At 67.9% G+C, this 56,615-nt stretch carries 56 protein-coding genes (2 of these 56 cut by a window edge); 29 read left to right on the forward strand and 27 right to left on the reverse strand.

Annotation, left to right across the window (positions count from 1 at the left end):
* Both ACLARN_RS24115 and ACLARN_RS24120 read left to right on the forward strand, forming a co-directional pair.
* Positions 1–1,576 carry the 3' portion of a long-chain fatty acid--CoA ligase gene (locus ACLARN_RS24115; RefSeq protein WP_409493721.1) on the forward strand. It extends 62 nt beyond the left edge of the window, so only the last 1,576 of its 1,638 coding nucleotides appear in the window; its start codon lies beyond the left edge, outside the window; its stop codon occupies positions 1,574–1,576.
* A 90-nt stretch (positions 1,577–1,666) separates the two neighbouring features.
* Positions 1,667–2,929, forward strand: coding sequence for an ABC transporter substrate-binding protein (locus tag ACLARN_RS24120; protein ID WP_409493722.1), 1,263 nt, complete (start codon positions 1,667–1,669; stop codon positions 2,927–2,929).
* Here ACLARN_RS24120 and ACLARN_RS24125 read toward each other — a convergent pair.
* Positions 2,926–3,360: a hypothetical protein gene (locus ACLARN_RS24125; RefSeq protein ID WP_409493723.1), complete on the reverse strand. Its 435-nt coding sequence runs from the start codon at positions 3,358–3,360 to the stop codon at positions 2,926–2,928. The genes ACLARN_RS24120 and ACLARN_RS24125 overlap by 4 nt on opposite strands.
* A 172-nt stretch (positions 3,361–3,532) precedes the next feature.
* Between ACLARN_RS24125 and ACLARN_RS24130 the strand changes: the two genes are divergently transcribed.
* From ACLARN_RS24130 to ACLARN_RS24145, 4 genes are all read left to right on the forward strand, one after another.
* Entirely contained in the window at positions 3,533–5,254 is a 1,722-nt protein-coding gene (locus tag ACLARN_RS24130; RefSeq protein WP_409493724.1) for a TIGR03767 family metallophosphoesterase, read from the forward strand.
* Between the two features lie 189 nt (positions 5,255–5,443).
* Positions 5,444–6,709: a C39 family peptidase gene (locus tag ACLARN_RS24135; protein WP_409493725.1), complete on the forward strand. Its 1,266-nt coding sequence runs from the start codon at positions 5,444–5,446 to the stop codon at positions 6,707–6,709.
* 79 nt (positions 6,710–6,788) lie between these two features.
* Positions 6,789–7,883 carry an S-(hydroxymethyl)mycothiol dehydrogenase gene (locus tag ACLARN_RS24140; RefSeq protein ID WP_409493726.1) on the forward strand — a complete coding sequence of 365 codons (1,095 nt, stop codon included), beginning with the start codon at positions 6,789–6,791 and terminating at the stop codon, positions 7,881–7,883.
* The gene (locus ACLARN_RS24145) at positions 7,877–8,524 is read left to right on the forward strand and encodes a gamma-glutamylcyclotransferase family protein (protein ID WP_409493727.1); all 648 of its coding nucleotides are present in this window, start codon (positions 7,877–7,879) and stop codon (positions 8,522–8,524) included. The genes ACLARN_RS24140 and ACLARN_RS24145 overlap by 7 nt, the downstream gene beginning before the upstream one ends.
* On the opposite strand, the gene ACLARN_RS24150 is transcribed toward ACLARN_RS24145, so the two are convergent.
* On the reverse strand, positions 8,502–10,121 hold the full coding sequence (locus tag ACLARN_RS24150; protein ID WP_409493728.1) for an FAD-binding oxidoreductase: 1,620 nt from the start codon (positions 10,119–10,121) through the stop codon (positions 8,502–8,504). The genes ACLARN_RS24145 and ACLARN_RS24150 overlap by 23 nt on opposite strands.
* A 97-nt stretch (positions 10,122–10,218) precedes the next feature.
* On the opposite strand from ACLARN_RS24150, the gene ACLARN_RS24155 reads away from it, so the two are divergent.
* From ACLARN_RS24155 to ACLARN_RS24185, 7 genes are all read left to right on the forward strand, one after another.
* A complete protein-coding gene (locus ACLARN_RS24155) occupies positions 10,219–10,782 on the forward strand; it encodes a TetR/AcrR family transcriptional regulator (RefSeq protein ID WP_409493788.1) in 564 nt (187 codons plus the stop codon).
* Complete coding sequence (locus ACLARN_RS24160) at positions 10,779–12,320, forward strand: glycerol-3-phosphate dehydrogenase/oxidase (protein ID WP_409493729.1); 1,542 nt, start codon at positions 10,779–10,781, stop codon at positions 12,318–12,320. The genes ACLARN_RS24155 and ACLARN_RS24160 overlap by 4 nt, the downstream gene beginning before the upstream one ends.
* Before the next feature lie 81 nt (positions 12,321–12,401).
* Entirely contained in the window at positions 12,402–12,671 is a 270-nt protein-coding gene (locus ACLARN_RS24165) for a helix-turn-helix transcriptional regulator (protein ID WP_409493730.1), read from the forward strand.
* Complete coding sequence (locus tag ACLARN_RS24170) at positions 12,668–13,222, forward strand: hypothetical protein (RefSeq protein WP_409493731.1); 555 nt, start codon at positions 12,668–12,670, stop codon at positions 13,220–13,222. The genes ACLARN_RS24165 and ACLARN_RS24170 overlap by 4 nt, the downstream gene beginning before the upstream one ends.
* Complete coding sequence (locus ACLARN_RS24175; protein WP_409493732.1) at positions 13,219–13,449, forward strand: hypothetical protein; 231 nt, start codon at positions 13,219–13,221, stop codon at positions 13,447–13,449. The genes ACLARN_RS24170 and ACLARN_RS24175 overlap by 4 nt, the downstream gene beginning before the upstream one ends.
* Positions 13,446–14,372 (forward strand): ABC transporter ATP-binding protein, encoded by a 927-nt coding sequence (locus ACLARN_RS24180; RefSeq protein ID WP_409493733.1) that lies wholly within the window; start codon positions 13,446–13,448, stop codon positions 14,370–14,372. Before ACLARN_RS24175 ends, ACLARN_RS24180 begins: the two co-directional genes overlap by 4 nt.
* Entirely contained in the window at positions 14,369–15,559 is a 1,191-nt protein-coding gene (locus tag ACLARN_RS24185; RefSeq protein ID WP_409493734.1) for an ABC transporter permease, read from the forward strand. Before ACLARN_RS24180 ends, ACLARN_RS24185 begins: the two co-directional genes overlap by 4 nt.
* Positions 15,560–15,623: 64 nt before the next feature.
* Here the strand turns inward: ACLARN_RS24185 and ACLARN_RS24190 are convergent, their stop codons facing one another.
* The 4 genes from ACLARN_RS24190 to ACLARN_RS24205 all read right to left on the reverse strand — a co-directional run bounded on the left by ACLARN_RS24190 (position 15,624) and on the right by ACLARN_RS24205 (position 20,169).
* Positions 15,624–16,973, reverse strand: coding sequence for a cryptochrome/photolyase family protein (locus tag ACLARN_RS24190; protein ID WP_409493735.1), 1,350 nt, complete (start codon positions 16,971–16,973; stop codon positions 15,624–15,626).
* Positions 16,974–17,086: 113 nt separating this feature from the next.
* Positions 17,087–18,403 (reverse strand): citrate synthase, encoded by a 1,317-nt coding sequence (locus ACLARN_RS24195; protein WP_409493736.1) that lies wholly within the window; start codon positions 18,401–18,403, stop codon positions 17,087–17,089.
* A 192-nt stretch (positions 18,404–18,595) separates the two neighbouring features.
* Positions 18,596–19,537: a carbohydrate kinase family protein gene (locus ACLARN_RS24200; RefSeq protein ID WP_409493737.1), complete on the reverse strand. Its 942-nt coding sequence runs from the start codon at positions 19,535–19,537 to the stop codon at positions 18,596–18,598.
* 47 nt (positions 19,538–19,584) lie between these two features.
* A complete protein-coding gene (locus tag ACLARN_RS24205) occupies positions 19,585–20,169 on the reverse strand; it encodes a TetR/AcrR family transcriptional regulator (RefSeq protein WP_409493738.1) in 585 nt (194 codons plus the stop codon).
* 103 nt (positions 20,170–20,272) lie between these two features.
* On the opposite strand from ACLARN_RS24205, the gene ACLARN_RS24210 reads away from it, so the two are divergent.
* Together ACLARN_RS24210 and ACLARN_RS24215 are read left to right on the forward strand one after the other, a co-directional pair.
* On the forward strand, positions 20,273–21,418 hold the full coding sequence (locus tag ACLARN_RS24210) for an acyl-CoA dehydrogenase family protein (RefSeq protein ID WP_409493739.1): 1,146 nt from the start codon (positions 20,273–20,275) through the stop codon (positions 21,416–21,418).
* Positions 21,419–21,491: 73 nt separating this feature from the next.
* On the forward strand, positions 21,492–22,109 hold the full coding sequence (locus ACLARN_RS24215; protein ID WP_409493740.1) for a Uma2 family endonuclease: 618 nt from the start codon (positions 21,492–21,494) through the stop codon (positions 22,107–22,109).
* 4 nt (positions 22,110–22,113) lie between these two features.
* Here the strand turns inward: ACLARN_RS24215 and ACLARN_RS24220 are convergent, their stop codons facing one another.
* From ACLARN_RS24220 to ACLARN_RS24235, 4 genes are all read right to left on the reverse strand, one after another.
* On the reverse strand, positions 22,114–22,662 hold the full coding sequence (locus ACLARN_RS24220; protein WP_409493741.1) for a hypothetical protein: 549 nt from the start codon (positions 22,660–22,662) through the stop codon (positions 22,114–22,116).
* A 68-nt stretch (positions 22,663–22,730) separates the two neighbouring features.
* Positions 22,731–23,960, reverse strand: a complete 1,230-nt coding sequence (locus tag ACLARN_RS24225; RefSeq protein WP_409493742.1) for an amidohydrolase — start codon at positions 23,958–23,960, stop codon at positions 22,731–22,733.
* A gap of 11 nt (positions 23,961–23,971) precedes the next feature.
* A complete protein-coding gene (locus ACLARN_RS24230; protein ID WP_409493743.1) occupies positions 23,972–24,463 on the reverse strand; it encodes a GNAT family N-acetyltransferase in 492 nt (163 codons plus the stop codon).
* Positions 24,463–25,368, reverse strand: a complete 906-nt coding sequence (locus tag ACLARN_RS24235) for an aldose 1-epimerase family protein (protein WP_409493744.1) — start codon at positions 25,366–25,368, stop codon at positions 24,463–24,465. Before ACLARN_RS24235 ends, ACLARN_RS24230 begins: the two co-directional genes overlap by 1 nt.
* Before the next feature lie 73 nt (positions 25,369–25,441).
* Between ACLARN_RS24235 and ACLARN_RS24240 the strand changes: the two genes are divergently transcribed.
* Entirely contained in the window at positions 25,442–26,971 is a 1,530-nt protein-coding gene (locus ACLARN_RS24240) for a fatty acyl-CoA synthetase (RefSeq protein ID WP_409493789.1), read from the forward strand.
* A 244-nt stretch (positions 26,972–27,215) separates the two neighbouring features.
* On the opposite strand, the gene ACLARN_RS24245 is transcribed toward ACLARN_RS24240, so the two are convergent.
* Positions 27,216–27,935, reverse strand: coding sequence for a helix-turn-helix domain-containing protein (locus ACLARN_RS24245; protein ID WP_409493745.1), 720 nt, complete (start codon positions 27,933–27,935; stop codon positions 27,216–27,218).
* 99 nt (positions 27,936–28,034) lie between these two features.
* On the opposite strand from ACLARN_RS24245, the gene ACLARN_RS24250 reads away from it, so the two are divergent.
* The 3 genes from ACLARN_RS24250 to ACLARN_RS24260 are packed head-to-tail and all read left to right on the forward strand — an operon-like array spanning position 28,035 to position 30,252.
* Positions 28,035–28,598: a TetR/AcrR family transcriptional regulator gene (locus tag ACLARN_RS24250; RefSeq protein WP_409493746.1), complete on the forward strand. Its 564-nt coding sequence runs from the start codon at positions 28,035–28,037 to the stop codon at positions 28,596–28,598.
* On the forward strand, positions 28,598–29,428 hold the full coding sequence (locus tag ACLARN_RS24255) for an MBL fold metallo-hydrolase (protein WP_409493747.1): 831 nt from the start codon (positions 28,598–28,600) through the stop codon (positions 29,426–29,428). Before ACLARN_RS24250 ends, ACLARN_RS24255 begins: the two co-directional genes overlap by 1 nt.
* Positions 29,425–30,252: an MBL fold metallo-hydrolase gene (locus tag ACLARN_RS24260; protein WP_409493748.1), complete on the forward strand. Its 828-nt coding sequence runs from the start codon at positions 29,425–29,427 to the stop codon at positions 30,250–30,252. Before ACLARN_RS24255 ends, ACLARN_RS24260 begins: the two co-directional genes overlap by 4 nt.
* A 6-nt stretch (positions 30,253–30,258) precedes the next feature.
* On the opposite strand, the gene ACLARN_RS24265 is transcribed toward ACLARN_RS24260, so the two are convergent.
* The 5 genes from ACLARN_RS24265 to ACLARN_RS24285 form a co-directional block, all read right to left on the reverse strand.
* The gene (locus ACLARN_RS24265; protein WP_409493749.1) at positions 30,259–31,644 is read right to left on the reverse strand and encodes an APC family permease; all 1,386 of its coding nucleotides are present in this window, start codon (positions 31,642–31,644) and stop codon (positions 30,259–30,261) included.
* A 95-nt stretch (positions 31,645–31,739) separates the two neighbouring features.
* Positions 31,740–32,324, reverse strand: a complete 585-nt coding sequence (locus ACLARN_RS24270; RefSeq protein WP_409493750.1) for a DUF3558 domain-containing protein — start codon at positions 32,322–32,324, stop codon at positions 31,740–31,742.
* Between the two features lie 24 nt (positions 32,325–32,348).
* On the reverse strand, positions 32,349–33,632 hold the full coding sequence (locus ACLARN_RS24275; protein ID WP_409493751.1) for an MFS transporter: 1,284 nt from the start codon (positions 33,630–33,632) through the stop codon (positions 32,349–32,351).
* A gap of 268 nt (positions 33,633–33,900) precedes the next feature.
* The gene (gene pdxH, locus ACLARN_RS24280) at positions 33,901–34,587 is read right to left on the reverse strand and encodes a pyridoxamine 5'-phosphate oxidase (RefSeq protein ID WP_409493752.1); all 687 of its coding nucleotides are present in this window, start codon (positions 34,585–34,587) and stop codon (positions 33,901–33,903) included.
* Positions 34,588–35,375: 788 nt separating this feature from the next.
* Complete coding sequence (locus tag ACLARN_RS24285; protein WP_409493753.1) at positions 35,376–35,747, reverse strand: hypothetical protein; 372 nt, start codon at positions 35,745–35,747, stop codon at positions 35,376–35,378.
* 393 nt (positions 35,748–36,140) lie between these two features.
* Between ACLARN_RS24285 and ACLARN_RS24290 the strand changes: the two genes are divergently transcribed.
* The 8 genes from ACLARN_RS24290 to ACLARN_RS24325 all read left to right on the forward strand — a co-directional run bounded on the left by ACLARN_RS24290 (position 36,141) and on the right by ACLARN_RS24325 (position 44,634).
* Positions 36,141–37,145, forward strand: coding sequence for an ABC transporter substrate-binding protein (locus ACLARN_RS24290; protein ID WP_409493754.1), 1,005 nt, complete (start codon positions 36,141–36,143; stop codon positions 37,143–37,145).
* Positions 37,142–38,101 (forward strand): ABC transporter permease, encoded by a 960-nt coding sequence (locus ACLARN_RS24295; protein WP_409493755.1) that lies wholly within the window; start codon positions 37,142–37,144, stop codon positions 38,099–38,101. Before ACLARN_RS24290 ends, ACLARN_RS24295 begins: the two co-directional genes overlap by 4 nt.
* Positions 38,098–38,874 (forward strand): ABC transporter ATP-binding protein, encoded by a 777-nt coding sequence (locus ACLARN_RS24300; protein ID WP_409493756.1) that lies wholly within the window; start codon positions 38,098–38,100, stop codon positions 38,872–38,874. The genes ACLARN_RS24295 and ACLARN_RS24300 overlap by 4 nt, the downstream gene beginning before the upstream one ends.
* Positions 38,875–38,888: 14 nt before the next feature.
* Positions 38,889–41,585, forward strand: a complete 2,697-nt coding sequence (locus ACLARN_RS24305; RefSeq protein ID WP_409493757.1) for a nitrate- and nitrite sensing domain-containing protein — start codon at positions 38,889–38,891, stop codon at positions 41,583–41,585.
* On the forward strand, positions 41,582–42,007 hold the full coding sequence (locus tag ACLARN_RS24310) for a roadblock/LC7 domain-containing protein (protein WP_005156032.1): 426 nt from the start codon (positions 41,582–41,584) through the stop codon (positions 42,005–42,007). The genes ACLARN_RS24305 and ACLARN_RS24310 overlap by 4 nt, the downstream gene beginning before the upstream one ends.
* Before the next feature lie 20 nt (positions 42,008–42,027).
* Positions 42,028–42,408, forward strand: coding sequence for a DUF742 domain-containing protein (locus ACLARN_RS24315; RefSeq protein ID WP_409493758.1), 381 nt, complete (start codon positions 42,028–42,030; stop codon positions 42,406–42,408).
* On the forward strand, positions 42,386–42,979 hold the full coding sequence (locus ACLARN_RS24320; protein ID WP_409493759.1) for a GTP-binding protein: 594 nt from the start codon (positions 42,386–42,388) through the stop codon (positions 42,977–42,979). The genes ACLARN_RS24315 and ACLARN_RS24320 overlap by 23 nt, the downstream gene beginning before the upstream one ends.
* 110 nt (positions 42,980–43,089) lie before the next feature.
* Positions 43,090–44,634, forward strand: a complete 1,545-nt coding sequence (locus tag ACLARN_RS24325) for a hypothetical protein (RefSeq protein ID WP_409493760.1) — start codon at positions 43,090–43,092, stop codon at positions 44,632–44,634.
* A 10-nt stretch (positions 44,635–44,644) separates the two neighbouring features.
* Here the strand turns inward: ACLARN_RS24325 and ACLARN_RS24330 are convergent, their stop codons facing one another.
* Positions 44,645–45,265 carry a TetR/AcrR family transcriptional regulator gene (locus ACLARN_RS24330; protein WP_409493761.1) on the reverse strand — a complete coding sequence of 207 codons (621 nt, stop codon included), beginning with the start codon at positions 45,263–45,265 and terminating at the stop codon, positions 44,645–44,647.
* A 91-nt stretch (positions 45,266–45,356) separates the two neighbouring features.
* On the opposite strand from ACLARN_RS24330, the gene ACLARN_RS24335 reads away from it, so the two are divergent.
* A complete protein-coding gene (locus ACLARN_RS24335) occupies positions 45,357–46,448 on the forward strand; it encodes a lipase family protein (RefSeq protein WP_409493762.1) in 1,092 nt (363 codons plus the stop codon).
* 57 nt (positions 46,449–46,505) lie between these two features.
* Here the strand turns inward: ACLARN_RS24335 and ACLARN_RS24340 are convergent, their stop codons facing one another.
* The 7 genes from ACLARN_RS24340 to ACLARN_RS24370 form a co-directional block, all read right to left on the reverse strand.
* Positions 46,506–47,705: a hypothetical protein gene (locus tag ACLARN_RS24340; RefSeq protein ID WP_409493763.1), complete on the reverse strand. Its 1,200-nt coding sequence runs from the start codon at positions 47,703–47,705 to the stop codon at positions 46,506–46,508.
* A complete protein-coding gene (locus ACLARN_RS24345; protein WP_409493790.1) occupies positions 47,693–48,400 on the reverse strand; it encodes an urease accessory protein UreD in 708 nt (235 codons plus the stop codon). Before ACLARN_RS24345 ends, ACLARN_RS24340 begins: the two co-directional genes overlap by 13 nt.
* On the reverse strand, positions 48,397–49,110 hold the full coding sequence (ureG, locus tag ACLARN_RS24350) for an urease accessory protein UreG (RefSeq protein ID WP_409493764.1): 714 nt from the start codon (positions 49,108–49,110) through the stop codon (positions 48,397–48,399). Before ureG ends, ACLARN_RS24345 begins: the two co-directional genes overlap by 4 nt.
* Positions 49,100–49,774, reverse strand: a complete 675-nt coding sequence (locus ACLARN_RS24355; RefSeq protein WP_409493765.1) for an urease accessory protein UreF — start codon at positions 49,772–49,774, stop codon at positions 49,100–49,102. Before ACLARN_RS24355 ends, ureG begins: the two co-directional genes overlap by 11 nt.
* Before the next feature lie 14 nt (positions 49,775–49,788).
* Positions 49,789–51,510, reverse strand: a complete 1,722-nt coding sequence (locus ACLARN_RS24360) for an urease subunit alpha (RefSeq protein ID WP_409493766.1) — start codon at positions 51,508–51,510, stop codon at positions 49,789–49,791.
* Entirely contained in the window at positions 51,510–51,803 is a 294-nt protein-coding gene (locus tag ACLARN_RS24365; protein WP_409493767.1) for an urease subunit beta, read from the reverse strand. The genes ACLARN_RS24360 and ACLARN_RS24365 overlap by 1 nt, the downstream gene beginning before the upstream one ends.
* Positions 51,804–51,925: 122 nt before the next feature.
* On the reverse strand, positions 51,926–52,228 hold the full coding sequence (locus tag ACLARN_RS24370; RefSeq protein ID WP_409493768.1) for an urease subunit gamma: 303 nt from the start codon (positions 52,226–52,228) through the stop codon (positions 51,926–51,928).
* Positions 52,229–52,520: 292 nt separating this feature from the next.
* Between ACLARN_RS24370 and ACLARN_RS24375 the strand changes: the two genes are divergently transcribed.
* Positions 52,521–53,672 carry a citrate synthase 2 gene (locus ACLARN_RS24375; RefSeq protein ID WP_409493769.1) on the forward strand — a complete coding sequence of 384 codons (1,152 nt, stop codon included), beginning with the start codon at positions 52,521–52,523 and terminating at the stop codon, positions 53,670–53,672.
* Between the two features lie 52 nt (positions 53,673–53,724).
* On the opposite strand, the gene ACLARN_RS24380 is transcribed toward ACLARN_RS24375, so the two are convergent.
* The 3 genes in view from ACLARN_RS24380 to ACLARN_RS24390 are tightly spaced (at most 36 nt apart) and all read right to left on the reverse strand, a layout consistent with a single transcriptional unit that may run on beyond the window.
* Positions 53,725–54,315, reverse strand: coding sequence for a TetR/AcrR family transcriptional regulator (locus ACLARN_RS24380; protein WP_409493791.1), 591 nt, complete (start codon positions 54,313–54,315; stop codon positions 53,725–53,727).
* A gap of 23 nt (positions 54,316–54,338) precedes the next feature.
* Positions 54,339–56,030, reverse strand: a complete 1,692-nt coding sequence (locus ACLARN_RS24385) for an SDR family oxidoreductase (RefSeq protein ID WP_409493792.1) — start codon at positions 56,028–56,030, stop codon at positions 54,339–54,341.
* Positions 56,031–56,066: 36 nt separating this feature from the next.
* Positions 56,067–56,615, reverse strand: partial view of an MFS transporter gene (locus ACLARN_RS24390; protein WP_409493770.1) — the 3' end only. 951 nt of this gene lie beyond the right edge of the window; only the last 549 of its 1,500 coding nucleotides appear in the window; its start codon lies beyond the right edge, outside the window — the gene reads right to left on this strand; it ends in the stop codon at positions 56,067–56,069.

Here is a 56,615-nt window from a genome sequence, read left to right on the forward strand (position 1 = left end):
GGTGCACTCCGAGAGCGAAGTCATCACCTGGACCGGTTCAGAAGCCCGTCGTGAGACCTACGGTGAGCTCGGCAAGCACGCCGCGCGGCTCGCCAACGCCCTCCGGAGCCTGGGCATCACCGGCGACCAGCGCGTCGGCACCTTCATGTGGAACAACGCCGAGCACATGGCCGCGTACCTGGCCATCCCCGCCATGGGCGCGGTGCTGCACACGCTGAACATCCGGCTCTTCCCCGAGCAGCTGGTCTTCGTCGCCAACCACGCCGAGGACCAGGTCGTCATCGTCGACGGCACGCTGGTCCCGCTGCTCGCGAAGCAGCTCCCCGAACTGAAGACCGTGCGTCACGTCATCGTGGCCAACGGCGACGCCTCCACCCTTCCCGCGCCCGACGGCGTCCAGGTGCACTCCTACGCCGAACTGCTGGCCGGCCAGCCGGACACCTTCGACTGGCCCGAGGTGGACGAGCGCTCGGCCGCCGCGATGTGTTACACCTCGGGTACCACGGGTGATCCGAAGGGCGTCGCGTACTCCCACCGGTCGATCTGGCTGCACTCGATGCAGGTCACCATGAGCGACAGCATGCGGCTGGCCCAGCACGACAAGGCCCTCGCGATCGTCCCGATGTTCCACGCGATGGCCTGGGGCATGCCGTACTCGGCGCTGATGGTCGGCGCGTCGCTGCTGATGCCGGACCGGTTCCTCCAGCCCGCCCCGATCGCGCAGATGCTCGACGTCGAGAAGCCGACCTTCGCCGGGGCCGTCCCGACGATCTGGCAGGGCCTGCTCTCGCACCTCGACGCGAACCCGCAGGACATCTCGCACCTGCGCGAGGTCGTCGTCGGCGGCTCGGCCGCGCCGCCGTCGCTGATGCACGCGTTCGAGGACCGCTACGACGTGCCGATCCTGCACGCCTGGGGCATGACCGAGACCTCGCCGCTGGGCAGCGTCGCGCGGCCGCCCGCCGCCGCCACCGGTGAGAAGGCGTGGGAGTACCGCTACACCCAGGGCCGGTTCCCGGCGTCCGTCAGCGCCAGGCTGATCGGCGACAACGGCGAGGAACTGCCGTGGGACAACGAAAGCGTCGGCGAACTCGAGGTGCAGGGCCCGTGGATCGCGGCGTCGTACTACAGCGGCACCACCGGTGACGAGCCCGACCCGGAGAAGTTCCACGACGGCTGGCTGCGCACCGGCGACGTCGGCAAGATCAGCCCCGACGGCTATCTCACGCTCACCGACCGCGCGAAGGACGTCATCAAGTCCGGCGGCGAGTGGATCTCCTCGGTGGACCTCGAAAACCAGGTGATGGCGCATCCCGCGGTGGCCGAGGCGGCCGTGGTCGGCATCCCCGACGAGAAGTGGGACGAGCGCCCGCTGGTCGCCGTCGTGCTCAAGGAGGGCCAGACCGTGACAGCCGAAGAACTGCGCGAGTTCTTGTCCGACAAGGTCGCGAAGTGGCAGCTTCCGGAGAATTGGACCTTTGTGGACGAAGTCCCCAAGACCAGTGTCGGCAAGTTCGACAAGAAGCGGCTGCGGGCGTTCCACTCCGAGGGAAAACTCGACATCAGTCAGCTCTAACGGGTTAATCTCCCGCGCGCCTGCCCTTCCGTGAAGGTCATCTTGAGGGACGCTGTCCCTCAAGATGACCTTCACGGAAGGGTTTTGTTGGTGCGTAAGACAAGCAGGCGCGCGTTCCTCGCGATGGCGGGGACGGCCGCGCTCTCCGCCTGCGGGTCGAACACCGTCCATTCAGGAAAGCCGGCCCCGTCGACGGCTTACTCCGCCGGGGTGACCCGGCCGAAACCGAAGCCGGTGGACCTCGCGCAGTGGTACCACCCGTACCCCGAAGCGGGTGTCCAGGAAGCCGTCACGCGCTACGCGGCCGCGTACCAGAAGTCCAAGGTCGCGGTGCAGTGGAATCCCGACGACTACGAGACGAAACTCGCCGCCGCGCTCCAGGCGGGCCCGGTCCCGGACGTCTTCGAAGGCCAGGTCACCCTGGACCGCGTCCGGCAGAATCTGCTCGTCCCGCTCGACGACGTCATCGGGCCCGTGCGCGGGGACTTCAACCAATCGGTCCTCGCGGCACAGACCGTCGACGGCAAGACGTACGGGATCCCGCAGGCACTCGACACCCAGGTCCTCTTCTATCGCAAGAGTTTCCTGCAAGAGGCCGGCGTGCAGCCGCCGCAGACGCTCGACGAACTCGTCGACGCGGCAAGGAAACTCTCCAAGGACGGTGTCAAAGGACTGTTCGCGGGCAACGACGCCGGGGCGGCCGCGCTCGCCGGTCCGCTGCTGTGGGCCGCGGGCCTCGACTACGTCAAGGACGGCAAGTCCGTCGGCTTCGACGATCCCCGCGCCGCGACGGTGTTCGCGAAACTGCGTGACCTCAACGGTTCGCTGCTGCTGGGTGCTTCGACGGACTGGGCGGACCCGATCCCGTTCATCGACGGGCTCACCGCCATGCAGTGGACCTGGCTGTGGAACCTGCCGAAGATCCAGGACACCATGAAGGACGACTTCGGTGTCCTGGCCTTCCCCCGGCTCGACGCGGCGGGCGCGCCGTCCGTCCCGGTCAGCGGGATGAGCGCGATGGTGCATTCCAAGAGCCTGAACCCCAACGCCGCCAAGGACTTCGTCAAGTGGCTGTGGCTGGAGCGCACCGACTTCCAGCAGGAGTTCGCCACCAAGTTCGGCTTCCATCTGCCCGCGCGCCTGAGCGTGCTCGACAAGCTCGCCCCCAGCACCGACGCCGCCCGGCTGGTCAAGGAGAACGGCCGCGCCGCCGGTCCACTGTGGACAGCGACGGCGAACACCGCGCTCGTCGACGCGCTCGGCCGGATCGTCCGCGACGGCGCCGACCCGGCCGCAGAGACGAAGGCCGCGGTCGAGGCCGTCAAAGCGGAACTGGGTCGCCTGGCGGCTTAGTCGCCGGAAACGCCCCAGATCGCCAGTTCGACGGCGACGTCGTCCTCGTAGAGCAGCGCGCAGTTCGCGCTCCAGCGCGGACGGCGTTCGTACGGCAGCCGCCCGGCCTTGTCGAGTTCATCGAAGCCGGCGACGGACGGCTCCTCGGTACCGAAGGCGATGAGGAGTTCGGCGTCGGTCAAGGGCCGGATCGTGCCGAAGTCGTCCTCTCCCGTGGCACTGATGAACTCGTGGACGTCGAGCACCGAATGGGTCCCGGACTCCTGGACGCTCTCCACCTCGTAGAGCTCCTCGACCGAATCCGGGCGGCCGAGTTCGTCCTCTTCCCAGAGGTAGTCGCCCTCCTCGAAGACGCGTGCCTTCATCGCGTCCAGCGCCGCTTCCGGGTCACCGTCGAACCGGCCGCGGACAGACCAAGCCGAAGCACCCACCGGGGCCACCTCCTCACTCGCCGAGCAGCAAGCTTAACGACCGCGGCCGCTAGAGCGTTCGGCCGAACGTGACAAATTTTCGCATTACCCTTTTCTGGCGTTCACCCCACGGCTAACGTCGTCCGGCATCGTCCTTCCGCGACACCCACCCGCGACGAGTAGGGGCACCGCCATGTCCGACATCTCCAGGCGCACCTTCACCGCGGCAGGCGCCGTCGGCGTCGGCCTGCTGCTGTGCACCCCGACCGCCAACGCGCTCGACCGGGCACTGGCGCGCACCGCGAGCCGGGCGGTGCGCACCGCGGGCACCACGCTGGAATCCGCGGCGGCGCCGATGAAGAGCGGCCCGGGCTACACCCGGCTGACCGCGGGCCCCGGCTGGCCGCTCGTGGTCCGAGGCGATCTCGCCGCGCCGAAGTCCGGCCGCGACGACCGGCGCCGCGCGATGGCCTCGTTCGCACAGTTCACCGACCTGCACTTCACCGACGCCGAAAGCCCGGCGCGGTTCGAGTACCTGCACCCGTTCGTCGGCTCGGCGCACCGGCCGCAGGAGACCCTCGGCCCGGTCGCGACGACGGCGCTGGTGGAGCGGGTGAACAGTCTCAAGGCTGGTCCGTTCACCGGGCGGGCGATCGACTTCATGGTCACCACCGGCGACAACACCGACAACCACGAGCTGATCGAGCTCGAATGGTTCCTCAAGGTGCTCAACGGCGGCACGGTGAACCCGACCTCTGGCGACCCGAACGCGCACGAAGGCGTCCAGACGTCGGGGTCCTCGCACTACTGGAACCCCGGCAAGACGCTGGACGACGCCTACACGAAGAAGGGTTTCCCTCAGCTGCCCGGCCTGCTCGGCGCGGCTTCGAACACGTTCACGTCGCCGGGTCTCGACGTCCCGTGGTTCTGCACGTTCGGCAACCACGACGACAGCATCGTCGGCACGGTGCCGGACCTGCCGGGGATGGACGCCTGGTACACCGGCCGGTTCAAGGTGATCGGCAAGGACGAGACGACGTCGAGGAAGCTCGCGAAGGCTATCGACGCCGGGTCCGGCGTGCCGATCACGGAGCTGTTCGGCGGCTCGGGCACGATCCGCGAGATCACCCCCGACGCGCGACGGCGGCCGTTCAGCACCGCGGAGTTCGTCCAGCACCACCTCGACGCGGCCAACACCGGCCCCGGCCCGGTGGGGCACGGGTTCAGCGGGAACAACGCCGACGGGCGGAACGTGTACTACACCTTCCGGATCGCGCCGGGCGTCGTCGGCATCAGCCTCGACACCACGACGATGGCCGGGCTCGCGGACGGGTCGATCGGGCTCGGGCAGTTCACCTGGGTGGAGAACACGCTCAAGCGCAACAGCTCGACGTACTACGACTTCTTCGGCCGCAAGGTCACGCAGAACGTGACGGATGAGCTGTTCATCCTGTTCAGCCACCACACCAGCGATTCCATGGGCAACGTGCTCCCGGACGCGCGGCATCCGCTGGAATTGCGGCTCAACGGCGACACGTTCGTCTCGCTGCTGCACCGGTTCCCGAACGTGCTGGCGTGGGTCAACGGGCACACGCACCGCAACAAGATCACCCCGCACGTCGGCAAGACGGCGAAGCAAGGCTTCTGGGAGATCAACACCGCGTCGCATATCGACTTCCCGCAGCACGCGCGGATCATCGAGGTCGCCGACAACGCCGACGGCACGCTGTCACTGTTCACGACCCTGATCGAAGCCGAAGCCCCGTACGAGGCTCCGTACTCGGACACCTCGACGCAAGCGCTTGCGTCGCTGTACCGCGAACTTTCGTACAACGACATCCACGCTTCGCTCACCGCCGTCGGCACCGCCCAAGACCAGAACACCGAACTGCTGTTACCGAACCCCCTCGCCTAACCCCTCCCGCAACTAGTCCTCTAGTTGCGGTAGTTGCGCACGGCAAGTACCGCAACTAGAGGACGAAACGCAGGAGCTGGTCGCGAAAGTGACACAGACTCAAGCCGTCTTGTAGCCAACTGTTTACATACCTCGCGCGACCGGCGAAAATCCCTTGCCTACTGGGTGGACACGGAGGATGGAGCCGGGATGCGCATACGAGGGCTGGTCACGCTGCTGACGATCGCGACAATGACCGCGGTGACGGCACAGACGGTGGAGGCGAGCCCCGGCAAGCCGGACGACGAGTCGATCGACTACCACGAATGGTCCGGTCAGCGCGGTTTCCGCGACGGCAGGCTCGAAGGGCTCGACCTCCACCACGGTGAACTGCGTATCGACCGCCCGATCGGCACCATCGAACACACCGAACCCGCGCTCGGCACCACGAAGACCTACGAATACGGCCAATGGACGTCGAGGAGCCACACTCAGGGCTTCGACGCCTCCCAGCTGGTCGCCTCGTGGAACGCGAAGACACCGGCCAAGACCTGGCTCAAGATCGAGGCGAAGGGCCGCACCTCGTCGGGCGCCGAGACGGCCTGGTACGTCATGGGCCGGTGGGCCAGCGGGGACGCCGACATCAAGCGCACCAGCGTCGACGGCCAGAGCGACGCCAACGCCGCGGTCGACGTCGACACGCTGGTCATGAAGGCCGGCGTCGCGCTCCGGTCGTATCAACTGCGGATCAGCCTGTACCGCGAAGCCGGTTCCCGTGCCACACCGTCGGTGACCTCGCTCGGCGCGATGACGTCGCTGGTCCCGGACCGGTTCGAGGTCCAGGCGACGAAACCGGGCCGCGCCACCGGGATCGAACTCAAGGTGCCCGCCTACGCCCAGAACCTCCACAAAGGACAGTTCCCCGAGTACGGCGGTGGCGGCGAGAGCTGGTGCAGCCCGACGTCCACCGAAATGGTCGCCGAGTACTGGGGCAAACGGCCCAAGCGCGAGGACATGACGTGGATCCCGGAGGGTTACGTCGATCCGACCGTCGCGTACGCCGCCCGCTACACCTTCGATCACGCTTACGACGGAACCGGCAACTGGCCGTTCAACACCGCGTACGCCGCTTCACTCGGACTGCGTGGGCACATCACCCGTTTGCACTCCTTGAACGAACTCGAGAACTACATCGCGCGCGGCATCCCGGTGATCACGTCGCAGTCGTTCAAGGCCGAGGAACTCGACGGTGCGGGCTACGGCACCGCCGGGCACATCATGGTCGTCGTCGGCTTCACGAAGGACGGTGACGTGATCGCGAACGACCCGGCCGCCAACAGCAACGACCAGGTCCGAAATGTCTACAAGCGACACCAGTTCGAAACGATCTGGCAGCGCACCAAGCGGTACAACACCACGGGCGGGGTCTCGGGCGCTCCGGGCGGGGTCGCCTACATCATCACGCCGGGGCACTGAACCGATACCGCACCCGAGCGGATGTCGCGACCCGGGCTGGTTCCGTGGCAAGCTGCCTAGAACCGACTCGGAGGTAAGCATGCCGTACGAGGTCCAGGGCGTCGTTTCCCGCGCCAAGGGTGAACCGGTCTCGCTGGAGTCCGTGACGGTGCCCGATCCCGGGCCCGGCGAGGCCGTCGTCTCGGTCAAGGCGTGCGGCGTCTGCCATACCGACCTGCATTACCGCGAGGGCGGGATCAACGACGAGTTCCCGTTCCTGCTCGGCCACGAGGCCGCCGGGTTCGTGGAGGCCGTGGGCGACGGCGTCACGGACCTCGAACCGGGCGACTACGTGATCCTGAACTGGCGCGCGGTCTGCGGCACCTGCCGGGCCTGCCGCCGGGGCAAGCCGTGGTACTGCTTCTCCACCTTCAACGCCGCCCGGCCGATGACACTGGCCGACGGCACCGCTCTGTCTCCGGCACTGGGCGTCGGCGCGTTCCTCGAAAAAACGCTCGTCCACAGTGGACAATGCACGAAGGTCGACCCCGCCGCCGAACCGGCGGTCGCCGGGTTGCTCGGCTGCGGGGTGATGGCCGGTCTCGGCGCGGCGCTGAACACCGGCGCGGTGAGCCGCGGCGACTCCGTCGCGGTCATCGGCTGTGGCGGTGTCGGCGACGCTGCCATCGCCGGGGCGAACCTCGCCGGCGCGAAGACCATCATCGCCGTCGACACCGACGACCGGAAACTGGCCTGGGCCAAGGACTTCGGTGCCACGCACACACTGAACAGCAAGGGGCTCAGCGAAGACCAGGTCGTCGAGGCGATCCAGGAGTTCACCGATTCGTTCGGCGCGGACGTCGTGATCGACGCGGTCGGCAGGCCCGAAACGTGGCGGCAGGCCTTCTACGGCCGCGATCTCGCGGGCACGGTCGTGCTCGTCGGCGTCCCGACCCCGGACATGCGGCTGGACCTGCCGCTGATCGACTTCTTCTCGCGCGGCGGCTCGCTCAAGTCGTCGTGGTACGGCGATTGCCTGCCCTCACGCGATTTCCCGATGCTGATCGACCTCTACCTCCAGGGCAGGCTGCCGCTCGACAAGTTCGTCACCGAGCGGATCGCGCTCGACGGCGTCGAGCAGGCCTTCGGGCGTATGCACCAAGGTGACGTCCTCCGCAGTGTGGTGACGTGGTGAAACTCTTCACCGACACCGATTTCCCCGCCGACCCGTATCCGGGAGCGCGGCCGGGTCATTCGTTCGTCCATTTCGACGGCGCCGGGCACAGCCTCGACACCGCGCCGGAGGGCTGGCGCGAACGCCAGGCCGTGCTCGCCTACGGCTCGAACGCGTGCCCGTCCAAGATCACCTGGATGCGGGAGAACATGGGCCTGACGGGTCCGGTCGTCGTCTGTCACGCGCGCTGCACCGACCTCGCCGCGGTGTGGGCGTCCGGTCTGCGGTTCCGGGACGGGCAGCGGCCCGCGACCCTCGCCGCGGCCCCGGGAATCGTCGAGGAACACTCCGTCTGGTTCGCCTCGCCCGAGCAGCTGGCCGTACTCGACGAATGCGAGGGCAACGGCCGCCGCTACCGCCTGGTGCGGCTGACCGCCCCGGCCATCACCCTCGACGACGGCACCGTGCTCGACGACGTGGTGGCGTACGTCGGCGCGGCGGACATCCGGCTGCCGATCCTCGTGGACGGCAGGCACATCCGCGTCGCCGACCTCGAACAGCGCCGGGCCGCGGCACTGGAGGGGATCCCCGCCGAGACGCACGGCCTGGACTGCACACTGGTCGACGCCGGGAGCCTGGTCAAAGAAGCTTCCCGGGATTGAGGATCCCGGCCGGGTCGACGGCTTTCTTCGCCGCCCTCAACACTTCGACGCCGATCTCGCCGATTTCCCTCGCCAGATAAGGCGCGTGGTCGACGCCGACGGCGTGGTGGTGCGAGATGGTGCCGATCCCGGTGATCGCCTCCGACGCCGCCGCCTTCGCCCGCCGCCACTGGCCGACCGGGTCGGCCTCGTCGCGCGCGGTGAGCACGGTGAAGTACAGCGACGCGCCCGTTTCGTAGGCGTGCGAGACGTGACACATGATGATGGCCCGGCCGAGCGTGGCGGTGAGCGCGGCGCGCACGGCGTCGCGCAGGTCGCTCAGTTCCGACCAATAGGCGGCCGTTTCCAAGGTCTCGACACAGACGCCGTTGTCCATCAGGGCATCCCGCTGACGCGGTCCGGAAAACCGGCCGCGGCGCCAGGATTCGCCGAGTGTCCGTCCGATCCGGACGGCGCCGAACGGCTCCAGCACCCTTGTGGTGTCCTGACGGCGCCGCGCGACCTCGCGTTTCGACGCTCCTTCCCAGCCGACGATCAGCAAGCAGGGTTTCGAAACCCCGCGCGCCCGGAGGTACCGGCGCAGTGCCTTGGTCTTCCAACTGTCGTTGAGTGCCAGCGAAACCTCGCTTTCGTCCACATCGGACAGTCGCGTGATGTCCGCGAGCGCGTGCCGCTGGGCGAGTTCGCGCACCGCCGCGGTGCCGTTCTCCCAACCGTCGACGACGTAGCCTTCGTAGCGGCGCACTTCCGGAACCGGCCGGACCCGGAGGGCGACCTCGGTGATGACGCCGAGCGCGCCTTCGCTGCCGACCGCGAGGTGCCGGAGGTCGGGCCCGGCCGCAGACGCCGGCGCGACACCGAGTTTCCACTCACCGCGCGGGGTCGCGAGCCGGACGCCCGAAACCATGTCCTCGAACCGGCCGTACCCCGACGAGGCCTGCCCGGCCGACCGGGTCGCGGCGAATCCGCCGATGGTGGCGCGTTCGTAGGACTGCGGAACGTGCCCGAGAGTGAAACCGTGCGCGGCGAGCAGCCGGTCGGCCTCCGGGCCGGTGACGCCCGCTTGCAGGACCGCGATCCGGGACACCTGGTCGACGGAGACCAGGTCGCCGAGTCTGGTGAGGTCGAGCGCGATCACCGCGGCCTTGTCGCCGCGCAGTGCCGAAACCCCGCCGACGACCGACGTCCCGCCGCCGAACGGGACGACGCCGACGTCGTGCTGTGCGCAGATTTCCAGCACCGACTGGACTTCGTCGGGATTCCCTGGCAAGACGACGGCGTCCGGCACCGGAAAGTCACCGAACCCCCGTCGACGCAGCAGGTCCAAATAGGACAGGCCGCTCGCCCGCGCGAGCCGCTCCGCCTGGATCACCAGGACGTGCTCGGCGCCGACGAGCTCCTCGAGGTCACGTTTCGACTGTTCGCCGAGCGCCGAATCGGGAACGGGCAGTGCCGAATCCGGCGCGAACGGCGCCGCCGGGCCCAACGGGCCGATACGCTGGACGAGCCACCGCAGCGCCTTCGCCGGAAGGTGGGCCGCGTCACCGGCTTCAGGCGTCCAGGATCGTCTTAACCGGTGGTCAATAAGCTCTGTCACGACTACAGTGTTACATATGGACGCACAACGTCACTCACCTGCGGAAACAGGCGTTTCGGCACTGGCGGATACCCGATCCCGCCAGGCCTCCACGCGTGTGTCCGACGACGTTCTGCTCGACGCGGCGAAGAAGTGCGTTCTCGCCGTCGGCGTGAGGCGGACCACGCTCGCGGAGATAGCGCGGACCGCGAAGGTTAGCCGGATGACCGTCTACCGCCGGTTCCCGGACGTGCGCAGTGTGCTCGCGACCCTCATGACCCGTGAATTCGGCGGGCTGCTGCAAGGCGCCGCCGAGCCGGACGACGAACCGGCCAACTTCCGCGAAAAGCTCGTGCGGAGTTCGTCCGCCGCCGTTGCCGCGCTGTCGGGCGATCCGCTGTTCCGCACGCTGCTGGACCTCGACCCCGAACTCGTCCTGCCCTACATCGTCGAACGGCTCGGGCAGACCCAGCGCTTCGCCGAGGGCGTGATCCTGCACCTGCTGCGGTCGGGCCACGAAGACGGCTCGATCCGCAAGGGCGACCTGCCTTCACAGGCGCGCACCCTGTTGCTGCTCATCCAGTCCTTCGCCTTCTCCTACCGCCCCGCCACCGCGGACGTGAACGAGAAGCAGCTGATGACGGAGTTCGCCCACGTGCTCGACGCGGCGTTGCGGCCGTGACGCCGGGCTCACTCAACGCCCTGCGCCGCGAGCGGGAACTCGCGGCACTGGCTGGCGGTGAGCGGGTCGACCTGGCGGTGGTCGGTGGCGGGGTCACCGGCGCCGGGATCGCACTGGACGCGGCCGCGCGCGGCCTGTCGGTGGCCCTGATCGAGGCGTACGACCTGGCGTACGGGACGTCGCGCTGGTCCAGCAAGCTGGTCCACGGTGGGCTTCGCTACCTCGCCAAGGGCGATCTGGCACTGGCGCACGAAAGCGCGGTCGAACGCGGGATCCTCATGACGCGCACCGCGCCGCATCTCACCAGGGCGATCCCGCAGCTGTTCCCCATGTACCGCGAGACCTCCCGCGGCCAGCAGGCGTTCATCATGACCGGACTCGTCGCCGGTGACGGTCTCCGCCGCGCGGCCGGGACCCCGGCATCGGTGCTGCCCCGGCCGAGGTCGATCCCGGCCGCGGAGGCGCTGGCGCTCGCGCCCGGTCTGACCCCCCAAGGCTTACGTGGCGCGCTGCTGGCTTACGACGGCGCACTGACCGACGACGCGCGGCTCGTGGTGAGCCTGGCGCGCACGGCGGCGTCACGCGGCGCGAAGATCCTGACGAGACTCGAGGCGCTCCGGCTCGACGCGGGTTCGGTGCTGGCCAGGGACCGGCTCACCGGGCAGGAAGTGGAGATCCGCGCCGGTCAGGTGATCAACGCGACGGGCGTCTGGGCAGGCGAACTGGCGGAATCGGTGCGGCTGCGGCCGTCCCGCGGTTCCCATCTCATCCTGGCTTCGGGTGCGGCGCGGATCGGCGCGACGTCGGTCAACGTGCCCGTCCCCGGTGAGAACAACCGGTTCGTCTTCCTGTTGCCGCAACCCGACGGTCGCGTGTTCGTCGGGGTCACCGACGAGCCGACCGACGGCCCGGTCCCGCGTGTGCCGACCGTGCCGGAGTCCGATGTGGACTTCCTGCTCGACGTGGCATCGACGGCGTTCACCCGCCAGCTGACCCGCGCCGACGTCGCCGGTTCGTTCGCCGGGCTGCGGCCGCTGGTCGAAGGCGACGGCGGAAGGAGCGCGGATCTCTCGCGCAAACACGCGGTGGTGACCGGTGCCGACGGCGTGCTCACCATCGTCGGCGGCAAGCTGACGACGTACCGGAAGATGGCAGAGGACGCCGTCGACGCCGCGTTGAAACGGTCCGGGCTCCACGCCGGGCCGTCGACCACGTCCCGGCTTCCCCTGCTGGGCGCGACCCAGCGGAGTCGTCTGTCCACTGTGGATGCTCCCGCCCGGCTGGTCGCGAAGTACGGCACCGAAGCGCCCAAGATCGCGGCACTCGGCGAGGTCGATCCGGAACTGGGCCTTCCTCTGTTCGACGGGTCCGAGATCAGCGCGGCCGAGGTCGTCTGGGCGGTGCGGCACGAGGGCGCGCTCGACGTCGAGGACGTCCTGGAGCGCCGCACCCGGCTCAGCCTGGTCGCCCCCGATGCCGAGGCCGCCAGGGCCCGCGTCCAGGAACTCGTCGACAAGTCACTCGCCGGGCTCGCCTGACAGCTCGCAATTAGTCACCTACTTGCGGTGAAGAGCGCCCTCAACTTGACGAGTCGTTGGGTTTTTGCAACAGTATGTTCCATGAGTCCGGTCAGGCGCGGCAAAGAGCTGCCGATCTACAACCGGCTTCCCGTGCTCCGGGCGGAGCGCGGACTGAGCAGGGTCGCCCTCGCGGCGGCGGTCGAGGTCAACCCGCAGACCATCGGTGCGCTCGAACGCGGGGACCACTACCCGAGCCTGGACCTGGCGTTCCGCATCTGCGCGGTGTTCGACCTCCCGGTCGAGGCCGTGTTCAGCCGCGAACCGTTCACGCCACTGTCCACTCAGGTCTACCGGGAGGGGGGAGCATGACCGGGAAACAGGGGTGGCTCGCCGCGCGCTGGGAGCGCCAGCTGGAGCGGTTCGAGGAGGTGGAACTCAAACGGGCCAGGAGGCTGCCGACCTGGCGCACGCGACGCCGTCGCCGCCAGTTGAGCCTGCTCGTGATCCTCGGGAACCTGATGCTGCTCGTCGGTGCCTCGCTGTTCGTCACCCGGCAGGGGCCGGTCTTCTTCGGTCTCTGGTTCGGCGGCGCCTTGATCACCGGGACCGCCCACTGGCTGCTGCGCATCCTCACCGGCAAGATGAGCGGCGGATTCTCGCTCCGGCTCGACGAACGCGAACGGGAAATGCGCCACCGGGTCACCTACGTCAGCTACCAGATCCTGGTCGGCCTGATGATGGTCGGGATGGTCTACTCGATCATCATCTCGAACACGGAGGAAGCGGGATTCCGCATCGCCCTGATGCTGACCGCGCTGTTGCTCGCCGGGACCACGTCGGCGGCGACGATCCTCGGCTGGACACTGCCGGACGACGATCCCGAAGACTTCACCGACTTCGACGAGGGGAGCCCCGCATGACCGGGGACAAGAAGCGCTACAAGGTGTCCATCGGGATGGTCGCCGTCGTGCTGGTGGCCGGTGGGGTCCTCGCCGGGGCGGGGCGGGCGATCCTGGTGTACCGGGCCACTTCGGTGGTGAGCAACGTCAAGCTGGACGGACTGGTCCAGCGAAACCGCACGATCTCCGGCGTCCACCGGGGTTTCACGGCGCTGGTGCGGTATTTCGAGGAGGGTAAGTGGAAATGAGCGAGGGAAAACTGGAGATCGACCGGATCTCCAAGAGTTACGGCGCGAAGGTCGCGCTGGACGAGGTGAGCTTCGAGGTTCAGCCCGGTGAACTGTTCGGGTTCGTCGGCAGCAACGGCGCGGGCAAGACCACCACGATGCGGATCGTCCTCGGGGTGCTGGCTGCCGACTCCGGCCAGGTGCGGTTCGGCGGCGCGCCGATCACCCACGAGACCCGCACGCATATCGGGTACATGCCGGAGGAACGCGGGCTGTACCCGAAGATGAAGGTGCTGGAGCAGCTGGTCTACCTCGCCGAACTGCACGGGATGTCGGCCAACGACGCCCACCGCAGCGCGGAGAACTGGATCACCCGGCTCGGCCTGACCGAACGTCGCAAGGACGAGGTCCAGAAACTGAGCCTCGGCAACCAGCAGCGCGTGCAACTCGCGGCCGCGCTGGTGCACGACCCGCGGGTGCTGGTGCTGGACGAGCCGTTCTCCGGCCTCGACCCGCTGGCCGTCGACGTGATGAGCGGGGTGCTGCGGGAGAAGGCCGCGACCGGGGTGCCGGTGGTCTTTTCCAGTCACCAGCTGGATCTGGTCGAGCGGCTGTGCGACCGGGTCGGCATCATCCGAAGTGGACGGATGGTCGCTTCCGGCACCGTCGGCGAACTGACCGCCGACGCGGGCAACGGTCTCGTCGTCACCGCGCCCAACGCCGCACCCGGCTGGGCCTCGGCCGTCCCGGGTGTCCGGTCGGTCGAGCAGAACGGCCCGACGGCGATCGTCGAACTCGAAGCCCACGCCGACGATCAGGCCGTGCTCGCCGCGGCACTGGCCACCGGCCCGGTCACCGAGTTCACCAAGCGCAGGCGTTCGCTGACTGAGTTGTTCCGCGACGCCGTCGCCGAGAAGCCTGCCGCACAAGGAGTTTCCGCATGAACACCGTCTCACCCTGGCGCGCTGTCTGGCTCATCGCCAAACGTGAGCTGAACACGCGGCTGCGCACCAGGTCTTTCGTGATCGGCACCGCCGTACTGCTGGTCATGCTGATGGGCTACGTCCTGTTGCAGTCCACGCTGATCAGCAACGAGGACAAGAGCAAGATCGGCCTCACCGGCCAGACCGCCGGGATCGCGCAGCAGCTCCAGACGGCGGGCGCGGCGGTCGGCGAGAAGATCGAGACCGTCACCGTCGCCGATCCGGCGCAGGGCCGGTCGCAGGTCGAGAACGGCGATCTCGACGCGTTGCTGTCCGGCAACGCCACCGAGCTGAAGGTGCTCGTCAAGTCCGAACTGGACAACAAGCTGCGTGCCCTGCTGACCGGTGTTTCGCAGCAGGAAGTGCTCAACGGCAAGCTTTCCGAAGTCGTGGAGAATCCGGACCAGGTGCTGCGGACGGTCTCCGCCACCCAGGTCCAGGTCGACTCGATCAAACCGCCGGATCCGGAGAAGGCCCAGCGGATGGTGATCGGGCTGATCGTGGCGGTGCTGCTGTACATGAGCATCGTGACCTACGGGACGCTGGTCGCCCAGGGCGTGGTCGAAGAGAAGTCGAGCCGGGTCGTCGAGATCCTGCTGTCCACCGTCCGGCCATGGCATCTGTTGCTGGGCAAGGTGATCGGGCTCGGCCTGGTCGGCTTGACACAGCTGGTGATCATCGGCGGCGCCGGGTTGATCGTCGCGTCGGCGACCAACGTGCTGACACTGTCCGGGGTCGCGACGGGCGCGCTGCTGTGGGGCGTGGTGTGGTACCTGCTCGGCTTCCTGTTGTACGCCACCGTCTACGGCGCGATGGGCTCGCTGGTCTCCCGGCAGGAGGACACCCAGTCGGTGATCGGCCCGGTGAACATCGTGCTGATCCTGGGCTTCGTCGTCGGGTTCAACCTGCTGGCCCAGGCACCGGACGGGATGGGAACGAAGATCCTTTCCCTGGTGCCGCTGCTGTCCCCGGTGCTGATGCCCGCGCGGATCGCGTCCGGGAACGTCGAGGTGTGGGAGATCGTGCTGTCGCTGGGCCTGACCGTGGGCGCCATCGCCCTGTTCACCTGGCTGGGCGCGCGGATCTACCAGAACAGCGTCCTGCGGGTCGGCAGCCGGATCAAGCTGTCGGAGGCTCTTCGCGGCTGACTGCTTTGCGCGTGAAGGCCCCCTTCCCTCGGTTGAGCCGAGGGAAGGGGGCCTTCACGCGCGTTCAGGTGCCTTTGATGGCGCCGTAGCGCTCCAGGGCGACCTGACGTTCGTGGGCGTGGTCGACCATGGGGGCGGGGTAGTCGCGGACGTCCGCCGGTTTGTGCGCGGCTTTCCCTTGCGTGGAGCGGAGTTCGGGGACGTAGCGGCGGACGTACTCGCCGGAGGGGTCGAACTTCTCCCCCTGCGTGGTCGGATTGAAGATCCGGAAGTACGGCGCGGCGTCGGTGCCGCTGCCGGCGACCCACTGCCAGTTCAGCTGGTTCGACGCGAGGTCGCCGTCGACAAGATGCTTCATGAAATGCCGCGCGCCGAGCCACCACGGCAGGTGCAGATCCTTGACCAGGAAGCTCGCCACGATCATCCGGACGCGGTTGTGCATCCAGCCCTCGGCGAGCAACTGCCGCATCCCGGCGTCGACGATCGGGAATCCTGTTCGCCCCTCACACCACCGTTTGAAGGCCTCGTCATCGGTCTCGTACTCCATGGCGTCGAAGCGGGAATCGTAGTTCTTCCGCGCGGTTTCGGGACGATGCCACAGAACGTCGGCGTGGAACTCACGCCAGGCGAACTCGCCGCGCAACGACTTCGCGCCGGCCCCCTCGTTCCCGGCGAGGTCGGCGAGCAGGGTGCGCGGATGGACGCAACCCCAGCGCAGATACGGCGAAAGCCTTGTCGTACCGGGACGATCCGGCCGGTCGCGATCCTCGTCGTAGGTCTCGACGCCGTCGTCAAGGAACTCGTGCCAGCGCTCCAGCGCCGCCTTCTCACCCGGCTCGGGCAGCTCCATCCCTTTGAGGGAAGGGGATTTCGGGAGTTTCACCGAACGCGGCGGCTCCACCCAGTCCACTATGGACTTCCCGGTGTCCGCGGGCCGCGGCCAGCCGTGGCGAGTCCACGCGCGGTAGAACGGGGTGAACACGCGGTAGGGATCGCCATCCGGCTTGGTGATCCGGCCGGGCGTTATCGCGTACGAGGACCCTGTCTCGGTCCACGCGATGTCGTGCTCCGCCAAGGCATTCTTGACCTCGTCGTCGCGGCGGCGGCCGTACGGTCCGGTGTCCGCGCTGACGTGCACGGCCGAAGCGCCGATCTCGCGGGCGGCCTTGACGACTTCCTTGACCGGGTCGCCCTTGACGAGCATCAGGCGGCCGTCGAGCTGGTCGTCCAGCGCCTTCAGGCAGCCGTGCAGGAACGCGACACGCGGGGCGCCCGACGGTTTGAGGAGCGCGTCGTCGAGGACGTACAGCGCCAGGACGTGCTTACTGTGCTTCGAGGCTTCCAGCAGGGCGGCGTGGTCGCCGAGGCGGAGATCGCGGCGGAACCACAGCACTACGGGGGCTTCTCTGGTCACTCCGGCAACCCTAAGCGGTACCGCCGGTGAGCGCAGTGCCGGATGTTATGAACGGTCCGTTCATAACAAGATCTGTTATGAACGGACCGTTTATAACACTTGCCGAGGCGGGATCAGCGCTCCGAGATCGGCGCGTAGTTCCGCTCCGCGGAGCCGGTGTAGATCTGCCGCGGGCGGCCGATCTTGGTGGCCGGGTCCTGGATCATCTCGCGCCAGTGCGCGATCCAGCCCGGCAGGCGGCCGAGCGCGAACAGTACGGTGAAGTACTTCGTCGGGAAGCCGAGCGCCCGGTAGATCAGACCGGTGTAGAAGTCGACATTCGGGTACAGCTTCCGCTCGATGAAGTAGTCGTCCGAGAGCGCGGTCTCTTCCAGCTTCTTCGCGATGTCGAGCAGCTGGTCGCCGCCCTTGAGCTTGGAGAGGATGTCGTCCGCGGTGTTCTTGATGATCTTCGCGCGCGGGTCGTAGTTCTTGTAGACCCGGTGCCCGAAGCCCATCAGGCGGACACCCTTTTCCTTGTTCTTCACGCGGGTGACGAAGTTCGCGACGTCGCCGCCCTCGGCCTGGATGCCCTCGAGCATGTCCAGGACCGCGCTGTTGGCGCCGCCGTGCAGCGGGCCGAAGAGCGCGTTGATGCCCGCCGAGATCGAGGCGAACAGGTTCGCCTCGGAGGAGCCGACGAGACGCACGGTCGAGGTGGAGCAGTTCTGCTCGTGGTCGGCGTGCAGGATGAACAGCAGGTCGAGCGCCTTGGCGACGTCCGGGTCGACCTCGTAGGGCTCGGCCGGGAAACCGAAGGTCATCCGGAGGAAGTTCTCGACGAGACCGAGCGAGTTGTCCGGGTACAGCAGGGGCTGTCCGACGGACTTCTTGTACGCGTACGCGGCCAGGGTCGGGACCTTGGCCAGCAGGCGGATGGTGGACAGCTCCACGTTCGGTTCGTCGAACGGGTTGAGCGAGTCCTGGTAGAAGGTCGACAGCGCCGATACCGCGCTGGAGAGCACCGGCATCGGGTGCGCGTCGCGCGGGAAGCCGCTGAAGAAGGCCTTCAGGTCTTCGTGCAGCAGGGTGTGGCGCTGGATCTTCCCGGTGAACTCCGACAGCTGCGTCTCGGTGGGCAGCTCGCCGTAGATGAGCAGGTAGGAGACCTCGATGAAGGTCGACTTCTCGGCCAGCTGCTCGATCGGGTACCCGCGGTAGCGCAGGATGCCGGCGTCACCGTCGATGTAGGTGATGGCCGAAGACGCGGCACCGGTGTTCACGAACCCCGGGTCGTGGGTGATGTACCCGGTCGTCGCCAGCAGCTTCCCCAGCTCGATCCCAGGCGCGCCCTCGACGGGGTGGATCACCTTGAACTCGTGCTCGCCATTGGGCAGGCGCAGCGTCGCGGTCTCGCCGGACTGCCCCGCAGCCGTCGTCGCGTCGGACATGTAAGTCCCTCTCACGTTCAGCACGGGCCGGCGGCGCCTGTAGGTTCCACAGGTACGCCCTCTTTCACGCGCGTGACCCACGGCCTCGCTGCACACCGCCCCGCTGGGGTATGAATTCCCCACCACGCTAGTCGAGAGTGGGGGCAACGCGCAGCGGGTGAGTTGCTCACAACAGCCGCTTTGGGACCAGGTTCACACGGCAGATGCCATATCCCCGGCCGTCGGTGGTTCCGCCCCACTCCGCGAGACGGTGATCGACGCCGCTTTCGCCGCGAATTCGAGCGCGGACCGCCAGCCGCCGGCGTCGAGAGTGGACACGTCGCGCACCTCGTTCGAGTACAGCCACGCCAGCAAGGCACCCTGCACGGTGTCACCGGCGCCGATCGTGTCGACGACGGCGACTCGACGTGACGGGACCTGGGCTATTTCCCCCGCCCGTGTGATGACGGACAACCCCTTCGCACCGCGGGTGAGCACAACGGCATCGACTCCGCAAGAGGTCCAGACCTTTGCGGCGTCGACCGGATCGGCCCCTTCGGCGAGCCATTCCGTGTCGTCGTCGGAGATCTTGAGCAGGCGGATATGCGGCAGCCACGACTCGAACCTCGCCCGGTACGCCGCCGGGTCGGTGATCAGCGCCGCACGGATGTTCGGGTCGAGGACGGTCAGGACACCGCGTTCGGACTCGCGGCGCAACACGGTTTCGTAAGTGCTCGCACCCGGTTCCAGGACCATGCCGAGGGTGCCGAGCGAGAGCGCCGTCACATTCTCGGGCAGTGGACCGGGATCACCGACCAGCCTGTCCGCGGTGCCCTCGGTGTAGAAGGTGTACCGCGCGGAACCCTTGTCGTCGAGCGCGACCACGGCGAGCGTCGTCGGCTCGTTTCCCCGTTGCAGCAAGGCGGTGTCGACGCCGGAGGCGTGCAGCCGGTCCACCAGCGCGACCCCGAAACGGTCGTTCGAGACACGCGAGAGAAAGCCCGTCGGCACGCCGAGCCGACCGGCGGCGAGCGCGACGTTGTAGGGACCACCACCCATCCGGGGCAGCAACGCGCGCAACCCACCGTCCACAGTGGAATCCAACGGTTCACCGGGAACGAGGTCGACCAGCGCCTCTCCACCTACGACGATCACGGGCGCGATGCTAGCCGAGCAGTGGTTCCACCACCAGAATTGTCATTTCAAGACATTTTCGGCGCGAGGCCTCCGAGGAGGAGTTCCGAAAGCGCGGTGAACGCCTCGGCGTCGGTCACCCCGGCACGCTGACCGACCACTCCGGTCTGGATTCCCTCGATGATCAATCCCGCCATTTCCGCGATCAGCCGCGCGTGCACCTCGCGAAAGACGCCGTCGGTGACGCCGCGGTCGATGAACGACCGGATCCGGGCGGCCGCCGCGCGGCTGTTGAGCTGATACGCGTCCCGCGCCGGCGCGAATTCGGCGATATCGGTCATGAACGCGGCCGAGGCGCGATTCAGGTATTCGGAGATACCGGCGAGGTACTCGCCGAGGATCTTGCGGGCGTCGTCGATCCCGGCGATCCGTTCCTCCAGTAGCTCGGCGGCACCCTTGAAGAAATGGGTGACGACCTTCACCGCGAGCTGCTCCTTGCTGGGAGCGAGCGCGTAGAGCGTCGACTTCGAGCAGCGCAGCCTGGCGGCGAGGTCGTCCAGCGTGAACTGGGAGAAGCCTTCGGCGAGGAAGACCACCTCAAGTTCCGAGAGCAGTGCTCTCTGGCGCGCGGTGGGCTGGCGGCGCGAGATCATCGGATCACTATCCCTTACGCGGATGGTGTACCCCCAGCGCCTTCTACTGTACGCTCAATCAGCCCACAGTACTGTTTTGAGTACAGTTCAGCTCGGAGGAGCCATGCCGGCCGACCGTCTGCTGCCCAGCACCGAGGCCCAGGATCTGCTCGATCTGGCCAAGGAGATCGCGCGCGAGGAACTCGCCCCGATCGCGAGCAAGTACGAAGAGACCGCGCACTTCCCGCGCGAGCAGTTCCGCCTGCTCGGCCACGCCGGACTGCTCGGCCTGCCGTACGCGGAGCGCTGGGGCGGCGGCGACCTGCCGTACGAGGTCTACCTTCAGGTTCTCGAGGAGATCGCGGCCGCGTGGATGTCGGTCGGCGTCGGGCTCTCCGTGCACACGATGTCCTGCTTCGCGCTGGCGCACCATGGCACCGACGCGCAGCGCGACCGCTGGCTGCCCGACATGCTGGAGGGTGACCTGCTCGGCGCGTACGCGCTGTCCGAAACCCACGCCGGCTCGGACGCGGCGGCCCTCTCCACTCGCGCGCGGCTCGACGGCGACCGGTACGTCGTGAACGGCACGAAGGCGTGGATCACCCATGCGGGCGAGGCCGACTTCTACACGACCATGGTGCGCACGAGCGACGACGGCGGACAGGGCATCTCGTGCCTGCTCGTCGACTCCTCGACGACGGGTCTCTCGGCCGCGCCGCCCGAACGGAAAATGGGCCTCACCGGATCGACCACGGCGCAGCTGATGTTCGAGGACGCCGCCGTCGATGCCGAACGACTGATCGGCGAAGAAGGCCAGGGACTGAAGATCGCGCTGTCGTCGCTCAGCTCCGGACGGCTGGGCATCGCCGCGTGCGCCGTCGGGCTCGCGCAGGCCGCGCTCGACGAAGCGCTCGAATACGCGAAGGGCCGCACGCAGTTCGGGCGGCCGATCATCGAGTTCCAGGGCCTGGAGTTCCTGCTGGCCGACATGGCCGCGACCGTCGAGACGTCGCGCGCCATGTACCTCGACGCCGCCCGCCGCCGCGACCGCGGGCTGCCGTTCCAGCGGCAGGCGTCCATCGCGAAACTCGTCGCGACCGACGGCGCGATGAAGGTGACCACCGACGCGGTACAGGTCCTCGGCGGCGCCGGATACACGAGGGACTTCCCGGTGGAGCGCTACATGCGGGAGGCGAAAGTGCCGCAGATCTTCGAGGGCACGAACCAGATCCAGCGCATGGTGATCGCGCGGGAACTGCGGAAAGGCTGACTCTCCGCGCTGGTATGATCACCAGTGGTCACCCTGTGGCCGTGAGACACTGTGGAAGACGTGAGGAGACGCTGTGACAGCCCTTCCCGGCTCCACGACCGGGTCGCACGGTGAACCAGGGTGGGCCATCCTGGATCACCTGCTGTCGGTCGCGGAATACGCGGCGCTCGGTGAGCCCGATTCCGGATTCACCGAGCTCGTGGAAGGCCGCCTTGTCATGTCGCCGAGCCCCAAGAGGAGACACAACAAGGCGCTGTACGCCTTGGCCAGGCAGCTGGAACCACAGCTGCCCGAGCACCTCGAGTTCGTCCAGGACATCGACGTCGATCTGGGGCTGGTGCCGCCCGGCGAGCCGGGTTTCGCCAGGCGACCGGATCTGATCATCGCCCTCCGTGAAGCAGGCGAGCGGATCGACAAGGAAGACACGATGTACCACGCGGACGACGTCGTCGTCGTGGTCGAGATCGTGTCGCCGGGCTCGAAGCGCACCGACTACGTGACCAAACACGGCGAGTACGCCGACGCGGGGATCCCGCACTACTGGATCGTCGATCTCAGCGAGCCCGTCTCGCTGGTCGCCTGCCACCAGGCGGGCGAACTCGGCTACCAGGACGCTCCGGCCATGACCGGTGTCATCCAAACCATCGAGCCGTTTCCGGTGAAGCTGGATCTCGATCGGCTTCTGGCATAGCCGCTCAGTGCCCTGTCGGGCCGAACTGCGGTTGCTGCTGCGGCGGTTGCTGCGGCCAGCCGCCCTGTGGCGGGTACGGCTGCTGATACCGCTGAACCGCCTGGTTCGCGTACGGCTGCGGGTTTCCTTGCCGCGGCGGAAATCCCGGCTGAGGCTGACCTTGCCACTGGGGCTGCCCTTGCCACTGCTGCTGCGCTTGCCATTGCGGTTGCGGTTGCGGCTGTCCACCTTGCGGCGCCACCACACCGGCCCGCGACGCGCGCCGCTGCCTGCGGATCAGCATCGTCGCGCCCAGCCCGGTCAGCCCGACCCCGACTCCGCCCACCCACAGGCCATGGTTCTTGAAGGCCCTCTCCCGGACTTCGGCACCCGCCTTCATCTGGTCGTAGGTCTCCGTACGGACGGTGCGGCCACCCTTGGTGGCCTCGCAGACGTCGCCGTACGACATGAGCCTGCCGTCGCATTTGACGGCGCTCGAGTCTTCGGTCGCCCACAACAGGCAGACACCCAAGAAGCCGAAGCCGATTACCAGGACAAGAACCCAGCGCTTCATGTGTTACACACCCTCCCCAGTGTGTCACACATGAGAGCACAGGTGGGTCTGCCCTGGCAAGACCGAAGTCAGCCCTCGCGGTACCGGCGTTCCTCGGTGACGCCGACGCCGGTCTCCTCGTCGAAGTGGTAAACCTCGCGCCCGCGCACGAACACCCGCATGGCCCGGTTCATCACGTCCAGCGGATCACCCGACCAGATGACCACGTCGGCGTCGAGACCCGGCTTCAGTGAGCCGACCTGGTCGTCGAGGTCCAGCATCGCGGCCGGGTTGACGGTCAGCGCCTTCAGCGCGGTCTCCGGGTCGAGGCCGTCCTTCACCGACAGTGCCGCCTGGTACACCAGGAAGTTGATGGGCACGACCGGGTGGTCCGTGGTGATCGCGATCCGCACCCCCGCCCTCGCGAGGATGCCGGGAGCGCGCAGGGTGCGGTTGCGCAGCTCCACTTTGGACTTGGTGGTGAACAGCGGGCCGAGGATCACCGGCACGTCCCGCTCGGCGAGCAGGTCCGCGATCAGATGCCCTTCGGTGCCGTGGTTGATCACCAGCTTGTAGCCGAACTCGTCGGCCAGCCGGATCGCGGTGACCATGTCGTCGGCGCGGTGGACGTGCTGGTCCCAGAACAGCTCGCCGTCCAGGACCTTCGACAGGGTCTCCTTGGTCAGGTCGACGTCGAACGGCTTACCCTCACCGGCGGCGTGGTCACGCTTGGCGGCGTAGTTGCGCGCGTCGGTGAACGCGTCGCGGATGGTCGACGCGACGCCGAGCCTGGTCGACGGCGTCTGCTTCTTCTCGCCGTAGACCCGCTTCGGGTTCTCGCCGAGCGCGCTCTTCACGCTGACACCCTCGGCGAAGATCATGTCGAGCACGGTCCGGCCCCACGTCTTGACGCCGATCGTCTGCCCGCCGATGGGGTTCCCCGAGCCGGGCTTGATGACGACGCTGGTGACGCCGCCCGCCAGCGCGTCGTCGAAGCCGGGCTCGTACGGGTCGATCCCGTCGATCGCCCGGAACCGCGCGCCGTTGGGGTCGGTCATCTCGTTGGTGTCGTTGCCCGACCAGCCTTCGCCGTCCTCATGGACGCCGAGGTGGGCGTGCGCGTCGATGAACCCGGGCAGGACCCAGGCGCCCGCGGCGTCGATCAGTTCGGCGTCGTCGGGCACGTCGACGTCGGCGTCGGTGCCGACCGCGACGATCTTCCCGTTCTCGATGAGGACCGTGCCGCCCTCGATCGGCTCACCGTCGACTGGGACGACGTAACCACCGACGATGGCCTTGACCAGTGCTTTGTTCGACATACTTTGACACGCTAACGAACTGGGCCATCCGGACGCACGCGGGGCTTTTCAAAGTGGACCAGTTCGTAGTGCTTCTCGGGTGTCCGGTGTGTTTCGACGTAGCCGAGCTTCGAGTACATCCGCCGCGGACCGGCGCTCAGCTCGCCGGTGAACAGGCGGAACACGGTCACCGACGACGGCATGGCCGCTTCGGCCGCGAGCAGCAACGAGCTACCGAGCCGGTGTCCCTGCCGGTCCGGGGCCACGACGAGCCTGCCGACCAGTCCGGCCGCACCGTCCATGACGATCCGGACGCTCGCCACCAGCCGTCCGGATTCCCTGATGCCCCAGGCGAAACACGCGGGATCGCCCAGTGCCTCCTTGGCCTGTTCGAGGGTCTCCAGCAGCGGTGGGAGGTCGATGTTCCCGTGTGCCCTCGCCTCCGAGACGTAGGCCGCGAGCTGCAAAGTGAGCGCTTCGCCCGCGTCCACGGGCCCCAGCCGGAGCGGCGATGGTGACGTCATCAGCGGACCCGGATTCCCCAGCTGCCGGTCCACGAGGAGGCGGGCTCCAGGTCGATCAGGTCGGTGCCGGTGTTGAGCGCGTCGGCGGGGCAGGTCATCGGCTCGATCGCCACCGCCCGGCCGCGGCCGACCAGGTCGTCCGGCGTGAACACCTGTGCCCAGTGGAAGTCCGGCCCGGCCCAGACCACCAGTTCCTGTTCCCCGTGCGAGAGGACGTGGTGGTGGTTGCCGTCCTCGGCGACACTCAGCCCGCCGAACGCCGTGTCCAGGTCGACGCCTTCGAGCACCTTGCCGGACCGGAAGTCGTACTCGGTCCCTTCGACGTCCTGCTCGTCGGCGTACGGCATCTGCTCGTCGCCGAGGTACGGCCGCACGCGGCTCGCGGGCAGCGTCAGGGTCAGCTCGTCGGTGGGCACGTCGCCGATGCGGAAGTAGGGGTGCGTGCCGAGCCCGACGCCGATCGGGCTCTCACCCTCGTTGCGGATCTCGTGCGTCACGACCAGTTCGCGCGGCGAGATCTCGTAGGTGATCGTCGCGCGCAGCGGCACCGGCCAGCCCTCCTGCGCCGGGACGTCGATGGCCAGGGTGATCGAGGACTCGGCGTGCTCGAGAAGCTCCCACTCCTCGTGCCGGGTCAGGCCGTGGATCGCGTTGCCGCGCGCCTCCTCGGTGATCGCGAGCTGCTGCTTTTCCCCCTGATGGACCCACTGGCCGCCCTTGGTCCGGTTCGGCCAAGGCAACAGCACCTGCCCGGCACCCTTCGGCGGCTTCTCGTCCTCGGCGAACGACTCGACGTACGGCACCCCGCCGACCTCGAACGCGCGCAACCCGGCACCGATCTCGGTGACGACGGCGCGCGCGTTGCCGCGGGTGATCTCGAACTGCTCTCCGGTGGGATTGGCCATGCGGACGAGGTTACCGGCGACCGTGTCCGAAGTAGTGTGGGAACGCCACGCCCGGACGAAGGAGACCGCCGCGATGACCGTTCCCGGCTACCCCAGCACCGTCGGCCGCGTCCTGGAGCGGAGCGCGCGGCGCGTCCCGGACCGGGTCGCGCTCACGTTCGCCGATCGCGTGTGGACCTACGCCGAACTCGACCGCGCGGCTGGCCGGGTCGCGGCGAAACTGCTCGATCTCGGGCTCGTCCACGGTGACCGCGTCGCGGCGTTCGGCAAGAACTCCGACGCCTACCTGTTGCTGTACCTGGGTTGCGCGCGGGCCGGGCTGGTGCACGTGCCGGTGAACTTCAACGCGCGCGGCGAGGAACTCAAGTATCTGCTCACCCAGTCCGAGCCCGCCGCCACCTTCGTCGACCCCACGCTGGCCGAGTACGTCGAGACCGAGCATGTGTCCACACTGGACGTTCTCGCTTGGGCGCTGGACGAAACCGTTGTCCCGCACGAGGAATCCGGCGTCGTCGACGAAGACCTCGTTCAGCTGCTCTACACGTCCGGAACGACTTCCCGGCCGAAGGGCGCGATGCTCACCCATCGAGCGCTGGTGCACGAATACTCGTCCTGCATCGCCGCGCTCGACCTGAGCGACCGCGACGTGCCACTGCACGCGCTGCCGCTGTACCACTCGGCGCAGATGCACGTGTTCCTCATGCCCGGCCTGGCCGTCGGTGCGACGAACCACCTGGTCGAGACACCCGATCTCGGCGACGTCCTCGCACGGATCCCGCGCCAGGGCGTCACTTCCCTGTTCTTCCCGCCGACCGTCTGGGTGGGCCTCGCGAACCATCCCGGCCTCGAGGACGCGGATCTGGGCAGCCTCACGAAGGCCTACTACGGCGCGTCGATCATGCCCGTCCCGGTGCTGAACAAGCTGCGCTCCCGACTGCCGGGAGTCGGTTTCTACAACTGCTTCGGACAATCGGAGATCGGTCCACTCGCGACAGTCCTGCGTCCCGAAGAGCACGATGCACGGCCGGATTCCGTCGGCCGCCCTGTCCTGTTCGTCGAGACACGCGTGGTGGACGCCGAGATGAACGACCTCCCGCCGGGTGAACTCGGCGAGGTCGTGTACCGCTCTCCGCAACTGTGCACCGGCTATTGGGGCAAGCCCGAGGAATCGGTGGAGGCGTTCGACGGCGGCTGGTTCCATTCCGGTGACCTGGTGCGCCAGGACGAAGAGGGCTACCTGTTCGTCGTCGACCGGATCAAGGACGTGGTGAACACCGGCGGTGTTCTCGTGGCGTCACGCGAGGTGGAAGACGCGCTGTACGCGCATCCCGCCGTCGCCGAAGTCGCCGTCGTCGGCCTGCCCCACGAACGCTGGATCGAGGCGATCGCCGCGGTGGTCGTGGTGAAGGAACCTGTCGACGCAGGGGCGTTGATCGAGTTCACGAAGAAGTCGCTGGCGGCGCACAAGGTGCCGAAGTCGGTGCATTTCGTCGACGAACTGCCGAAGAACGCGTCGGGGAAGCTGCTCAAACGCGAGCTGCGGCAGCGGCTCGGCGGCTCGGCTTCCGCCTTGGGCCTCGCGAGTGGTACGGACGGTTATTGAGGGGTCGGGCAAAGGTGACGTCGAGTGAGGGGTGTGTGGATATAGGGACGTTGAGTGTCCCTATATCCACACACCCCCTCCCGGATCTGGTGGTCACAGGGACTGCCGTGCGGGACTGTGTGGATTTTGGGTCATCTAACGTCCCAAAATCCACACAGTGAGGGACGCGGTCCAGCAGCGGGACCGGTCACCGGCACCGCGCCCGAACACGACACCTTTGACTTACCCCTCAAGAGAACCGTCCTTACCGCTCACGAGTGAGAAGTTGTTGTGCCGCAAGCACAGAACGCTCATCTCCGGCATCGAGCAGATCCGCCGCGACGGCTGCCGGGAGCGCATGACCATCCGATCCCGGCGGGCGCAGAACACCGGACAGGGCCGGAACACGGATCACCGCGTTCGGCTCCGCACTGTCCAGCCGAAGCCGCCGTGACCGTGACAGCTGCTCGAATCGTCCAGCGTCCACATAGAACTCTTCGTCTTCGCCGCCCGCGAGAAGATCAGCACCGTAGTGCCCGGCCGCGACAGGGCCACTGACGACGGCGTGCTCATCGCCCCGCAGCCTCACGAGCGGCCCGGCCAGCATTCGCACTCGATACACCCGGGCACGGCCGGAGAGCAGGCGGGGCCACTGATCCGGCAGCCGCTCTTGCGCGTAACGACGGAGCCTGACCAGTTCCGACGGCGACACCCACGGGGGCTTGTGACCACTGAGCAGCCACAGGAGCCCCCAGGCCATCCGTGCGGACAGCGGTCGTCCCGGCGCCGGCTTCACCACGCTCCTCCGATGCTCGACCGAACGAGCATCGACCAGCAGCTCACGACCGATCCGGACCGCGTCGAGCCTGCCGCCATGAACCAGCTCGCGGACTCGCTCCGGCGAGATGTCCAGCACCACCGCAACGCGCGCCACCGGAAGCAGATCCGCCGAGTTGGCCATCACCACTCCCTCCCCGTCCGGCACCCTTGTGTCGATTCTACACACAAATACCCCTGAGTTATGAGGGTTTGTGTAAATTGACTTACTAGACCGGTCGTCATAGTTTCAGCTACAGTCGGCCGCATGGTTCGCCGCACCGACACCCGGCAGCGCATGCTCGATTCCGCCGCCGAGCTCTTCCACCAGCAGGGTTACCACGCCACCGGCCTCAATCAGCTCGTCGCCGCCGGTGGCGCGCCCAAGGGATCCCTCTACTTCCACTTCCCCGGCGGCAAGGAACAGCTGGCCGCCGAGGCCATCCAGCAGTCCGCCGAGCGCCTCTGCGACACCTTGCGCGCGATCGTCGCGAACTCCCCCGACGTCATCACCGGCGTCGAGAACGTCGTCGACGCGCTGGCGACCTCGCTGGAGGAGTCGGATTTCCAGCGCGGCTGTCCACTCGCGACGGTCGCGCTCGACGCGTCGGGCGACAGTGAGGTGATCCGCCAGGCGTGCGCCGACGGCTACACCTCCTGGCACACCGTCATCGCCGGGGCGCTGGACACCGAGAAGGCGGACCACCTGGCGACCGTCGTCCTCGCCGCCGTCGAGGGCGGGCTGTTGCTGGCCAAGACGTTGCACGACACCGCGCCGCTGCGCGCGATCACATCGCACCTTCGCACCACACTCGAACGGGAGCTGTCCTGATGCGTGTCCACCACCTCAACTGCGGCACGATGCGGCCGGTCGGCGGGAAACTCGTCGACGGCAGGCCGGGGCTGTTCCGCCGCGCGGAACTGATCTGCCACTGCCTCCTGCTGGAAACCGAAACCGGGCTCGTGCTCATCGAAACCGGCGTCGGCACGCCGACCGTCACCCGCCCCGTCGAATGGCTCGGCGCCGGTTTCGTCCGGCTGGTCCACCCCGACCGCGACGACGACCTCAGCGCCACCAAGCAGATCCGGAAACTCGGCTTCGACCCGGCCGACGTGCGCGACATCGTGCTCACCCATCTCGATCTCGACCACGCGGGCGGGCTCGTCGATTTCCCGCAGGCGCGGGTCCACGTCCACGCCCGCGAACTCCAGGCGCTGGAGAAGCCGATCGACCGCAAGGAGGCGAGCCGCTACCGGAAGGTCCAGTTCGACCACGGTCCGATCTGGCGGTCGTACCGCGCCGACGGCGAGCCGTGGTTCGGTTTCGACGCTGTCCGCGAACTCGAAGGGGTCCCGGACGTGCTGATCATCCCGCTCGCCGGGCACACCCGCGGGCACGCCGGGATCGCGGTCGACACGGGGGACGGCTGGATCTTGAACGCCGGGGACGCCGTCTTCCACGGTGGTGAACTCGAACAGAAGCCTCATATCCCCTTCGCACTGGGCTTCTTCGAGTCGTACATGCAGACGGAAAAAACGGCACGACTGGACAACCAGCGCCGGCTGCGCGAACTTGTCAGTAACAACGGTGACGAGGTGTCGGTCTTCGCCGCGCACGACGCCACCGCCTTCGAACGGTTCAGCCAGAGGAGCAGGATATGAAGGTCCACCACCTGAACTGCGGCACCATGCGCGCACCAGGAGGGAAACTGCTCGACGGCCAGCCGGGCCTGCTGCGACGGGCGTTGATGGTGGCGCACTGCCTGCTGATCGAAACCGGCGACGGGCTGGTGCTGGTGGACACCGGCTTCGGCCGCCAAGGCGTCGCACGGCCGGGTGCTTGGCTCGGTGGGCCGTTCACGAAGATGGTCGGCGCGAAACCGGTCGAGACGGAGACAGCGGCCCACCACGTCGAAGCGCTCGGCCACAAACTGGAGGACGTGCGGCACATCATCTGCACCCACCTCGACGTCGACCACGCGGGCGGGCTCGCGGACTTCCCGAACGCCGTCGTGCACGTCCGCGCCGAGGAGCACGACGCGGCGACCGCCCCGCGCAACGCGAGCGAGAAGCTCCGCTTCCGTGCCAACCAGTTCGCTCACCGTCCACTGTGGAGCAAGTACGACGAGGCAGGCGACGAATGGTTCGGCTTCCAGGCGGTCCGTGAGCTCAAGGGCCTGCCGTCGGAGATCCTGCTGGTACCGCTCGCGGGACACACCAAGGGGCACACCGGTGTCGCGGTCGACACCGGCGACGGCTGGCTGCTGCACGCGGGCGACGCGTATTTCTTCCACGGTCAGCTGGATCCGGTGAAGCCGCACTGCCCGCCGGGGATGACCCTGTTCCAGAACATGGTGCAGACCCTGCGCAAACCGCGACTGGAGAACGTCGGGCGGCTGCGCGAGCTGAGCCGAGAACACGCTGACGAGATCACCGTGTTCTCGGCCCACAGCCCGGTCGAGTACCAATCGCTCAGCCGGGGATAGAAGAGGTCAGCCGACCGGCGGCTTGAGGGGCTGCCGGTCCTCCTCGCTGTGCGTCGCCCGCATGACGAGCCAGTTGATCCCCCACAGCACGATGCCGACGCCGAGCAGGATCGCGGCGACCTTGTAGTCACGAGCCGGCCGCCCGGACAACGGGGTCACCAGGTAGACACAGAAGATCGCGGCCAGCACCGGGATGACCGTCGGCGCGCGGAAATGCTTGTGCGCCGACTTATCCTTGCGTAGCACCAGAACCGCGACGTTGACGATGGCGAACACCGCCAGCAGCAGCAACGCCGTCGTGCCGCCGAGCACGCTGATGTCCACAAAGGACACCAAGGCGATCGCGATCAGGCTGGTGAACACGATCGCCACCCACGGGCTGCGGCGGAACGGGTGCACCGTGCCCAGCTGCTTCGGGATGATCCGCTGGTTCGCCAAGCCGTAGAGCAAGCGGCTCGCCATCAGCATGTTGATCAGCGCCGAGTTGATGACCGCGAAGAGACCGATCGCGGAGAAGACCTCGCGCGGGAACCCGGGAGCCCCGACGTCGAGCACCTTCAGCAGCGCGCTGCTCTTGGCGGCCTCCAGGTCGTCGGCGGGCACCAGCAGCGAAGAGGTCACGGAGACCAGGATGTAGATGGTCGCGGCGATGACCATGCCCCACAGCATCGCCTTCGGGAAGATCCGGATCGGGTCCTTGCACTCCTCGGCCATGTTCACCGAGTCCTCGAAGCCGACCATCGCGAAGAACGCCAGCGACGTCGCCGACGTGATCGCCACCAGCATCGTCTGGTTCTCGGTGTCGAACTCGACCAGCCGCGACGCGTCCCCGTTGCCGTTCAGCACCGCCCACACGCCGACCCCGATGATGATCAGCAGGCCGGCGATCTCGATGCAGGTCAGCACCACGTTGGTCTTCACCGATTCGGAGACCCCGCGGAAGTTGATGAGCGCGAGCCCGATCACGAACAGGATCGCCACCAGCGGCATCGGCGCGGTGATGAACTCGGCGAGATACGTGTCCCCAAAGGCCTTCGCCGCCGACGAGGCCGACGTGATCCCCGAGCACATCACCGCGAACGCCACCATGAAGGTGAGGAAGCGGATCTTGAACGCCTTGTGCGTGTAGAGCGCCGCACCCGCCGCCTGCGGGTACTTGCCGACCAGTTCCAGGTAGCTGAACGCGGTCATGATCGCGACCACGAACGCGATCAGGAACGGCAGCCACAGTGCGCCACCCACGCGGCCGGCGACCTGTCCGGTGAGCGCGTAGACGCCCGTCCCGATGATGTCCCCCACCACGAAGAACAGCAGGAGCTTGGAACCCATGACCCGTTTGAGGCTCGGCTGACCGGCCGGACCGGTCTGTTCTGTTGTCGTCGTGTCCGCCATGCGGCAAGAGTGTGCCGTATCACGTCTGTGGCCGACAGTCCGGTTTGGTCAGTTCTTCGTCACGGGTTGGCGAAGCGCGAAACTGGGTAATTCGATCAGTTGGCGTCGACCGCGGTCTTCACCAGCGGCGTCATCATCTCCTGGGTCATCTTCGTCGGCCCGGTGTAGTTGACCAGCACCGGAACATCGCTCACGAGTTCGGCCGCGGCCAGCGTCGCGGTCTTGTTCTCGTCGACGTAGTAGAGAGCGCCCTCGCCGACACCGGCGACGTCCTTCGCGCCCGGCTTCGCCTTCTTCAGCGCCGCGACCATCTCGGCGGGCTTGATCTTGTTGCCTTCGAAGCGGGTCACCGCGAGTGCGCCGATCTGCTTGCCGCCGGCCGAGTAGACACAGCTCTTGGCCTTGCCCCCGTTGGCGGCGTTGTCCTGCACCGGGCCCGGCGCCGACGTCACGCCTTGGAGGGAGATCGCTTTCCCGACGGCCTCGGCGGGCAGCAGCGCGCACGGCTCCTTCGAACCGGCGCCGCCGGTGGGAGCGGCCGAGGAACTCGGCGCGGCGGAGGGAGCAGGAGCCTGGCTCGACGGCTTGGCCGCGTTGTCCGTCTTCTGGTCGCCGGACGAGCAGGCGGTAACGGTCGCGATGACAGCGGCGAACAGGATGATCGCCCGTGAAATACGCATGGGCCCGACGATAGCCCCGGCGAATCAGTCCACCGGGGCCCGGTACCGCCAGAAGGTCGGGATCAGGAACGCCGCCGCGATGACCAGCACGATGACCAGCACTCCGCCGCCGGAGGCCGCGGCGGCCGTGCCGACCCCGGCGGCGGCCCAGCCGTGGGTGAGGTCGGCGATCCGCGGTCCGCCCGCGACGACGACGGTGAACACACCCTGGAGCCGTCCACGCATCTCGTCGGTGGTGGCGACCTGGAGGATCGACATCCGGTAGATCGCGCTGACCATGTCGGCGGCCCCGGCGAGCGCCATGAAGAAGACCGCGAGCCACAGCGAATTCGCGAGACCGAAGCCGACGATCGCCCCGCCCCAGACGCAGATCGAGACGATCACGCCGACACCCTGCTTCTGGATCCTCGTCAGCCAGCCGGAGAAGAGGCCGATCAGCATCGCGCCCGCCGGGAGCGCGGCGTAGAGCCAGCCCAGCGCCGGGCCGCCGCCGGGCGGGTCGCCAAAGGTGCGCTCGGCCATCTCCGGGATCAGCGCTCGCGGCATGCCCGCGACCATCGCGATGATGTCGACGAGGAAGGAGGCCAGCAGGATCTTCTGCGTCGCCAAATAGCGGAAACCGTCGATGATGTCGCGGATCCCGGCGCGGCGCGCGATCTCGCCGAGCGGCGGGATCGGGGGCAGTTTCCAGACCGCGACGAGGGTCAGGGTCAGCGCGATGACGTCGATCAGGTAGAGCGTCGAGAGGCCGAGGATCGGGATCAGCGAACCCGCGAGCAGCGGGCCGAAGACCGCGCCGAAGGTGGCCATCGTGCTGCTCAGCGCGGTCGCGGGCGCGATCAGGTTGTCCGGCACCAGCCGGGCGACGACGGCACCGCGGGTCGGCATGTTGATCGCGAAGAACGCCTGGTTGACCGCGAGCAGGACGAGGACGAGCCAGACCGAGCCGATGTTCAGGAACGCTTGGAGCCACAGGACCGCCGAAGTGACGGTGACCCCGACGTTGGTGACGAGGAGGAGCTTGCGGCGATCGACGGCGTCCGCGATCGCGCCGCCCCAGAGGCCGAACACGAGCAGCGGGATCAGGGCGACCAGGCCGGTCAAGCCGACGTAGGCCGACGAACCGGTGAGGTCGAAGACCTGTTTGGGAACCGCGACGGCGGTGAGCTGGCTGCCGACGGCGGTGACCGCGGTGGACAGCCAGAGGCGGCGGAACGCGGGGATCTTGAGCGGCCGGGTGTCGACGACGATCGAGCCGAACAGCTTGCGGACACCCTTACGCTGTTCAACCCCCACGTCGTCACTCACAACCCGACAGCTTAGCCGCGCTAACTAACCAACCGCGCGCGATTTATGTCACCCGGCGGCCCCCTCACGGCTCCGGCTCACGCCTGCGCCTCGGTGACCCACGGTCTCCCGGGAGCGCGCCAGCGCGACGGGGAGACTTCACCGTCGCGCGCCCTCTTTTGGGCCGAAGGCCCACGAAAACGCGATGAAGGGGCGCCCTCCGCACTCACGCGAGGTGAACACGGAACGGCGCCCCTTCGGCGCGCTTTTCGTCAGCGCGCGACAGATATCACGGCGCGACGCGCTCGATCTGCCAGCCGTCGTCGGTGCGGACGTAGCGGAGCCGGTCGTGCATGCGGTCCTCGCGGCCCTGCCAGAACTCGACGTAGTCGGGCCGGATGCGCCATCCGCCCCAGTGCGGCGGGAACGGGATGTTCTCGACGTCGGCGAAGCGGCGTTCGATGCCGTGAAGCGCGGTCTCGAGGGCACGACGGCCGTCGACGACGCGGGACTGCGGCGAAGCCCAGGCGCCGAGCTGCGAACCCCGCGGACGGGAGGCCCAGTACTCGGCGGTCTCGGCGACGTTGACCTTCTCGACCTCGCCGCGTACGTGGACCTGGCGTTGCAGGGCGTACCACGGGAAGGTGATCGACGCGTAGCGCGTCGCCGTGAGGTCGTGGCTCTTCGTGGACGTGTAGTTCGTGTAGAACACGACGCCGCGCTCGTCGAGGCCCTTGCACAGGACGGTGCGGGAGGACGGCCTGCCCTCCGGGTCGGCCGTGGCCAGCACCATCGCGTTCGGTTCGGCGATCCCCGCGGAGACGGCCTGGTTCAGCCAGTCTTGCAGCTGGACGGTCCAGTTCTCCGCCAGCGCGGACTCGTCGAAGGCCGCGCCTTCGTAGGCGACCCGCATCCCGGGCAGGCGTACGACGGCGTCGTCTCCGCCGACAGCGCCATCTTTGATCTCCGGCATCATCCGCCAAACCTCCGTACCCGGTCAGGGCATCTGTGACTTCGGCTTTGCCGCCGACGGTATTGCCTAGAAGGCGGCGGCGAAACCCACTGAACGGTGACACCCGACACCCCTTGCCGATCATCGGTGTGTAGCTGCCGGACCGCAAGCCGTTACCTCCCGGCCACCTGATCGATCAAGACCTCTTGAGTGGCTGGCCGGAAGTCGACGATGTTGGGCCGGCTGGCGGGTAGCGAAGGACTCTTTCACTACCTTCAGGGTAGGCAAGGAGGCCTTCACGGCCAGGTGAACGCGTGCACACGCCGCCCACAGCGTCTGGCGCCGCCCTTGCCCACCTGAGGTACATGAAGGCCCCCTTCCTTGCGCCTAGCGCAAGGAAGGGGGCCTTCATGTACTGGGATAGGGGGCCTTCACGCGCCATCGTGATGACTGGCGGGGTTGCCGAGGCCGCAGAAGCAGGTACTCCGAGTCCCTTACCACTCGCGAGAACCGCCCCCAATCCACCACGTCACATCGAATTCACACGAACTTATCCTTCGAAAATCGGCGACTCTTTCGACATTTTTCCCGGCGTCCTTTTTCACGGTTTCAGACAATTGATTACGACATTCGGCCTACTGCCCGCCCATGCCACCTGACGACTCATCCTAATTCTGTCGAACGATCGAAATTACCCTCGCGACACATACCCCCGAGATGTGCCAAGACCTCGAACGTGAGAACACGGCGAAGGCCACTCCCGGGATGGTCGAAATCCCGAAAGCGGCCTTCGCTTCTCCGGTGTCGCGCCGTCAGTTCGTGACGACGAACTCCGCGCGGACGATCCAGCCCCAGCAGTCGTACGACGCCGTGTACCGGCCCGGCACTGTCCCTACAGGACCGTCGCCCCGCAACGCGACACCGATGCCGCCGGTGCCGCCGTCTCCCACTACCCGCAAGGGAATCGGCGCGGCGAGACCGGCCGCGGTGAGCGTCGTCGCGAGCTCGCCCGCCCCCGACGGGCGCAGGCAATAGATATCCGCGGTGACCGTCCCACCTGCGACGATCGCGGTCGGGGCAAGGACCAAACTGGACGGTCTGGTCGCGTTCGCCTGTCCCGCTCCGAGCACTGTGGCCACCAACGCCGCCGCGACGGCACACAGCGCGGCCGAACGAATCTTCATCCTCTTGCTCCCTCCCGAAGACCGGCGAGGATTTCACCGGCCACCCGGTGGACGCATGCCGCCGCACCCAGGGTTGCCCACCTGACGAGACGCCGCCCGAAGGGGCGAGCGGCACCCGGTTTAGCAGAATGTGACAGGAATTCATGCAAGAGCTGACGATCACACTAGGTAGGCCTTGCGCCACTCGATAGGATCGCCGCCGAGGGCAACGGGGTGATCACCTCTATCCAGTGTGTTCAGAGGTTTTGGATGGGACGGCCGGGTGTGCGGCCGCACCGTCCGCTATTGCCGGCCGGGCTTCCGAGAGGGGGCTCGACACCGGTCGATCACTCCTGCGCTCGAGCCGCCGGAACTTTCTACGACCTTGTTACTCCCCTTCCCCAGGAGTGCGTTGTGATTTCCCGTTCCCGCCGTGTCATGACGGCGTTGTTGTGTGCCCTTTCGCTGGCTGGTGTGACGGCCCTTTCGGCCTGTTCCGACAGCACGGCCGCTTCCGGCACCAAGGTCACCATCGGTTACAGCGCGTGGCCGGGCTGGTTCCCGTGGGCGGTGGCCCAGGAGAAAGGCCTCTTCGAGAAGAACGGCGTGACCGTCGACCTGAAGTGGTTCGACAGCTACACCGAGAGCATCAACGCGCTCTCCTCCGGCGCGATCGACGCGAACAGCCAGACCCTCAACGACACGCTCGCCTCGGTCAGCGGTGGCGCGAAGCTGTCGGTGGTCCTGGTCAACGACAACTCGACCGGCAACGACAAGATCATCGCCCGGCAGGGGATCACCGGCGTCGCCGACCTCAAGGGCAAGAAGGTCGCCGTCGAGCAGGGCACCGTCGACCACTACCTCCTGCTGCTCGCGCTGCAAGAGGCGAAGCTGACCGAGAAGGACATCGAGCTGGTCCCGCTGCTGACCGACGCCGCCGCGGCCGCGTTCGTGGGCGAGCAGGTCGACGCCGTCGCCGCCTTCGCCCCCTTCACCTCGAAGGCGCTCGAGCGCCCCGGCAGCCGCGCGATCGCGACGTCCGCCGAGTTTCCCGGTGCCATCCCCGACCACCTGGTCGTCTCCGAGCAGATGTCGAAGGAGCGCAAGAAGGAGGTCCAGGCACTGGTGACCACCTGGTTCCAGACGATCGACTGGATCAAGCAGAACCGGGACGAGGCCGTGCGGATCATGGCTAAGCGCGGCGCCGTGTCGATCGAGGAGTACAAGAGCTACGACGCGGGCACCACGATCTTCACCAAGCAGCAGAACCTCGACGCGTTCACCCCCGGCGTCACCCCCGCCCACCTGAACTTCCAGGCAGGCAAGATCGCCGACTTCATCATCGCCAACGGGCTCGCCCAGAACCGGCCCAACTTCGACGGGCTGTTCGACGACCAGTACGTCAAGGCGGTGAAGTGAGCACCACGGACGCGGCGGGGAAGGCCGCTCAGCGGACGGACGCCGCTGACGAAGCCGAAGCGCGGCTTCTCGACGATGAGCAGCGGCTCGCCGAAGCGCAGGAAGACCGTCGCCGGGGCGGCGCGCGACCGGACTGGTCGCCGCTGCCCCGCCGGGCGGGCCTCAAGCCGAACGCCTCCCCGCTGTTCTCGCTCCGGACACCGATCCCCGTGCGCTGGCGGTGGACGCTGGCGGTGGCCTCGTTCGCGATCCCGCTGCTGATCTGGGTGACGCTGAACGCGCTGGGCACCATCAAGCCCACGTTCCTGCCGACCCCGGTCGCGGTGTTCGACGCGTTGCTCGAGATGATCAAGTCGGGCGAGCTGTTCAGCGACCTCTGGGCCACCACCCAGCGGGTGCTGCTCGGTTTCGGGCTCGCGGTGCTCGTCTCGATCCCGCTCGGCATCGTGATGGGGACGTTCAACGCCGGGCTGGCGCTGTTCGAACCGGTCATCGCGATGCTGCGCTACCTGCCGGCGAGCGCGTTCATCCCGCTGCTGATGATCTGGCTCGGCCTCGGCGAGCCGTCGAAGGTCGCGGTGCTGTTCCTCGGCACGGTCTTCTTCAACACGCTGATGACGGCCGACGCCGTCCGCGGGGTACCGCGTTCGCTGATCGACGTGTCGTACACGCTCGGCGCGCGGCGCGGCGAGGTCCTGCGCAAGGTGATCGTGCCGCACGCGCTGCCCGGCATGATCGACGCGACCCGCGTCAACGCCGCGGCCGCGTGGAACTTCGTGGTGGTCGCCGAACTGATCAACGCCACCGCCGGGCTCGGCCTGCGGATCATGCGGGCGCAGCGGTTCACCCAGACCGACCGGATCTTCGCGCTGCTGATCGTGATCGGCCTCCTCGGCCTGGTCATCGACGTCGCGCTGCGGCTCCTGCGGTCCAAGGTCGGGAAGTGGGCGGCGTGACGCTTCAGCTGAAGGCCGTCGCCAAGGACTACACGGTCCGCGGCGAGACCACCCGGGCCCTCGACGGGATCGACCTCGACATCGCGCGCGGCGACTTCGTCTGCGTGGTCGGCGCGAGCGGATCCGGCAAGTCGACCCTGCTCTCGCTGATCGCCGGGCTGGCCGAACCGACCGAAGGCCTGATCACCCTCGACGGCGACGCCGTCACCGGACCGGGCCCCGATCGCGGGCTGGTGTTCCAGCACGGGGCGCTGTACCCGTGGCGCACGGTGGAGAGCAACGTCGCGTTCGGACTCGAACTGCTCGGCATCGACAAGGCCGAACGCGCGCGCCGGATCGACTGGTATCTCGAAGAGACCGGGCTCGACGGGTTGCGGAAGTCGTTGCCCAAGCAGCTTTCCGGCGGGCAGAAGCAGCGGGTCGCGATCGCGCGGGCACTGGTGTGCGAACCCGAGGTGCTGCTGCTGGACGAACCTTTCGGCGCGCTGGACGTCCAGACCAAAGAGGACATGCAGGTCCTGATCCGCCGGATCTGGACCGACACCCACACCACGGTGCTGATGGTGACCCACGACGTCGAAGAGGCGGTTTTCCTCGGACGGCGTGTCGTGGTGCTGGCCTCGGACCCCGGCCGGGTGGCCGCCGACATCGTGGTCGACCTGCCCGGTGAACGTGACCTCGCGGTCAAACGCGCGCCCGAGTTCCTCGCGTTGCGCGCGTCCATCGAAGACCTCGTCCGGGAGCAGCACCGCGGGCACCTCGGGCTGAGCTGAGAAGAAAGGTGATCATGAGGCACGGGAAGACCCGGCCGGAACGCACCCCGCGTTCCGGGTTGCTCGGCAGACTCGGCATCCGGGGCAAGCTCAACCTGCTCCTGATGTTGCCGCTGACCGCCGTGGTCCTGGTGTCGGTGCCTTACGTCGCCGGGGAGATCGACGACGCCCGGTCCGCCCGCACCACCGCCGACGTCGCGTCACAGGCCCGTGCCCTCGGCACGCTGGCGTGGGAACTGCAACGGGAGCGGCTGCTGACGGCGCACTACATCGCGTCTCCGTCGGCGAGCAGCGCGGCGATGCAGAAGCAGCAAGGCGTCGTCGCGGACACGGTGAACCAGGTGAGTTCGCAGCTGAGCGCCGACGCGCCGGAAGAACTCGCGGCCGCGCTGGTGCGGATCGGGTCCCTCAACGAGATCCGGGAGAACGCGCTCCGGCGCGGTGCCTCCCTCGACAGCGTGGCACGGACCTATCACGCGGTGATCGACTCGGTCGTCAACTCGCTGCGGCTCGTCCCGCAGCAGACCAGTGACGCGGAGGGAACCCGGCAGCTGACGGCGCTCGACGCGCTGCTGCGCGCGAACGAGGAGAACTCGCTGCGCGGGATGGCGCTGATCATCGTGGCGATCACCCCCGACTCCGGTGAGCCGGTGCTGGACGACGCGAAGCAGCAGGCGTCGCTGTTCCTCGAACGGTTCGTGCAGCAGGCCGACGTCACCCAGGCGACGCAGGTCGTCGCGGTGGAACAGGGCGAGGCGGGCCGCCGGGTCGACGCGCTGGAAGCCAAGCTCCCGGATACCCGGGGCCAGCAGGCCGTGCAGGCACTGCTGCCGGACATCCTCGGCGCCGTCGAGGCCCAGTCGAATCAGCGGCGGCTCGCACAGGACACGGTCACCACCGGCATCACCGACGCGGCGACCGCGCGAGCCGACGCCGCGCAGAACCTGGCGTGGACGATCGGTGTCGGCGCCGGTGTGCTGTTCCTGCTGGTCGGTGGTCTCGCGATCGCGGTCAGCCGGTCGATCGCGGATCCGCTGCGGAAGCTGACCACGGCGGCGACGTCGGTCGCGGACCTCGCGAGCACCGAACTGGTCCGGGTCAGCGACACCGAGCAGGCCGAAGAACTCGCGCCACGACTGGCCACCATCGACGTGTCCTCCCAGGACGAACTCGGGAAGCTGGCCGAGGCGTTCAACCGGGTACAGGCCACCGCGGCCGAACTGGTGGAACGGCAGGCCGTCACGCGGCGCAACGTCGGCCTCATGTTCGCCAACGTCGCGAAGCGGACGCAGAACCTGGTCGGCAGGCAACTGGCGCTGGTCGACGAACTGGAGCGCAACGAACAGGACGTCGCCCTGCTGGCGAGCCTCTACCGGCTCGACCACCTCTCCACCCGGCTGCGCCGGAACGCGGACAACCTCCTCGTCGTTTCGGGAAACCGCGACGAGGCAAGGATTTCCGGGCCGATCGAGCTGTCGACGGCGTTGCGTTCGGCGCTCGCGGAGATCGAGGACTACCAGCGGGTCCGGCTCGGTTCGATGGGCGACGTCCTGCTGTCGTCGCCGTTCGGCTCGGATCTGGTACTGATCTTCGCGGAGCTGCTGGAGAACGCGACGTCGTTCTCCCCGCCGGAGTCCTTTGTGGACGTCGGCACGAAGATCCTGCCCGACGGCTCCTGCCTGATCGTGATCGTGGACCAGGGCATCGGCATGACCGCCGAACGGCTCGCCGAGGAGAACCGGCGGCTGGTCGAGCGCGAGCGGCTCGAACTGGCGCCGACCAGTGTGCTCGGCCTGTTCGTGGTCGGGCGGCTCGCGCGGCGGCACGGGCTGAAGGTCGAGCTGTCCGAGACCGAGCCGGGCGCCGGCATCACCGCGCGGATCGCCGTCCCGCCGAATCTGCTGACCTACCGGCAGCCCGTGCGGAAGGCCGTTCCGCCGCCGGCGTGGCCGACCGTGGAGCCGGGAGACGAACCCGCCCCTCGGCAGTCCCCGCCCCCGTCCCAGCCCAGGGACAAGGTGTCCGGGCGTGAGCTGCCGACGCTGGCGATCGCCGGGATGGTCCCGCGCGACGGCCAGCGCCCCAAGGACTTCCGGTGGTTCCGCAAGACCGACCGGGAACTTCCGGAGCCGATGCCGATGCCAGAACCCACCCCGTTGCCCGTGCCAGTGCCGACGGCGCTGCCCGAACCCGTGCCGTACTACGAAGCGCCCGCGCCTACGCTGACCGCCGATTCCGGGGAGACCCGCGGCGGGCTGCGGCGGCGGGTCAAGGGCGCGCAGCTCCCCGGTGCCCCCGAAGCGCCGTCGCGGCAGAAGTCAAGGCATGATCCAGAAGCGGCCAAAGCGGCCTTCGACGGTTTCGAGGCAGGACTCGCGAAGGCCACCGGACCTTTCAAGGATTCGGTGCCTCCGCAAGCCCCATCGCAGCCGGTGAGCCCACCGGCTGCCAACCCGATGCCGACCCCGACACCGGTGCCCGCCGCCTCCCGCGGCGGTCTCACCAGGCGGGTCCCCGGTGCGCAGCTGGCGCCGGGCCTGTCGAAAGGACCGGCCGCGCGGCACCAGACCGCGCGGGCCGCCCTGAACACCGCCAAGCCCAAGGCCATGCGTGACCCAGAGGCCGAACGTGCCGCGTTCGACGCCTTCAGTGACGGGTTGGAGAAAGCCGTCAACCCGGAGATGGAACAGAGAGAGAAGAGCAAGAGATGACGACCGGAGTCAGCGTCGAAGCCCGGAACTTCAACTGGTTGGTGACGCGCTTCGCACAGAACACGGCGAGCGCGATGGGCGCGATCGCCGTGTCGGCCGACGGCCTGCTGATCGCGATGTCGTCCGAGCTGGAACGCGCCAACGCCGACCGGCTGGCCGCGATCTGCTCGGCGATGCTCGGCCTGGCACACGGTGTCTCCGAGAGCCACCCGCTCGGTTCGCCCGACAAGATCATCATCGAGCTGGAGCAGGGCTACCTGCTGGTCTGCACGATCAGCATCGGCTGTTCGCTCGGCGTGCTCGCCACGAAGCAGGCCAGCCTCGGCACGATCGCCTACGAGATGGCGATGTTCGCCAACCGGGCAACCGAGGTGCTCACCCCCGCGCTGATCGAGGAACTCAAGAAGAGCGTCGGCAGCTGAAATGACGAGGGGATAAGGGAATGAGCGACGATCAGGTACCTCGGCCCCGCGGCGGCGAACAGGGCATTTCGCCGCTGCGCCCGTATCTGCTCACCGCCGGCCGTGCGCAGCCGGTGGACGGCACGCTCGAAATCGAAGCGCAGGTGCTCACCAGCAGGCTCGGCGCGGCGTCGCAGGCGAGGCTGACCTTCGAACGACGGGAGATCGTTTCCCTTTGCCGGGAAACGAAATCCGTCGCCGAAGTGGCGGCGATGCTCGGCCTGCACATCGGCGTGGCCAGGGTGCTCGTGGCGGACCTCGCCGCGCTCGGCTATGTGGTGCTCCGGCGCCCGGCCGGAAGCCTCACCCAGGACCTCGGCATGATCGAAAGGGTCATTCGTGGACTCGAAGCAATTCGCTGAACCGGCGGCGGCCAAGCCGCCGACACCGGTCAAGATCGTCATCGCGGGCGGGTTCGGCGTCGGCAAGACGACGACCGTCGGGGCGATCTCGGAGATCAAACCGCTGACCACCGAGGCGGCCATGACCTCGACCGGCGCGGCCGTCGACGGTACGGGCGGGGAGGTGCCGTCGAAGACCACCACCACGGTGGCGCTGGACTTCGGCTGCATCACCATCGACGAAGAGGTGAAGCTGTACCTCTTCGGCACGCCGGGGCAGGACCGGTTCGGGTTCATGTGGCACGACCTCGTGCTGGGCGCGCTGGGCGCGCTCGTCATCGTCGACACCCGGCGGCTCGACGACTGCTATCCGGCCGTCGACTACTTCGAGAAGGCCGGACTGCCGTTCGTGGTCGGGGTGAACGTCTTCGACGGTTCCCTCAAACACGACCTCGAGGACGTGCGCTGGGCGCTCGCGGTGAGCGAGGACGTCCCGCTGATCACCTTCGACGCGCGGCAGCGGCTGTCGGTCCGTGACGCGCTGCTGGCCGTCCTGCACAACACCTTCCGCCGGGCTTCCGCCGCGTCGTAGCTCAGCCGGGGAAAGAAGTGACAATCTGACCCTAGACGTCACAGCATCCTGTTACCCTCGATCGCATTCCCGCCCGTCCGGCCGCGGGAATGCGAAACGGGGTGGGTGGGATGACCGGCAAGTACATGAGCGGAAGCGAGTATTCGGCGACGCTTACGGCTGCGCTCAACAGTTACTGGCAGACACTGGAAAAGCGCTGGCTGCACGACGCCGGTCTGATGCTGCGAGGCGGGACGAGCCTGATCTCCGGGGCGCCGGAGCCCGCTCGCTGGCAGGTCCCCGTCGAGTCGCGGGGCCATTTGACGACTTGTCCGATCGTCGAGTGGGCGGTCAATGACGGCACCCCGGCGAACCGGCCGCAGGCGGAGGCCTGCGACGGCTGGAGCGTGCCGGAGGCGAAGTACGCCGAATGCCGGGCTCTCGACGTTTTTTCCCAGGTCGGGGATTGGGCGTGGCGGAAACGGGAACAGCTGGCGACCGCGATCCCGGATCTCGCGGGCGGACCGGAACTGTCGTCGCTTGAAGAGGCTTACGCCGCCTTCTCGTCCGTCGAGAAGAAGATGCGGGTCGGTGACGCGATGGGCGACCACGACCTGGACACCCAGATCGCGCTCCTCGCGGGCACCAACACCCAGTCAGGCACCCGGGCTTGGATGACCGGCTGGATGGGGCTCGCGGCGAACAGCCTCCAGGACGGTTTTCTCGCGACGGTGGGACCCACCCTCACCCACCAGGACATCCTCGTGAAGTGGCTCGGCAACAGCTACTCGTGCCGGGCCGCGATCATCCACGCCGCCAGGAACAACATCCTGCACCTCATCGCGGAGGCCACCACCGCGCTCAACGAAGCCGCTCCGGCGCCGGCGGAGGCTCCCAAGGAGAAGCTGCTGCTGAACTCCGTCAGCGATGCTTGGGATTACGCCACCACCATCATCGGGGCTTTGGGCCGGAAGGCTCCGGCAGGCGTCGGCAACACACTCATCCTGCTCGAGTTCGCGATGGAGGTGAAGGCGCCGCCGATGAACTCAAACCTGAGGTTCCCGCAACTGGACGCGTTCTTCGCCCACGTGGACACCGGCGTCCGCGATCTCCACAGCGACCTGGACAAGGCCGAGAAGGAGTACCACGAGGCCATCAAGGCCATCGAGCACGAGATCGCCGGGGTGGACCGCAGGGATCTCGAGCTCTACGACATGACGCAACCCCCGGCGAAGGGCGCCGCCAAAGCAGGCTCGGGCGGAGGCCAGCGCTACGCCGTGGACGTCACGGTCGTGCTGCAGCTCGCCGAGGCCTGCTACGGAGCGGCCGAGATCTACTCGGGCTTACTCGGGGAACTCGCGAAGACCTCTTACGCCGACGGCCAACTGGTGGGTCGCGGGGTCGTCCCCACCGACGCCGACACCGCCTTGAAGCAGTTGAGGAACGACGTCGAGTCGTTCTTTCAGAAGACGACCGCGCGCTACCTGGCGGCAGGCGACCGCATCAAAGAGGCAGCCGAGAAGTACGCCCAGACCGACGCCGAGCAGCAAGACCGGCTCCGGACGGCGATCGGCACACTCGGCGATTGGGCCAAGGAAGAGCCGGGTAAGAAGCCCGAGGGCGAAAAGCGGGACCGGATCGACCTCGACCCGGACAAGGAAGGCGCCCAGAACTGACGTCGCGCGCTCAGGCCGGCCGGGTGATGGCGGCCAGCATCAGGGCGCGGAGTTCGGCGGCGACGTCGGCGACCGGCAGCGGTGGCGAGTGCGCCTGCCATTCCCGCAGCAGTCCGGTCGCGGCGCCGACGAGCGCGATCGCGGTCAAGCGATAGTCGCGGTCCGGCGCGACGCCGTGCAGGGCCGCGTGCCGGGCTTCGGATTCGATGAACGCGGCCCATCGGTCGACCCATTCCTGGTGCTGTGCCTCCAAAGCGGCGCTGACACCGACCGCCTCGACGTAGTTCAGCCGCGGCATCCGGGGGTCTGACGTCACCGTGCTGACGAAGACGTCCAGCAGGGTCCCGATCCGGGTGACCGCGTCGGCGTCCTCCAGACGTTCCAGGATGCCCGTGACGTGCTCCAGCGCGAGGGCGTTGATGCGCTCGTGCAGGGTCAGCAGCACCCGTTCCTTGCTCTCGAACTCCTCGTAGAAGTTCCGCGTCGAAACGCCGGCGCGCGTGCACAACTCGGTGATCTTCGCCTGCCGGTAGCCCGTCGAGGTGAACAGGTCCAGGGCCGCGACGAGCAGGCGTTCACGCCGTTCGGCGCGCCGCTGCTCGGGTGCGACCCCGCCGTACGTGCGGGCCACTCGACCTCCCCCGATTCGGTAATAGGGATTGCCAGATGCTACCAACACGGCCTACATTGCGAAAATCTCAATTACCAAACTGGAGGCAACGGTGCTTCGGACAGTTCTGGTCTCAGCCCTCGCAGCCGCCCTGATAGGCGCGCCCGCCGCGCAAGCCGCGCCGAGCGCTCCCGGGGACCTGGTCGACTACAAGCCGGTCATCGCCACCGCACCGGCGAAAGCCTGGAAACTCAACTACCGCTCGACCTCGGCGACCGGGCAGCCGAACACGGTGTCGGGCATCCTGCTGGTCCCCCACGCGCCGTGGACGAAGGGCCCGCGCCCGCTGGTCAGCTACGCCGTCGGCACCCACGGCCTCGGCGACCGCTGCGCGCCGTCGACCCGGCTGACGAACGGGTCCGAGAACGAAGTCCTCCTGATGAGCCAAGCGCTTACGCGCGGCTGGGCGGTCGTCGTGACCGACTACGAAGGCCTCGGCACGCCGGGCACGCACACCTACGCCGTCGGCCAGTCCGAAGGCCGCGCCGTCCTCGACGCCGCCCGCGCGGCCGCCAGGGTTCCCGAAGCAGGCTTGTCCAAGACCGGGCCGGTCGGCGTTTTCGGCTACTCACAAGGAGGTCAGGCCGCGGCGTTCGCCGGTGAACTGCAACCGTCCTACGCGCCCGACGTCAACCTGGTCGGTGTCGCGGAAGGCGGTGTCCCGGCGGATCTGAACGCGGTCCTGAAGTTCAACGACGGCGGTCCCGCGTTCGGCCTGGTGCTCGGCGCCGCTGTCGGCTACTCGACGGCGTACCCGGAACTGCCGTTCAACGACGTCCTCAACGCGAAGGGCGAGAGGATGGTCGCGAAGGTCAAGGAAGCGTGCACCGTCGAACTCGGCGCGGCGGCGCCTTTCGCGCGGCTCAACGACTTCACGACCGTGCCGAACGTTTCGTCCGACCCGCGCTGGCAGGCCCGCCTCGGCGAGAACCTGGCGGGCAAGACCAAACCGGGCGCGCCGGTCTACCTGTACCACGCGTCACTGGACGAACTGATCCCGCTTTCGGTCGGCAAGGGCCTGCGCGACCGCTACCGCGCCCTCGGTGCCGACGTCACCTGGCAGGAGTTCCCGCTGCTGGAACACATCGGCGGCGTCTCGGCGGGCGGGCCGGTCGCGATGACCTGGCTGGGCACCAAGTTCTGACGGGGAGTCGGTCCGTGAAGGCCTCCTTTACTACCTTCAGGGTAGTGAAGGAGGCCTTCACGGATTTTCGAGGACGGGGTTGGCGCGCAGGTTGCCGTCACCGCAGACCCAGCCGTGAGCGGGCAAGGGACCGAGGTCGGTTTCGGCGAGAAAGAGTCCGTGCCCGACGGTGAACGCGACCAGCCCGTCCTCCAGCAGGACGATCCGACCGTACAGATCGCGTTCGTCAGGGATCTCGCACAGCACACGCTCACGCAGCTCCGCGTCGATCGCCCGCAATGCGCCGTCCTGGGTGAACGCCACCGTCCCCGCGCTGTCGAGCGCCGGACTCCCGAAATGACTCCTCGAAAGCGCCGGACCGTCATCCGTCGAACCGTCCGCGTTGAGCTTCCTGAACCTTCGAGACCCTTCCGGATTCCCACTCCCGACGCTCTGGATGGCGCCGTCCGGACCGACGAGCAGCGGACCGTCGCTGTCCCAGCGGACGACCTCGGCCCCTGACGCGTCGTAGCTCGCCGTCCCGAGCAGACCGAAACCCCGGTCCCCCGCCAGGAACTCGCCCGGCCCGGCGATCGCCTTGTGCCTGCCGCCCGAAACCGGCGTGGTCGCCACGAGGCCGCCGGAGTCCCGGTCGAGCAGGTAGGACAACGACAACCCCGTGCTCACGTCGTCGAATCCGGCGAGAATCCGGTCGCCGGAAACGAGCAACGGATCCCAGTACGACGGCGAGAACTCGTGGGGCATCGTAGGTTTGAAGGGCGCGAAGTCATCTTCCAGGCCCGGCGGACCCCGGTAACCCAGTGGTTCGGTCGGGATCCGGGTCGACCAAGTGCAGGCGCCGGAACCGTCCCGCACGTCGACCCGGACATCACGGTGACGGCCCGGCAAGGTCGTCCAAGTGGTACAGAACCCTTCTCGCACCAGGGCGAACGGGCCTGGAGCCTCGTCCGTGTCATGCTCCAGCCGGATCACCACCTGGGTTTCGCCGGAAGCGTCGAACCCGAGGAGAACGTCGCCGTCGATCAGGAAGACCGTGCCCGACTCGGAGACACGCAAATGTTTCGTATAGCTCTTCTGGTACCAGTGCCCTTTCGGATCGCCCTCGAGTTCGCGCCGCCAGAGCACGTTCCCCGCCAGGTCGATCGCCAGCAGTATCCGGTGGTTCCCGTAGGTACACAGCACGTACAACGGACCCGCCGCCGAAGGTGCGACCACGCTCCAAGGCTGGCCGGGCAACGAGAGACTCAGTGGATCCATGGCTCCCCCTTGAGCGCGGTCACGGCATCGGGCGCCAGCGACGTCGTAAGTATCCCACCGGCCGCCAAGGACGTACGGGACCACCACTCACCGGACGCCTCGGGCAGTTCCGGGCCGCCGACGACCAGATCGGTCGCCAGCACCCTGCGTCCGGCCAGATGCGCGAGACTGGAGTCCAAAGTGGAGTCCCCGATCTCCAATGTCTGCCGCAGCACCGGGATTTCACCACGCGTCACGTGCTGAGTGGTCACCAAGGACCCGGGCCGCTCGCCCGCCCTGCCGAGAACGAGCACCTCCCGCGTGTGCAGGTAAGCGGCGGCCGCCAGGGATGCCTTGAACACCGCCGAGTGCCGGGCCCGCGCGGTCACGACGGTCGGTTCCGGCAGGTACTCCAGTGAACCGCCGCCGGCCACCTCGATGTCCACTTCGGACATACTGCCCTCGCCGTGCAGGCCAGGAAGGGCGATGGTCGCCGCGACTCCGGAGAGCCGCAGCGAGGCACCGGGTCCGACGCGGATGGTCAGCTTCAGCTCGTCGCCACCCAGCGGCGACGTCGCCGAGTTGACCAGGTGCACGATCGCCGTCGCACCGGTGCCCCGCTTGGGAAGGAGCGTGAGCGGCGCCATCGAACGCAGCTCACGCAGTACGGTCCGGCCGCCCTCGAAACAGGCGGTCAGTCGCGCGTGTGCCTTCACCCCGCTCGGACCGGCAGCAGTGAACGGACCCACGCCGCGACGTCCGGCGCGTTCGGAGTGTCCACAAGGGACTGCGTGATGACCGGCAGTTCGCCCCGCATCCGGTGCGCGTCCGACGTCATCACGTCCATGTCCGCGCCGACCAGATGCGCGATGTCGATCTTGTTGATCACGAGCAGGTCGGCCGTGGTGACACCGGGGCCGCCCTTGCGCGGCACCTTGTCGCCACCCGCGACATCGACCACGAAAACCTGACTGTCCGCGAGCCCCCGGCTGAACACCGCGGTGAGGTTGTCCCCGCCGCTTTCGATGATCACCAGGTCCAGACCGGGGAATCGCTCCTCCAGCCGCTCGACGGCGTCGAGGTTCGCGGTGATGTCGTCGCGGATCGCGGTGTGCGGGCAGGCGCCGGTCTGCACGGCCTCGATCCGCTCGGGGTCGAGCACCCCGGCCTTGCGCAGGAAGTCGGCGTCCTCGGTGGTGTAGATGTCGTTGGTGACGACGGCGAGGTTCACCTCGTCGCCGAGCGCCCGGCACAGCGCCGCGGTGAGCGCGGTCTTCCCGCTGCCCACCGGGCCGCCGATGCCGATCCGGTACGCGCGCCCGGCGGTCGGCGCCTGGTCGTAGTGATCGGGTTCGGCGGCGGTGGGGTCGAAGTTGACCGGGTGGACGTGCCCGTGTCCATGACCATGCCCGTGCTCAGCTGGCAAAGAGACGCACCTCTTCCTTGTGATGCCGGGCGTGTGCCTCGGCGAACAGATCGAGCGCCGGGGACCCGGGCGCCGGGAGATCGGCCGGATCGTCGCCCGCGACCTCGGCGGCCATCAGGGAGACGTTCCGGACTTCGCGGGAAAGCCTGGCCACGACGGCGTTCACGGCGAACGGGTCGAGCCCGAGCAGCCGGACGGCCGCGCTCGCCGGGCCGCTGATCGCGAGGTAGGCCACCGCCATCGCCGCGTCGAGGGGCACCCCGATCAGCGCACCGACGATCACCGGATGATGCGGTCGCGGAGTTTCCTTCAGCAGCTGGGAAAGCACCGGAGACGGCCACGCCGCCTTGCCCGCCCGCGCCGTCCCTCGCCCTTGCGCACGGGACGCCTCCCGCTGAGCGAGCGACGGCGTCCGGGCGTCTAGTTCGAGATCGAGCCGCCGCCAGTGTCCACTCTGGACACCCCTGGCGGCCGCGTGCGCCGACACCGCGGCGAACACGGCGGCCAGCGAACCCGCGGTCCGCAAGCGCCCGGAAAGGAAGCCAGGCAGGTCGCGTTCGTGGGTGATCAGCTTCCGGGCGACGGCCTCTTCGAGCCCGCCGGAGTGGACGTGGCCTCCGCCGGGAAACCGGGAGTCGGCCAAGATGAGTGCGGCGAGGTCCATCAGAACAGGCTCCATTAAAACAAGAAGTACCTTTGCGCCATGGGCAGTTCCGTCACCGGCCGCGGTTCGATCAGCTCGCCGTCGACGTGCACGGCGAAACTGTCCGGCTCCACCCGGATGTCCGGGGTGGCGTCGTTGAGCACCATGTCGGCCTTGCCACGGGAGCGGGTGTCCGAGATCGGCACCAGGGTCCGCGAGATGCCGAACCGTTCGGCCACGTTGTTGTCGATCGCCGCCGGTGCCACGAAATGGAAACTGCTCGCGGCGGCGATCGCCGGTGCCGCGCCGAACATCGGGCGGGCCAGCACGGGCTGTGGTGTGGGGATGGACGCGTTCGCGTCGCCCATCGCGGCCCACGCGGGAAAGCCGCCCTTGAGCACGACATGTGGCCGGACACCGAAAAACTTCGGCTCCCACAGCACGAGATCCGCGAGTTTCCCGATCTCCACCGAACCGATCTCGCGGTCCATCCCGTGTGCGATCGCGGGGTTGATCGTGTATTTGGCGACATAGCGACGAGCCCGCAGGTTGTCGGCCGCGCCGTCTCCCGGCAGTGCGCCGCGCCGCCGCTTCATCACGTGCGCGGTCTGCCAGGTCCGGATGATCACCTCGCCGATACGGCCCATCGCCTGCGAATCCGAACTCATCATCGAGATGGCGCCGAGGTCGTGCAGCACGTCCTCGGCCGCGATGGTCGTCGGCCGGATGCGGCTCTCGGCGAACGCCAGATCCTCGGGTACGGACGGGTTCAGATGGTGGCAGACGACGAGCATGTCGAGATGTTCGTCGAGGGTGTTCGCGGTGTGCGGGCGCGTCGGGTTCGTCGACGACGGCAGGATGTTGGGCAGTCCGGCGACCTGGATGATGTCCGGCGCGTGCCCGCCGCCCGCACCCTCGGTGTGGTACGCGTTGATGGAACGACCCGCGATGGCGTCCACAGTGGACTCCAGGAAACCCGCCTCGTTCAGCGTGTCGGTGTGGATCGCCACCTGGACACCGGATTCGTCGGCGACGGTGAGGCAGGCGTCGATCGCGGCCGGGGTGCTGCCCCAGTCCTCGTGCAGTTTGAACCCCCCCGCGCCGGCGGCGAGCTGTTCGCGCAGCGCCTCGTGCCGGACGGTGTTCCCCTTGCCCAGCAACAGGACGTTGACCGGCTGGCCGTCCATCGCCTGCAGCATCCGGCCGAGGTTCCACGCTCCGGGCGTGACCGTGGTGGCCTTGCTGCCCTCGACCGGCCCTGTCCCGCCGCCGACGAGAGTGGTGAGCCCGGACGCCAGCGCGGTGTCGGTCAGCTGCGGGCAGATGAAGTGGACGTGACAGTCGATCCCGCCCGCGGTGAGGATCTTCCCGTTGCCGGACAACACTTCCGTCGACGGGCCGACGACCAGCGCCGGATCCACGCCGTCCATCGTGTCCGGGTTGCCCGCCTTGCCGATGCCGACGATCCGGCCGTCGCGGACGCCGACGTCGGCCTTGACGATGCCCCAGTGGTCCAGGATCACCGCGCCGGTGATGATCAGGTCGGGCGCACCTTCGGCCCTGGTCGCCATGCCCTGCCCCATGGATTCGCGGATCACCTTGCCGCCGCCGAACAGCACCTCGTCCCCGCTGCCGGAGGGCCCCATGCTGCGGTCTTCGGTGACCTCGATGAGCAGGTCGGTGTCCGCGAGGCGGATCCTGTCGCCGGTCGTCGGACCGAACAGTTCGGCGTACCGCTCGCGATCGATCGACGGCATCAGGACTCCTTGCGCAATCCGGGCACCTGACGGTTCCCGGCCAGCGGGACGAGGTCGACTTCCCGTTCGACACCCGGTTCGAAGCGCACCGAAGTTCCCGCGGGCACGTCGAGACGATGCCCTCGCGCGGCTTCGCGATCGAATTCGAGTCCCGGATTGACCGCCGCGAAATGGTAGTGCGAACCGACCTGGACGGGCCGGTCGCCGAGGTTCCGCACGAGCAGCCGGACCCGCGGCCTGCCGGGATTCAGTTCGACCGGTTCCTCACCGGTGATGATCTCACCTGGTCGCACTCGCGGCCCCTTCTTATTGTCGGTGAACCCGCGACCGCGATCGACGTCGGCAGGGCGCTGCCTGGGCGGGTTCACGCATCTGGTCACTTTTCCGAGGGCATCTCAGCTCCGCCTACCGTCGTCTAGACAATCGGGTCGTGCACGGTGACGAGCTTCGTGCCGTCCGGGAAAGTGGCCTCGACCTGGACGGAATCGACCATTTCCGGCACCCCGCCCAGCACCTGCGCCCGGGAGAGCACCGAGCGCCCACTGGAGACGAGTTCGCTGACCGTCCGGCCGTCGCGGGCGCCTTCGAGCACATGGTCGGTGATCAACGCCACCGCCTCCGGGTAGTTCAACCGGACCCCGCGTTCCAGCCGTTTGCGAGCTACGTCCGCCGCGACGTGGATGAGCAGTTTGTCCCGCTCCTGGGGGCTCAAGTGCATGAGAAAGGTCTATCACCGGAAACCGTCCTGCGCCGGTTCTCGAAACACAGGATTTACCTCGGCACCCGGTACACGCAAAGTGAACGTCGCCGTAACTCTTCGCGTACGGAGGCCGTTTTCACTGAATCGTTCTCGTAATCGTGACCGAAACCACCACATCTTTCGATTGCCCCAGGCCCCGACGTGGAGCAAAGTTTGTCCATCCGTGCGATGAGGCGCGCCTTCGCTGCGTGTATCCCGTCCACGCGTGAAACACAAAGCCGGGGAATGCGCATCGAAAGGTTTCACCACAGTGAGTGCCTCCACGATCAGCACCAATCAGCCGTCCGACCAGGTCGACGACGGTTTCCGACCCGGTCTCGAAGGCGTTGTCGCCTTCCGGACCGAAATCGCCGAACCCGACCGTGACGGTGGCGCGCTGCGCTATCGCGGTGTCGACATCGAGGATCTCGCCGGCAAGGTGACCTTCGGTGACGTCTGGGGCCTTCTCGTCGACAGCCGGTTCGGCCATGGGCTACCGCCCGCGGAGCCGTTCCCGCTGCCGGTGCACACCGGCGACGTCCGGGTCGACGTCCAGGCCGCGCTGGCCATGCTCGCCCCGATCTGGGGTTACCGGCCGCTGCTCGACATCACCGACGAGGAAGCCCGCGACCAGCTGGCCCGCGCTTCGGTGATGGCGCTTTCCTACGTCGCCCAGTCCGCCCGCGGCATCGGGCAGCCCGCCGTCCCGCAGACCCGGGTCGACGAGGCGAAGTCGATCACCGAGCGGTTCATGGTCCGCTGGCGCGGCGAGCCCGACCCGGCCCACGTCAAGGCCATCGACGCCTACTGGGTCTCGGCCGCCGAGCACGGCCTCAACGCCTCGACCTTCACCGCCCGCGTCATCGCCTCGACCGGCGCCGACGTCGCCGCCGCGCTGTCCGGCGCGATCGGCGCGATGTCCGGCCCGCTGCACGGCGGCGCGCCGGCGCGGGTGCTGCCGATGATCGAAGAGGTCGAGAAGACCGGCGACGCCGTCGGCCTGGTCAAGGGCATCCTGGACCGCAAGGAACGGATGATGGGCTTCGGGCACCGCGTGTACCGCGCGGAGGACCCGCGGGCGCGCGTGCTGCGCCGCACCTGCCAGGAACTCGGCGCGTCGCGCTACGAAGCGGCCGCGGAGCTGGAGCAGGTCGCGCTGAAGGAGCTGCGCGAGCGGCGTCCGGATCACCCGATCGAGACCAACGTCGAGTTCTGGGCGGCCGTGATCCTGGACTTCGCCCAGGTACCGCCGCACATGATGCCCGCCATGTTCAGCTCGGCGCGCACCGCCGGCTGGGCCGCGCACATCCTGGAGCAGAAGAAGACCGGCCGCCTCGTGCGTCCCTCGGCGAAGTACGTCGGTCCCGAGCCGCGTAAGCCTGAGGACGTCGAAGGCTGGGACTTGGTCGCGAAGCAGGCCTAGCGGCTTGTTATGAACGGACCTTTCATAACAGATTTTGTTATGAAAGGTCCGTTCATAACACCTGGGCGACCGAGGAGTCGTGCGAAGCGGTCGTAGCGAGCATGGCCGTGAGCTGATCGACCAGCCACCCGTCGAGCACCTCCCGGGGCAAGGCGCGTTCCTGCAGCCAGCTCAGCAGGGCGCCCTCGACCACGGCCGTCCAGCAGCGCAAGGTCAGCAGGAGCATAGGCGAGGGCTCCGACACTCCCAGCGCGTCGAGGATCAGCTCGACGGCGCGGTTGCGGACCTCGTCGATCGCCGCGTCCGTCTCCGAGGTCGCGATCACCGAACCGCTGCGCAGCAAGGCGACGTAACCCGCCCGGTAGTGGTCGGCGACGTCGATCAGGCCGCGGACGGCGGCCCGCAGCCGCGTTTCGGGCGGGCCTTCCTCAAGCCCCGCAAGACCGTCGATGAGCCCTTCGGTGACCGTTTTCAGCGCCTCGACCTGCAACTCCCGCAGGCTGGAGAAGTACCGGTAGAACAGCGGTCGCGAGACCTCGGCGCGGGCGATGATGTCGTCGACCGCGACGAGTTCGGGCGCGCGCGAACCGAACAGGTCCAGCGCGGCACGGATCAGGTCCTCGCGGCGCGCCTCCGCCGTCATCCGGCGGGGCCGTCTGGCGGAGGTCACGGGGTGACGTCCAGTTTCGCCGCGGCCCGCAGCAGGCCGGGAGTGAGCCGGGAGAGGACGAGCGCGGCCTTGGCCTCCGGTGTCGACGGCTGGATCGCCTTGTCCTTCTCGACCGCGCGCAGGATGTCGCGCGCGACCTTCTCCGGGCCGAAACCGCGTTTCGCGTACAGCTTGCTGCTCGACTTCTGGCGCCGCTTCTGCTCGACGTCGTCGACACCCACGAACCGCGTGGTGCTGGTGATGTTGGTGTTCACGATGCCGGGGCAGATCGCGGTGACGCCGATGTTCTCGGCGGCGAGCTCCGCGCGCAGGCATACGCTCAGTGTCAGCACGGCGGATTTCGTGGTGGCGTAGGCGGAAAGGATCTTCGACGGCAGATAGGCGGCGGCCGAGGCGACGTTGACGATCTGGCCGCCTTCGGCGCGATCCCGCATCTGCTCGGCGAAGACGCGGCAGCCGTGGATGACGCCCCACAGGTTCACGTCGATGAGGCGTTCCCAGTCCTTGACGGTCGTGTCGAGGAACGGGCCGGACAGGCCGATGCCCGCGTTGTTCACGACGATGTCCGGGACCCCGAACTCTTCCTTGACCCGCACGGCGAACTTCTCGACCGCTTCGGCGTCGGAAGAGTCCACTGTGTACTCGCCGACGGTGGCACCCTTGTCCCGCAGGAGTTTCGCGGTGTCCGCGGCGGCGGAACCGTTGATATCGGTGATGACGAGGTCGGCGCCCTTGTCCGCGAACGCGAGCGCGGTCGCGCGGCCGATCCCGCTGCCGGCGCCGGTGACCACGACGAGCCTGTGCGCGAAGCCTTTTGTCTTGGCTTGTTTGAGCGCGCGGCTTTCCTCGCCGCCTTCGACGTGGTCGATCAACTCGGCGGCGGCCTCGGCGATCACCCGCGGCTTTTCCCGGACCACCCAGTGCGTGCCGACGATCCGGCGGACTCGGAGGTCCGGCGCCCAGCGCTCGATCTCGGTCTGCAACGGCGTGGTGACGAACTTGTCGCCGGTGGGCGCGAGCACCTGCACCGGGATCTCGGCCTTACGCGGCTGTGGCCGGGAGAGGCGCGTAAACATGTTGGCCCGGTACAGGTTGAGACCGTACAAACCGTCCGAAGTAGACGGTGCTGCGGCGGCGGGGTCCATCCGGCCGATGAGCGCGCCCATCGCTCCGGTGCGCCACAACAGCTGCGGTATCAAGGGAATCTGGAAGCCGAGGATGTACGTCGAGTGTGTTCCTTGGGCGAACGCGTTCTTGAGTCGCTTCGGGCTCGGACGCACCTGTGCGCGGAACCACGCTCCCGCGTGGTCGAGGCTCGGCCCGGAGATCGACGTGAACGACGCGAGCCGCCCGCGCAGCCTGTCGCCGGTGACGGAATGCCAGGTCTGGATGGAGCCCCAGTCGTGCGCGAGCAGGTGGACCTTGCCCTGCGGCTGGACCTCGTCGACGACCGCGGCGAGGTCGTCGGACAGCTGGTCCAGTTTGTAGGACTTGCGTCCCGAAGGCTTGTCCGAGCGGCCCGCGCCGCGGACGTCGTAGACGACGACCCGGTAGCGGGTTTCGAGCAGGGCGGCGACGCCGTCCCACATGGACCCGTTGTCCGGGTATCCGTGGACGAGCACCACCGTGGGCGCGTCGTCGACACCGGTCACCCGGACCGAGAGGCGGACACCGTCGCTGGCCGTCACCCACGTATGAGACATAATGTCATGTTAGACAACATGTCAATAAGGTCGCTTTTTCAGCATCGCGCGACCCGCCGTCCAGACGGTGTCGAGTACGAAGACGAAGGTCCAGATCCGGCCGAAGTTCAGCAGCCAGTGACCACTCGAGTTCCAGAACCAGTCGGCCGAGTGAGGGCCGCCGAACAACGCTTCGACGGGCCAGCTGTATCCGGCGAACGCCAGCGCCGCCTGCGCGAGGACATAGATGGCGGCGTGGATCACCCAGTTCCGGATCGGATTCGCGCGCTTGTTCGTATCGGCCTTCACCGGTTCGGCCTCTTGCGATGCCTCCTCGATCATGCGGAGAGCCGGTTCTTCCTTCTGTGACACCGTTTTCGCTGGTTCCACGGGAAACTCCGCGACTCCGACGCGCCGTAGGGTGCCACGGACCACGAACGATCCGGAGAGCAAAAGCGCCGCCGCGCCGAAGCACGCGATGCGCCAGCCGGTGTCCGAACCGTAGAGCAGGCCCGCCGCGAACATCCCGATCGTCGCTCCGAGTAGCGCCGCGCTCTCGTAGATCCCCATCGCCCGGCCGAGGCTGAGCCC

This window comes from Amycolatopsis sp. cmx-11-12, from assembly GCF_046269425.1.
Lineage (GTDB): Bacteria > Actinomycetota > Actinomycetes > Mycobacteriales > Pseudonocardiaceae > Amycolatopsis.

What these genes read in the sequence shown, in the direction of transcription:
- ACLARN_RS24255 (WP_409493747.1), top strand. Translation starts at nt 28,598, where the DNA reads ATGCGTGTCCACCACCTCAACTGCGGCACGATGCGGCCGGTCGGCGGG.
- ACLARN_RS24230 (WP_409493743.1), bottom strand. Translation starts at nt 24,463, where the DNA reads ATGACGTCACCATCGCCGCTCCGGCTGGGGCCCGTGGACGCGGGCGAA.
- ACLARN_RS24315 (WP_409493758.1), top strand. Translation starts at nt 42,028, where the DNA reads ATGAGCGACGATCAGGTACCTCGGCCCCGCGGCGGCGAACAGGGCATT.
- ACLARN_RS24310 (WP_005156032.1), top strand. Translation starts at nt 41,582, where the DNA reads ATGACGACCGGAGTCAGCGTCGAAGCCCGGAACTTCAACTGGTTGGTG.
- ACLARN_RS24140 (WP_409493726.1), top strand. Translation starts at nt 6,789, where the DNA reads ATGCCGTACGAGGTCCAGGGCGTCGTTTCCCGCGCCAAGGGTGAACCG.
- ACLARN_RS24355 (WP_409493765.1), bottom strand. Translation starts at nt 49,774, where the DNA reads ATGGACCTCGCCGCACTCATCTTGGCCGACTCCCGGTTTCCCGGCGGA.
- ACLARN_RS24250 (WP_409493746.1), top strand. Translation starts at nt 28,035, where the DNA reads ATGGTTCGCCGCACCGACACCCGGCAGCGCATGCTCGATTCCGCCGCC.
- pdxH (WP_409493752.1), bottom strand. Translation starts at nt 34,587, where the DNA reads ATGATGCCGGAGATCAAAGATGGCGCTGTCGGCGGAGACGACGCCGTC.
- ACLARN_RS24305 (WP_409493757.1), top strand. Translation starts at nt 38,889, where the DNA reads ATGAGGCACGGGAAGACCCGGCCGGAACGCACCCCGCGTTCCGGGTTG.
- ACLARN_RS24195 (WP_409493736.1), bottom strand. Translation starts at nt 18,403, where the DNA reads ATGTCCGACGCGACGACGGCTGCGGGGCAGTCCGGCGAGACCGCGACG.
- ACLARN_RS24270 (WP_409493750.1), bottom strand. Translation starts at nt 32,324, where the DNA reads ATGCGTATTTCACGGGCGATCATCCTGTTCGCCGCTGTCATCGCGACC.
- ACLARN_RS24325 (WP_409493760.1), top strand. Translation starts at nt 43,090, where the DNA reads ATGACCGGCAAGTACATGAGCGGAAGCGAGTATTCGGCGACGCTTACG.
- ACLARN_RS24240 (WP_409493789.1), top strand. Translation starts at nt 25,442, where the DNA reads ATGACCGTTCCCGGCTACCCCAGCACCGTCGGCCGCGTCCTGGAGCGG.
- ACLARN_RS24165 (WP_409493730.1), top strand. Translation starts at nt 12,402, where the DNA reads ATGAGTCCGGTCAGGCGCGGCAAAGAGCTGCCGATCTACAACCGGCTT.
- ACLARN_RS24170 (WP_409493731.1), top strand. Translation starts at nt 12,668, where the DNA reads ATGACCGGGAAACAGGGGTGGCTCGCCGCGCGCTGGGAGCGCCAGCTG.
- ACLARN_RS24265 (WP_409493749.1), bottom strand. Translation starts at nt 31,644, where the DNA reads ATGGCGGACACGACGACAACAGAACAGACCGGTCCGGCCGGTCAGCCG.
- ACLARN_RS24135 (WP_409493725.1), top strand. Translation starts at nt 5,444, where the DNA reads ATGCGCATACGAGGGCTGGTCACGCTGCTGACGATCGCGACAATGACC.
- ACLARN_RS24360 (WP_409493766.1), bottom strand. Translation starts at nt 51,510, where the DNA reads ATGCCGTCGATCGATCGCGAGCGGTACGCCGAACTGTTCGGTCCGACG.
- ACLARN_RS24205 (WP_409493738.1), bottom strand. Translation starts at nt 20,169, where the DNA reads ATGATCTCGCGCCGCCAGCCCACCGCGCGCCAGAGAGCACTGCTCTCG.
- ACLARN_RS24220 (WP_409493741.1), bottom strand. Translation starts at nt 22,662, where the DNA reads ATGAAGCGCTGGGTTCTTGTCCTGGTAATCGGCTTCGGCTTCTTGGGT.
- ACLARN_RS24285 (WP_409493753.1), bottom strand. Translation starts at nt 35,747, where the DNA reads ATGAAGATTCGTTCGGCCGCGCTGTGTGCCGTCGCGGCGGCGTTGGTG.
- ACLARN_RS24370 (WP_409493768.1), bottom strand. Translation starts at nt 52,228, where the DNA reads ATGCACTTGAGCCCCCAGGAGCGGGACAAACTGCTCATCCACGTCGCG.
- ACLARN_RS24235 (WP_409493744.1), bottom strand. Translation starts at nt 25,368, where the DNA reads ATGGCCAATCCCACCGGAGAGCAGTTCGAGATCACCCGCGGCAACGCG.
- ACLARN_RS24175 (WP_409493732.1), top strand. Translation starts at nt 13,219, where the DNA reads ATGACCGGGGACAAGAAGCGCTACAAGGTGTCCATCGGGATGGTCGCC.
- ACLARN_RS24225 (WP_409493742.1), bottom strand. Translation starts at nt 23,960, where the DNA reads ATGTCGAACAAAGCACTGGTCAAGGCCATCGTCGGTGGTTACGTCGTC.
- ACLARN_RS24185 (WP_409493734.1), top strand. Translation starts at nt 14,369, where the DNA reads ATGAACACCGTCTCACCCTGGCGCGCTGTCTGGCTCATCGCCAAACGT.
- ACLARN_RS24210 (WP_409493739.1), top strand. Translation starts at nt 20,273, where the DNA reads ATGCCGGCCGACCGTCTGCTGCCCAGCACCGAGGCCCAGGATCTGCTC.
- ACLARN_RS24380 (WP_409493791.1), bottom strand. Translation starts at nt 54,315, where the DNA reads ATGACGGCGGAGGCGCGCCGCGAGGACCTGATCCGTGCCGCGCTGGAC.
- ACLARN_RS24260 (WP_409493748.1), top strand. Translation starts at nt 29,425, where the DNA reads ATGAAGGTCCACCACCTGAACTGCGGCACCATGCGCGCACCAGGAGGG.
- ACLARN_RS24340 (WP_409493763.1), bottom strand. Translation starts at nt 47,705, where the DNA reads ATGGATCCACTGAGTCTCTCGTTGCCCGGCCAGCCTTGGAGCGTGGTC.
- ACLARN_RS24130 (WP_409493724.1), top strand. Translation starts at nt 3,533, where the DNA reads ATGTCCGACATCTCCAGGCGCACCTTCACCGCGGCAGGCGCCGTCGGC.
- ACLARN_RS24180 (WP_409493733.1), top strand. Translation starts at nt 13,446, where the DNA reads ATGAGCGAGGGAAAACTGGAGATCGACCGGATCTCCAAGAGTTACGGC.